Source organism: Nocardia lasii, from assembly GCF_042658545.1.
Taxonomy (GTDB): domain Bacteria; phylum Actinomycetota; class Actinomycetes; order Mycobacteriales; family Mycobacteriaceae; genus Nocardia; species Nocardia lasii.
Map to the genome: position 1 here is coordinate 56,950 of NZ_JBHSQN010000003.1, position 56,423 is coordinate 113,372.

A 56,423-nucleotide genomic window follows, 5' to 3' on the forward strand; every position below is an offset into this window, starting at 1 on the left:
TGGCCGAGGCGGCGGTGCGCAAGATCGGCGCGATCCCGGTGTCGGTGCGCGAAGGTCTCGCGAGCGTCGCCCGCGTCGGCATCACCACCAGGGCCGACCGCCCCGGGCTCACCGACACCGTCGACTGGCTGGTGCTCGACGATCGTTCGACGCTGCGGCGTTACCTGGTCAGCTCCGACGCGCCGCTGGCGGATACCGAACTGCGCGCAGTCTCCTGAACACGGTTCCGATGCGGCGCGCGGAGGTTCAGAATGAACGTAGAGCGCAGTACGCAGCGGCGAGTACTACCTCCCCGGTAGTTACCCGACGGTCGGGACACCCAGGTGAATTCCCCAGCTCCAGACATGAAAACGCAGGTCCGCTCATGATGCAGCCCGTTTCGCATGCGTCGGATTCCGTCGCAACCGAGGGCCCTTTCCCCCTGTCCGCCGCCCAGCGCGGGATCTGGTTCGCCCAGCACATCGCCGGCGATACCCCCATTTCCATCGCGCAGTACGTCGAGTTGTCCGGCGCGATCGAGCACGCGCTGCTCACCGACGCCGTCCGACGGACCGGGCGCGAGTTCGGCACCGGCTATCTGCGCCTGGTCGATCTCGACGGGCAGCCGCATCAGCTCGTCGACCTGTCCCTCGACGACGACATCGCCGAGCTGGACCTGCGCGACCGCCCCGACCCCGAGGCCGCCGCGCACGCCTGGATGCGCGCGGAGTACTCCGCGCCGCTGGACATGATGAACGACCGTCTGGTCCGGTTGGCGATGCTGCGGGTCGGCGAGGACCGCTGGTTCTGGTACTCGCGCATGCACCACATCGTGCTCGACGGCATGGGCGCGTTGGCCCTGGTGCAGCGCACCGGCGAGCTCTACAACGCCGCGCTCGAGGGCCGTGAGCCGCCGCGCTCGAAGGCCGAGCCGTTGCAGAAGATCGTCGAGGCGGATCTGGCGTACCGCACCTCCGATCGTTTCGCGACCGACCGCGAGTACTGGCGTGAGCACCTGGGCGGCCTGGCCGATCCGGTCACCCTCGCCGGCCGCGAGGCCGAGGTCGACGCGCACCCGCGTCGTATCTCCGGCGCTCTGCCCGCCTCGACCACCGCCCTGTTGGATTCGGTTGCCGCAGCGGTCAATTCGGGCGTCGCGCCGACCGTGGTAGCCGCGTTCGGCGCCTACCTGGCCGCGATGACCGGCGCGGCGGAAGTGGTGTTGAGCCTGCCGGTTTCCGCGCGGACCTCGGCGACGCTGCGTCGCTCCGGCGGCATGCTCGCCAATGTCGTGCCGCTGCGGGTGCGTCTCGACCCGACCACGACCGTCGGTGCGTCGATTCTGGCCGTGCAGGGCGAGTTGACCGGGGCGTTGCGCCGGCAGCGCTACCGCCAGGAGGACATCGTCCGCGATCTGGGCTGGTCGATGGACGAGGCGGCCTCGTTCGGTCCGGCGGTGAACCTGATGATGGTCGACACCAAGATCGCGCTCGGCCCCGTGGTCGGGCGGCTCCATGTGCTCACCTCGGGCCTGATCGACGACCTGTTCGTGAACCTGTACCCCGGTGTGGGCGGCGAGAGCACCCATATCGACCTCCAGGGCAACGCGAATCTCTACAGCGACGCCGACCTGGCCGCCCATCACGCGCGGTTCCTGCGGTTCCTGCACCGTTTCCTCGTCGCCGGTCCCGACGCGCCGCTGTCGACGGTGACCGTGCTGTCCGAGGCCGAGCAGGCGCTGTCGGTGCCCGCGCGCGGTCCGGTCGGGGTCGCCCCGCGCACCCTGCCGGAGATTCTCGCCGCCGGCGCCGCGCTCGACCCCGACGCGGTGGCGCTGCGCTGGGGCGTCGACGACACGCTGAGCTATCGCGAGGTCGACGAGTACACCAACCGGCTGGCCCGCGTGCTGATCGCCGCCGGCGCGGGTCCCGAACACGGTGTCGCGCTGTCGATTCCGCGTTCGGCGGAGTCGGTGCTGGCGACCATCGCGGTGGTCAAGACGGGCGCGCCGTTCGTGCCGATCGACCCGACCTATCCCGATGACCGGATCACCCACATGATCGACGACAGCGGCGTGGTCATCGGCGTGACGGTGGCCGAGGTGCGAGAGTCGTTGCCCGACACCGTGACTTGGCTTTCGCTCGACGACTCCGCGCTCGCGGCACAGTCCGGCGCGCCGATCACCGACGCCGACCGCACAACCCCGATCCACCTCGACCAGGTCGCCTACATCATCTACACCTCCGGTTCGACCGGCCTGCCCAAGGGCGTGCTGGTCTCGCACCGCGGCTTGGCCAACCTCGCCGCCAGTTCGGGCGCCGGATTCGGGGTCGACGCCGACTCCGTTGTCGCCCATGCTGTTTCGCCGAGTTTCGATATCTCCGTCGAGGAGATCGTGGTGACCCTGGCCGCCGGCGCGACGCTGGCCGTGGTCCCGCCGTCGGCGTACGCGGGCGAGGAGATGGCGCAGGTCTTGCGCACCCATCGCGTCACCCACCTCAATGTCACGCCGGCCGTGGTCGGTTCGCTCGATCCCGCGTCGCTGCCCGACCTGCGCACGATCGTGGTGGGCGGCGACGCCTGCCCGCCGGAGCTGGTGGCGAAGTGGGCCGGGCGTTCGCTGATCAACGGCTACGGACCGACCGAGACCACGGTCACCACGACGTTGAGCGAGCCGCTGGTTCCCGGTGCGCCGGTCACCATCGGCAGCCTGGTCGGCGGGGTGTCCGGGCTGGTCCTCGACCCCTGGTTGCGGCCGGTTCCGGCGGGCACCGTGGGTGAGCTGTACCTCGCGGGTCCGGGGGTGGCGCGCGGGTATCACCGGCGTAGCGGGCTGACCGCGAGTCGGTTCGTGGCGAATCCGCTCGCGCCGGGCGAGCGCATGTACCGCACCGGCGACCTGGTGCGGTGGAGCCCGGCGACGGGAACCGACACCGTGTCGACGAAGCGGGCGGACCGTGTCGTCCTGGATTACCAGGGCCGCAGCGACTTCCAGGTCAAGGTGCGTGGTTACCGGATCGAGTTGGGCGAGATCGACGCCGCCCTGGAACGGATCCCGGAGGTCGATTTCGCGATCACCCTGGGTGTGGAGTCCCCGACCGGCGCGACCGCGCTGGTGTCCTATGTGACCGGCACCGACATCCATCCCGAGGCCGTGAAAGCCGCTGTCGGCGAGAGCCTTCCGGCCTACATGGTGCCGTCGGTGGTCATGGTGCTCGACCGGGTGCCGTTGACGCCGCTGGGCAAGGTCGATCGAAAGGCCCTGCCCGCACCGGATTTCACCGCGCGGGTGGCAGCGAGCCGCGCCCCCTCGACCCCGCGCGAACAGGCCCTGGCCGCGCTGTTCGCCGAGGTGCTCGGACTCGACACCGTCGGCGTCGACGACAGCTTCTTCGCCCTCGGCGGGGACAGCATCGTCTCCATCCAGCTGGTCTCGCGCGCGAAGGCCGCCGGGATCTCGTTCAGCGCCCGCGATGTCTTCGAACGCAAGACCGTCGCCGCGCTGGCCGCCGTGGCCGAGGCGACCGAGGTGCACGTGGTCGACGAATTGCCCGGCGGCGGAGTCGGTTCGATCGAGCTGACCCCGATCGTGCACGCGATGCTCGAGCACGGCGACACCTGGGGCCGCTACGGCCAGGCCGTCCTCATCGGCCTGCCCGCCGACTTCGACCGCGCGGCCCTGACCGCGGCTGTTCAGCCCCTGCTCGACCACCACGACCTGCTGCGCTCCTCGCTGCGCCACACGGCCGACGGCTGGGAATTCGTTGTCGCCGAACCCCATTCGATCGACGCCGCCACCCTGATCGAAGTGGTCCGTGCCGACACCGACGAGGCCGTCGAACAAGCCCTCCAGGACGCCGCGGACTACCTCGACCCCACCGTCGGCGCGGTAGCCCGCTTCGTCCTCCTCGAACGCCCCGACGCCGCACCCCGGTGCTGGCTGGTCCTGCACCACCTCGTCACCGACGGCGTCTCCTGGCGAATCCTGCTGCCCGACTTGGCCACCGCCGCCTTCGGTGGTGCGTTGGACCCGGTCGGTACGTCCTTCCGCCGCTGGGCCCACAGCCAGGCCGAGAACGCCGCCACCCGCACCGCCGAACTACCCACCTGGCAGCGCATCCTCGCAACACCCGACCCGACCTTCGCCCGGTCGAACCCGCCCACCACGGACTCCGCTCCGACGGACACGCCCGTTGCGGCCTCTCCCGAGCCCGCTCGGGTCGACAACCCGACGGCCACCGCATCGCCGGGCACCCCGGCCGACGACGTCTCCACGGCATCTACGTCGACCTCGCAGCAAGCAGCGGACAGCGAATCGGCACCCGACCTGCGTCCCGCCGTCAGCGCGCCCCCGGTCGGCGACGCGGCACGACCCCGCTCGTTCGACCCGGCGCTCGACGTAGTCGCCACGATGGCCCAGTGGCAGACGACGGTTCCGTCCGCCCTCGCGCAGACCGTCCTCACCACCGTCCCCGAGCAATTCCATTGCGGCGCCGACGATGTGCTGCTGGCCGCGCTCGCCATGGCGGTGTGCCGGTGGCGCGAACGCACCGAGGTCCTGCTGACCCTCGAGGGCCACGGCCGCAGCGAATCCCTGCTGCCCGGCGCCGATGTCGCGCGCACCGTGGGCTGGTTCACCAGCGTCTACCCGGTCGCCCTCGACCTGACCGGTCTCGACCTCGCCGACGCGTTCGCCGGCGGTCGGGCAGCGGGTTCGGCGATCAAGGCGACCAAGGAGCAGTTGCGCGCGGTCCCCGATCGCGGCGTCGGTTTCGGCCTGCTGCGCTACCTCGACGCCGACACCGCCACGGCCCTGGCCGACGCCCCCACTCCGCAACTGAGCTTCAACTACCTCGGCCGAGCGAGCACCAGCGACCTCCCCTGGCTCCCCCAGCGTTTCGCCGCGACCAACGACGACCGCGCCCCCCTGGCCGCCGTGGTCGACATCAACGCCGTCCTGACCGACGCGGGCCTCGAGGTCACCTGGGCCTACGCGAGCCGACTACTCGACGCAGCCGACGTGCGCGAACTGGCCGAGCTGTGGTCGCAGGCCCTGACCGCCCTGGCCGAGCACGCGGCAACCGGTGACGCCGGCGGCCGCACCCCCTCGGACTTCGCCCTGGTCAGCACCGACCAGCCCCAGATCGAACGCTGGGAGCACGCGTACCCGAATCTCGTTGACGTCTGGCCGCTTTCGCCGCTGCAATACGGCCTGCTCTTCCACGCCCTCTACGACTCCGACACCGCCGACGGCTACACGGTCCAGTCCCTGCTCACCCTCGCGGGCACCGTCGACGCCCCCCGTCTGCGCGCGGCGGCCCAGGCTCTCGTCGACCGCCACGAGAACCTGCGCGTCGCCTTCGTCGAAACCGACGACGGCCCCCGCCAACTGGTCCTCGCCGACGCCGAACTCACCTGGCGCGAAATAGATCTCACCGACGCACCCGAAGGCGAACTCGCCCGCACGATCGAACTCGACGCCCTGACCCGCTTCGACCTCACCCGTCCCCCGCTGCTCCGCTTCACCCTGATCAAGACCGACCACGACACCTACCGCCTCGTCATGACCAACCACCACCTGGTCCTCGACGGCTGGTCCACACCACTGCTGGTCCGCGAACTGCTCGCCCTCTACGTCACCGCGGGCGACGCCTCGATGCTGCCGCCGGCCCGCTCCTACCGCGAGTTCCTGGCCTGGCTCGACGACCAGGACGCCGACGCCTCCCTCGCCGCCTGGAAGCAGGCCATGGCCGGCATCGACACCCCGACTCGCGCCGTGCCCACGCTGGCCGGGATCGAGTCGCCCGAGACCGCGATGCTCTCGCGCGACCTGTCCGCCGAGACGGTCGCGACGCTCGAATCCGCCGCCAGGGAGGCCGGGGCGACGGTGAACACCCTGGTCCAGGCCGGGTGGTCGATGCTGTTGGCGATGCTCACCGGCCGCACCGATGTCGTGTTCGGTTCCACCGTGTCGGGTCGCCCGCCGGAGCTGCCCGGGGTCGAGGAGATGGTCGGGCTGTTCATCAACACCGTCCCGGTGCGGGTGCGGCTGGATCCCGCCGAGAAGGTGTCGGACCTGCTGGCGCGCGTGCAGGCCGAACAGGCCCGGCTCATGGACCACCAGCACGTGGGCCTGGCCGCCATCCACCGCGCGGTCGGCCTTGCCGAATTGTTCGACACCCTCACCGTTTTCGAGTCCTACCCGATCGACCGCGAGGCCCTCTCCCAGGCCCTCGACATCGCCGGCATGCGCGTACTCGACGTCGAGGGCACCGACGCGACGCCATATCCGTTGAACCTCATGGTCATTCCGCTGCGCGGTGACACCGGCGACGCCCTGCGCATCACCGTGAAATTCATGGCCGACCAGCTCGCCCCCGACGCGGCCCAGTCCCTGCTGGACGGTTTCCTGCGGCTCCTCACGAGCCTGGCCGAGAACCCGCACGCCCTCGTCTCCCAGCTCCAATACTGCGGCGACACCGAATTGTCCACGCTCGCACCGGTTCACGGCGCACCGTCGCTGCCGATGCGCACCCTGCCCGAGGTCCTCACCGCGGGCGCGCGCCTCGATCCCACCGCCATCGCGGTCAGCTCCGGTGACCTGCGGATGAGCTACGGCGAACTCGACGCCTGGTCCAACCGTTTCGCGCGCGTGCTGCTCGGGCGCGGGATCGGCCCCGAGGTGTTCGTGGTGCTGGCGCTGACCCGGTCACTGGAATCGGTGGTCGCGGTGTGGGCGCTGGCCAAGACCGGCGCGGCGTTCGTGCCGCTGGATCCGAGCTACCCGGTCGAGCGCATCGAGCACATGCTCACCGACTCCAAGGCCCCGATCGGCGTCACCGTCACGGCCACCGGCGAGACGCTGCCCGGTTCGATCGACTGGCTGCTGCTCGACGACCTCAACACCATGCGCCGCGCCATGCTGGTCTCCGACGCCCCGATCACCGACGCCGAACGCGGCGGCCCGATCGACATCGACCACACCGCCTACCTCATCTACACCTCCGGTTCCACCGGCAAACCCAAGGCCGTGCTGCTCAGCCACCGCGGCCTGGCCAATCTCGTTGCCACCCAGCGTGACACCCTCGCCCTGGATCCGTCCGCGAGCGCGCTACAGGTGGCCTCGCCGAGTTTCGACGCCTCGGTGTTCGAGATGCTGACCGCGCACGCGGCGGGTGGTCGCCTGGTGGTCTCGCCGCCGGAGGTCTACGGCGGCGGCGAACTCGAAACCCTGTTGCGCACCGAGCGCGTCACCCACGCGGTGATCACGCCCTCGGCGCTGGCGACGATGGAGCCGACCGACCTCACCGATCTTCGGGTGCTCGCGGTCGCCGGTGAGGCGGCCACGCCCGAGCTGATCGAGAAGTGGTCGGCGGGCAGGCGGATGGTGAACCTGTACGGGCCCACCGAGTTCAGCATTTGGGCCACCGGTCCGGCCGAACTCGTCGCGGGCGAACCGGTCACGATCGGCGGCCCGGTTCGCGGTGCGGCACTGGTGGTGTTGGACGGCTGGTTGCGGCCGGTGCCGGTGGGCATCGCGGGAGAGCTGTATCTGGCGGGTCCGGCGTTGGCGCGCGGGTACTTCAACCGGTTCGAGATGACCGCGAGCCGGTTCGTCGCCAACCCTTACGGCGCGGCCGGGGAACGCATGTACCGCACCGGCGACATGGTGCGCTGGGTGACCGGGAACGACGGCACTCTCGCGCTGGAATACCTGGGCCGCAGCGACTTCCAGGTCAAGATCCGTGGTCTGCGGATCGAACTCGGCGAGATCGACGCGGTGCTCTCGCGGGTCGAGGAGGTCGACTACGCGGTGACCATCGGCCGCGAGGGGCCCGCCGGCGCGACCGTGCTGGTGTCCTACGTGCTGCCCGTGCCCGACGCCGACCTGGACTCCGAGCAGTTGCGCGCGCGGGTCGCCGCGGAGCTGCCCGGCTACATGGTGCCGTCCTATGTCGTTGTCCTGGAGGATATTCCGCTCACCCCGGTCGGCAAGCTGGATCGCAAAGCCCTGCCGATCCCGGACTTCTCCACCGCCCAGCACACCTACCTCGCCCCGCGCACGCCGATCGAGCAGGCCGTCGCCGACGTGTTCGCCGAGGTCCTCGGCAGTGAGCGCGTCAGCGTCGACCAGTCCTTCTTCGAACTCGGCGGCAACTCCCTGAGCGCGACAAAGGTTGTCGCCCGGGTCAATTCGACCCTCGGCGCCGGCATCGCCCTGCGCGACCTGTTCGACGCCCCCACCGTCGCCCAACTGTCCGCCCGCGTGGTCCCCACCGCCGACGGCACCCCCGGCCGCCCGGCCCTGGCGGCCCGCGTCCGCCCCGACCGCGTCCCGCTCTCCCCTGCACAACAACGCATGTGGGTGCTCAACCAACTCGACCCGGAGTCCTCGGCCTACAACATCGCCATCGCCCTGCGCCTCACCGGCGACCTGGATGTGCGGGCCCTGCGCGCCGCCCTCGCCGACGTGGTGGAGCGCCAGGAAACCCTGCGCACCCGCTACCCCGCCGATGCCGAGGGCCCCCGCCAGGTCATCGTGGGCCTCGACTCGGCCACCCCCGCTATGCCGGTGCTCGACATCGAAGACGGTGCGCCCCTGCGTGATCGAATCAACACCCTGACCGCCACCGGCTTCGATCTCACCCGCGAACCCCCACTGCGCGTCAGCCTGTTCCGCCTGACCGGCACGCCAGCGAACACGGCCCACGACAGCGCACGCGGTTCCGTCAGGTCGACGCAGGCCAACGGCTCGCGTGCCGACCATCCGGGCGCCGCCATCTCCGCTGTCACAGATCAGGCCGCGTCCGGCACCCCGATCGACGCGGACGTGCACGGTGCAAGCCCGGTCCGCAGTGCGCAGGTCGGCGATCCGGCGGGGCCGCGCGAACACCACACGTTCGCCGCGAACCCTGGTTCCGGCGACATGAGGTCCATACAAGGCTCGTCACCGGCCGACTCCCGTGACCCCGAAGCTGGTGTCCCGGTGCACGTTGTCGTGCTCGTGGTGCACCACATCAGCGCGGACGGCGCGTCGATGGCACCGTTGGCCGCCGACCTGGTGACTGCCTACTCGGCCCGGGTCGCGGGCGCGGCACCCACCCGAGACCCCCTGACCGTCCAGTACGCCGACTTCGCCCTGTGGCATCGCGAATTGCTCGGTGGCGGCCCGGACTCCGTTGCCGCACAGCAGATCCAGTACTGGAAGGACACCCTCGCCGACGCCCCGGACGCCCTGGAACTCCCCTCCGATCGCCCGCGCCCCGCCGTGCAGTCGATGCGCAGCGACGATGTCGACTTCGCCCTCGACGCGCCAACCCACCGCGCCCTGATCGACTTCGCCGCCGCCAACAATGTCAGTGTCTTCATGGTGGTCCACGCCGCCCTCGCGCTGCTGCTGTCGCGGCTCGGCGGCACCACCGACATCGTCATCGGCACCCCCATCGCCGGCCGTGGCGAAGCCGCCCTGGACGAACTCGTCGGCATGTTCGTCAACACCCTGGCCCTGCGCACCCCGGTCGACCCCGGCACCGACTTCCGCGAGCTGCTCGCCACCGTGCGCACCACCGACCTCGATGCCTTCGCCCACGCCGACGTGCCCTTCGAACAGCTCGTCACCGCCCTCGATCCCACCCGCTCCACCGCCCACCACCCCCTGTTCCAGGTCTCCCTGTCCCTACAGAACTTCGTGGAACCCGTCCTGGAACTCCCCGCCCTGCGCTTCGAGGTAGAAGACTTCGACCGCCACTCCTCGGCCTTCGACCTCACCCTCGACCTGCGCGAACGCTTCGGCGACACGGGCCCCGACGGCATCGACGCCGTCCTCACCTACGCCACCGACCTCTTCGACGCCACCACCGCCACCACCTTCACGACCCGCTGGCGCCAGATCCTCACCACCATCCTCACCAACCCCGACACCCGCCTCTCCGACATCGACATCCTCACCGAACCCGAACGCGCCCAACTGATCCCGACCGCCACCCCCGCCACCACAGAACCGATCACCCTGGCCCACCTCCTCACCACCACCGCAACCACCCACCCCGACCGCCCAGCCCTGATCTCCCAGTCCACCCCAACAACCACCGCCACCCAACCGGGAACCCAGACCAGCGCCGACAACTCAACCGACACAGCGGTCTCCGCCGACTCGACAGGCACTACCCGTTCCGCACACCCGGCCGACTCGACCGTCCGCAAACCCACGATCTCGACGGCTGACATCCTCACCTACCGCGAACTCAACGCCCGCGCGAACCAACTCGCCCGCCTCCTTCTCGAATCCGGCGCTCACGCCGAAACCGTTGTCGCCCTCGGTCTCCCCCGGTGCCCCGAACTCCACACCGGCATCTGGGCAACAGCGAAGGTCGGCGCCGCGTTCCTCCCGGTAGACCCGAAGCACCCGGCGGACCGCATCGAGCACATGCTCACCGATTCCGGCGCCCGCGTCGGCATCACCCTCGCCGCCTACCGCCCGCACCTGTCCGATTCCACCCACTGGCTGGTCCTGGACGACCCCGCCATCGAGACCCGCCTGGCCACCACCGACGCCACCGATCTCACCCCGGCGGAACTCCCGACCCCGATCCGGACCGAGAACCCCGCCTGGATGATCTACACCTCCGGTTCCACCGGCACCCCCAAGGGCGTCACCGTCACCCACCGCGGCCTCGCCGATCTGATCGCCGCCCAGCGCGCCGACCTCACCCTCGACGAGCACGCCCGCGTCCTCCAGGTCGCGTCCCCGAGCTTCGACGCGTCGATCTTCGAGGCGCTCATGGCTTTCGGCTGCGGCGCCGCGTCGGTAGTCGCGCCACCGGACGTCTTCGGCGGCGCCCCGCTGGCCGCGTTGATCGCCGCCGAGCAGGTGACCCACATGGTGATCACCCCGTCCGCGCTGGCGACCATCGACCCGGCCGACGTGTCGAGCCTGCGCGTCCTGGCGGTCGCCGGTGAGGCGGTCGGCCCCGATCTGGTCGGGCGCTGGTGCGGCGGAGCAACGGACCGAACGATGATCAACCTGTACGGTCCGACCGAATACACCATCTGGGCAACGGCTTCCGCACCCCTGTCGGCCACCGAACCGGTCACCATCGGCACCCCCATCCGGGGCGCGCGGGTCCTGGTCCTCGACGACCGCCTGCGCCCGGTCCCCGTCGGCGTCGCGGGTGAGCTGTACCTCGCGGGCACCGCCCTCGCCCGCGGCTACCACGCCCGCCCCGCCCTGACCGCCGCCCGCTTCATCGCGAACCCCTTCGGCCGGCCCGGCGAACTCCTCTACCGCACCGGCGATCTGGTCCGCTGGACACACGTATCCGACCACACACCGCCAGCCGAGAACTCCGCGCCGACCGCACCAGACCACCGCGTCCGGGAGGGCGATCCCCACCAACCCAGCACCCGCACCGGGCACCTCACCCTGGAATACCTGGGCCGCACCGACTTCCAGGTCAAGGTGCGCGGCCAACGCATCGAACTCGGCGAGATCGACGCCGTCCTCAGCGCCATGCCCGGCGTGGATGTCGCTGTCACCCTGGGTGTTCCGGGCCCGACCGGCGCCACCGCCCTGGCCGCCTACCTCGTGCGCCTGCCCGGCGCCGACCTCGACCTCGCCCGCATCCGCGCCGAGGCCGCCGACACCCTGCCCGCCTACATGGTCCCCACCTCCTTCACCGTCCTGGACGAGATCCCCATCAACGCTGTGGGGAAACTCGACAGAAAGGCTCTCCCCGCACCGGTTTTCGTCACCGAGGACACCCCCTACCGCGCCCCGGAGACCCCCACCGAATGGACCCTCGCCGAGATCTACGCCGACCTCCTCGGCCGCGACCGAGTCGGCATCGACGACTCCTTCTTCGCCCTGGGCGGCGACAGCATCCTGGCCATCCAACTGGTCACCCAGGCCAAGCAGCGCGGCGTGCACTGCACCCCGCTCCAGGTCTTCGAGCACCGCACCGTCGCCGCCCTGGCCGCGATCGTCGACGCCACCGACACCGTCGAAGCCCTCGCCGAACTCCCCGGCGGCGGCACCGGCGACCTGCCGCTCACCCCGATCGTGCGCTACATGATCGAGCGCGGCGGCGATTTCGACCGCTTCGCCCAAACCGCCGTCCTCGATCTGCCCGTCGGCCTCGACCGCACCCGGCTCGTCGCCACCCTCACCGCCGTGATCGACCGACACGACATGCTGCGCGCCCGCCTGTCGCAGACCGAGGACGACTGGGCCCTGCGCGTGGCCGAACCGGGTTCGATCGAGGTCGACGCCCTGGTGCACCGCACCGCCTACGACACCACCGACCCGATCGAACTGCGCGAATACGCCGCCACCGCACTGGATTCCGCGATGAACCGGCTGCGCCCCGCCGACGGCACCGTCCTGCAATTCGTCTGGCTCGACCCCGTGGGCGAGGCCGACCAGCACACCCACCCCGGCCGCCTGATCATCGTCGCCCACCACCTCGCGATCGACAGCGTGTCGTGGCGAATCCTGGTGCAGGACTTGATCACCGCGTGGGCGCAGGTGTCGGCGGGCACCGCCCCGACCCTGCCCGAGATCGGCACCTCGATGCGACGCTGGTCGCACGCCCTGACCGAACAGGCCGAACACCGCCGCGCCGAACTCCCGTACTGGCAGTCGGTGGTCGAGGGCCCCGACCCTCTCCTGGGCACCCGCCACCTCGACCCCACCATCGACCAGGGCCACACGGTCCGCCGGCTCGAGATCGAGGTCGACGAGAACACCACCACCGCCGTGCTCACCACCCTGCCCCGCCTGTTCCACGGCACGGTCACCGACGCGCTGTTCGCCACTCTCGCACTGGCTCTGGTGCGTTGGCGGGCCCGCCGAGGGGTGAACGAGTCCTCGGCCCTGCTGCGCCTGGAAGGCCACGGCCGCCAGGAAGAGGTCGTGCCCGGCGCCGACCTGTCACGCACCATCGGCTGGTTCACCAACCTGTACCCGGTCCGCCTCGACCTGTCCGACATCGATGTCGAAGAGGCGTTCGCGGGCGGCCCCGCGATGGGCGCGGCCATCCGCCGAGCCAAGCACGACCTGCTCGCGGTCCCCGACAAGGGCATCGGCTTCGGCCAGCTGCGCTATCTCGATCCTGCAGCGGCCGAACAGCTTCCGACCCGCCTGCCGGGCCAGATCTGCGTCAACTACCTCGGCCGCCACACCTCCGTCGAAACCCCCGCCGGCCTCGAGGGTCTCGGCTGGCTCCCCACCGACGCCCTCGGCGACCTCGACGCCGCCGAACACCCCGAGGTCCCCGTCATGTCCGCGATCGACATCAACGCCATGGTGGTCCACGACCGCCTGGCGGCCGACTTCGGTTACGCGTCAGAGCTTTTGAATCACGACGAGGTCGCCGAACTCGCCGAGCTGTGGGTCGAAGCCCTCGAGGCCGCCGCCCGATTCGCCGAAACCCCGGCAGCCCACCAGCTCTCGGCAGAGGAAGCGAAACCCACCACCGGCCCCACCGGCCTCGGCCTGGACGTGCTGCTCCCCATCCGCCCCGACGGCGACCGCCCGGCCCTGTTCTGCGTCCACTCCTCCTCCGGAATGTCGTGGAGCTACCTGGGTTTGGCCGAACAGCTGCGCCCCGGCCGTCCCATCTACGGCCTGCAAGCCCCCGACCTCAGCGGCAAGGAACCCTCCGTCCGCTCCATCGAGGAATTCGCCGCGCGCTACATCCGCGAGATTCGCGCCGTGCAACCGAGCGGCCCCTATCACCTGCTCGGCTGGTCCTACGGCGGCCTGATCGCCCAGGCCATGGCCGTGCAGCTGAAAGCCGAGGGTGAGCGGGTCGGGGTGGTCGCCCTGCTCGACACCGACACCGCCGATATCGACGGCGACAGCATCGAACGGCTCTCGGCGGGCGCCTTCATCAACACCTTCGGCGCCATCTTGGGCATCGACGACGTCCCCGCCGACGCCACCGCCGAGCAGGCCGCCGACCTCATCACCGCCCGACTCGGCGGCGTGCGACTCATCGACGCCGCCACCATCGAGCGCATGGCCGGCTCCTACAACGCCTCCGCGGGCACCCGCACCGGCTACCGACGCCCCGTCTACCACGGCGACGTCCTCTACATCAGCGCCACCGTCGACCCCGCCGAATGGATGGGACCGCACGGCTGGCGACCCTACGTCACCGGCACCATCACCAACCACGATGTCGACGTCACCCACGACGAACTGACCAATCCCTATGCACTGTCGGTGATTTCGCCGGTGCTCGATGACCACTTGGAAGCAGGAGACCGCACATGAGCGTCGAGAACACCCTCGTGCAACCCAGCGCGCGCACCGGCGGCGGCGTCGTGGTCGACGGAATCGAGAAGTCCTTCGGCGACGTACACGCCCTGCGCGGAGTCGATTTCGTCGCACCCCCCGGTGAGGTGCTCGGCATCCTCGGCCCCAACGGCGCGGGCAAGACGACCATGGTGAACATCCTGTCCACCCTGATCACTCCCGACGCGGGCACCGCCGTGGTGGCCGGCCACGATGTGGTCACCGACCCGGCCGCCGTGCGCAAATCCATCATGCTCACCGGCCAGTACGCCGCCCTCGACGACATGCTCAGCGGCTACGAGAACCTCGTCATGTTCGGTCGCCTGATGGGCCTGCGCAAACCCGCCGCCCGCGCCAGGGCCAGGGAACTGCTCAGCGAATTCGACCTGGAGAAGGCCGCCGACCGGCGCGTGGGCACCTACTCCGGCGGGATGCGCCGCCGCATCGACATCGCCTGCGGCCTGGTGGTGCGCCCCGATGTCGTGTTCCTCGACGAGCCCACCACCGGCCTTGACCCGCGCAGTCGCCAGGGCGTGTGGGATCTGGTGCGCGGCTTCAAATCCGCTGGCATCACCACCCTGCTCACCACCCAGTACCTGGAGGAGGCCGACGCGCTCAGCGACCAGATCATCGTGATCGACCACGGCGTGGTGATCGCCTCGGGCACCGCCGACGAACTCAAACACCGCACCGGCGGCAGCTACTGCGAGATCGTGCCGCTGGACCTCGAGGGCCTGCCCGCGATCATCGCCGCCCTCGGTTCCCTGCTCCCCGCCGAGAACGTGGCCGCGTTGACCCCCGAATCCGACCGCATCACCATCCCCGCCCCCGACGGCGCCAAAACCCTCGCCGAGGCCCTGCGCCGCCTCGACGACGCCGGGGTCGAACTCGTCGACATCGCCCTGCGCCGCCCCTCGCTCGACGACGTGTTCCTGCAGCTCACCGGCCACCTCGCCACCGCCGAACAGGTCCCGTCATGACCACGGCCACCTGGCAGACCCACGCCAGGGCGACCCCCGACACCATCCAGCAGTGGTGGGTCCTGACCACCCGCCTGATCATCCCCTCGCTCAAATCCGGCGAATTCCTGGCCTCGGTCCTGGCCCCCGCCGCCTTCACCGCCAGCTTCTACATCCCGCTGAAAACCGTGATGACGTTCTCCGGCAACGGTTTCAGCAGCTACGCCCAGTACATGATGCCCCTGGTCATCCTGCAGGCCGCGGCCTTCACCGCCATCTCGGCCGCCTTCCGCTCGGCCACCGACTCCGTCGCGGGCCTCAACCGCCGCTTCGGTTCGATGCCGTTGCGTCCGCTGGTCCCGGTCGCGGCGCGCATGTCGGCCAACCTGTTCCGACTGCTGATCTCGCTGGCAGCCGCCGTCGCCGCCGGATACGTGATCGGCTTCCGGTTCCGACTCGACGCCGCCCACACCCTCGGCTTCCTGCTGTTCTCCCTGCTCATCGGCCTCGCCCTGACCCTCGGCGCCGACGTCATCGGCACCCTGTCCAAGAGCCCCGAAGCCACCTCGCAGGCACTGGTGTTGCCGCCGTTGATCTTCGGCATGCTCTCCACCGGTCTCGCACCGGCCAGTCAGTTCCCGGAGTGGATCCAGTGGTTCGTCCGCAATCAACCGGTCTCCCAGTTCGCCGTCGGCCTGCGCGCGCTCGCCGGGGACACCAAGGGCAACGCCGGGACCGTGAGCTGGTCGCTGATGGGCCCGTCGCTGCTCTGGATCGCCGCCATCATCGCGCTCTGCCTGCCCGTCGCCATCCGGCTCAGTTCGAGGAGGGCCTGATGGCCGACTACACCGAGACCTCCGCGGTCTCGCTGCTGCGCAGCACCCTCATCCAGACCGAACGCCTGCTGGTGCGCTGGGCCCGCAACCCGATCACCCTGCTCGAGACCCTGCTCATCCCGTGCCTGCTGCTGGTGATGCTCGACATCGTGGTGGGCGGCCAGATCGAGAAGTTCACCGGCGAGGACGCCCTCTACGGCTCGGTCCCGATGGTCGCGCTCGTCGGTGCGCTGTCCGGGGCGGTCGCCGGCGGGGTCCTGCTCGGCCGCGAACGCGACTCCGGGCTGCTGGCCCGCTTCTGGGTGCTACCGGTGCATCGCGCGTCCGGGTTGGTGGCCCGCATCCTCGCCGAAGGCTGCCGCATCCTGCTCGGCACGCTGACGGTCGTGCTCGTCGGGTTCGGGCTCGGCTTCCGCTTCCACCAGGGACCGCTGGCCGCGCTGGTGTTCCTGCTGATCCCGATGCTGTTCGGGCTGGCCTTCGCCACCATCGTCACCGCCGTCGCGGTCTACTCCGCGAAAGCGTCGCTGGTCGAGGGCATCACCATCCTGACCTCGCTGATGATGTTCTTCAGCACCGGGTTCGTGCCGCTGGTCGCGTTCCCCACCTGGATCCAGCCGGTGGTGCGCAACCAACCGATGTCGGTCGCCGTCGACACCATGCGCGGACTGTCCGACGGCGGCCCGATCGCCCGGCCGCTGCTGCTCACCCTGGCCTGGTCGGGTGCCGCGATCATCCTGTTCGCCGTGCCCGCCGCCATCGGGTACCGGCGGGCGAGTCGCCGGTAGTCGGCCCTCGTCACCGGCGCCGGTGCGCACGCGTTACCCTCGTGCGCATGCCGGTGAGCGCCCGAAACCGCACCCGAAACCGCCGCACCGCCGCCGTTGCCTCGCGCGGTGTCGTCGCGGCCGCCGCGCTGCTGTGCGCGGCGCTGGTCACCGCGGGCTGCGCGGACAAACACGACGACGCGAGCACGATCATCCGCACCACCACCAATATCGCCGGTGCGGGCGTGGTCGGCGCCGACCGCGACACCGCGACCGCGTGCCCGCTGCCCAGTGCGCCCGATTCCGGTGCGCCCCGGTCGGTGACCCACACCGCCGGTGTCACCGAGGTGCCCGCCGACCCGCAGCGCATCGTCGTGCTCACCACCTCCGCGCTCGACGCGGCCTGCGCGCTGGGCCTGTGGGAGCGGGTCGCGGGCGCGGTCACCCTCGACGGCGACCGCCCGCAACCGATGTACCTGGGCTACGGCGTGCTGAAGGTGCCCTCGGTCGGCCCGCTCGGTCAGCCCGATCCCGCCCGCATCGCCGAGCTGAAACCCGACCTGATCCTCGGCGACATCGCCCCGGCCGCAGGCGGTTACGACGCCCTGAGCGCGATCGCCCCCACCGTCCTGATCGGCGACGGCACCAGCTGGCAGTCCGATTTCGCCGCCTACGCCGCGGGCATGAACCGCAGCGCCGCCGCCGACACCGCCCTGCGCGACTACCTCACCCAAGCCCGCGACCTCGGCCCCGCCCTCAACGCGAGCCAGTCCCAGGCCTCGATCCTGCGCTTCACCCCCGACACCATCGAGGTCCAGGGCACCGACACCTTCGCCGCCCAGATCCTGTCCGACGTCGGCGTCGCCCGCCCCACCGCCCAGCGCGGCCCCTCCTTCGACATCACCGAAGCCGACCTGGCCACCAAAGCCGAAGGCGACATCATCTACGTGATGTTCGACGGCCCCGACGGCGAAGCCAACGGCAAAAAAGTCCTACGCTCCGACCAGTTCACCGAACTCGGCGCCGCCACCGACAAACGCGTCTTCGCCGTCGACGACAAAATCTGGCACACCACCGGCCTCACCGCCGCCCACGCCATCCTCACCGACCTCCGCACCAGCCTCAACGGCTACGTCACCGACTAGATCTGGCCAACCGGTGGGTGATCGCCCAGGTCCCGCCGACCACCAGCAGGGCGAACAGCAGCAGTCCACCGCCGAACGCGGCGATGATCCAGAGTAAGTAGCACGGCACGCCCGTCGAAATCGACGCTGGAAGCCAGGCCGTTCAGCACGACATCGACTGCGGCGAACTCCGTTCCTTCCCTTGGGAATTCCCCACGAAACTGCTGCCCCGTGGCGCGCTCCTCGACCGGTGGATCACCACCGCCGACACCCCCTCCAGCCAAGGCGCGAGCGCTCTCCCGGTAACGCCCGACGGGGCCGGGAATTGATATGGACAGCGGCGTGAAATTTCCGGACAGCTCATCAGCGTAGCGGAGCCGCATTCCGCGGCGGCCGGTGCGCTGAATGTCGCCGATGACGCGGCCGTTCATGACTACGTGCAGAGTGTGCTCGTCGGTCATTGCTGCCTGCCATCGAGGAGGGCATCGAGATCGATGGGTTCGTGATCGATACCGGGCGCGGGGGTCGGTGCTCGCTGGGACAGTGTCACCGAGACTCCCAGCTCGGAAATCACCCGCATGACCATGTCCAACGGTGCGGAACTCTTCTGCCCCGCCTCGAACGCGTTGAGCCATTGGCGACCGACATCGGCCAGCGAGGCCAGCGCCTGCTGAGTGATGTCCTCGGCGATCCGCGCCTCGCGCAGCGCCGGGCCGAGGTCGTCCGGCCGAAACACCTCGATTGTCGCCATACAGCGACAATACGTGATTGCTATCATGGCGCACAGCGATCCATGACAACGCCCCCGTTCGGCGTCGTTGCTCCGCCGCCCAGCGCTCGAGGAGGAAAACATGGCTCAGCACTCCGAGAACCAGGTCCCACCCGCGTCCGACAACGCCGCCGATCTCGACCTGCCATGGGCACCCCGCGACCACAAGTGGAGCGGCCCCAAAGCCGAGCACGACGCCCTGAAATGGGCCGACGGCGACGCCCTCAAGATGGCGAGCATCTACCTGTACCGCAAGCCCGGCGGCAACCCGGCGACCGAGGCCGACTACAAGTTCCCCGTCGCCGACATCGTCGACGGCAAGCCCACCCTGGTCTTCCACGCCGTAGCCAACGCGGCTTCCCGCTTGGGCGAGGCCGACATCTCCGAGTCCGACCGCAAACAGGTCGAACACCGCATCGGCAACCTCTACCGACAGGCGAGCAAAGCCTTCGACGACCCGTCCTTGCGCGCGCCCTGGGATCGTTGAACCTCCACACCGACCCTGCCAGCCCCTGACCGGTGCGATGGCGAGGGTGACGCGGTGCGACTATCCCGCGCTGTCGTCTCCCACATAGCGCCGGTGCGCCGCGTCCAGCGCGGTCACGAAGTTCGGGTGGGCGGTGACGACAGCCAACCCGCGATCCTCGGTGATCCTGAGAGTGCCGACATCGACCGCCCGCCGACCGAACCCCATCGCGACCGTTCCCGCGATCGCGGCACCGACCAGGAAAATGGCGAGCGACAGTACCAATCCGGATCCTTGCGATTCCTCGGCAAAGAAGGCGATGAGGACACCGAACTGCGCGAAGGCCGCGAAGGCGACCCACAGGCACGTCCGGCGTGCGCTCACAAACCGCCGATATCGGCGGCGGCACTGCTCGCAGAGCGGCCACGCGCAGCGCAGCCGCGCGTCGGGCCACTCACGATGACGCGAACTGAAGGGCTGCGAGTCCTTGGGTGCCCGAGTCCGGAAGAAATAGTTCCCGATGGTGTGCTCGAGTAGGTCATCATGCAGCGACGAGTAGCTGAAGAAATGCTGACTTTCACTGTATTCCACCGCCGGTGCACCGTGTGGAACACAGACAGCGGGAAACCGCAACAGCGGCACCACCCCGGCGAACATCGGGAACGACAGGTCGTCGACAAGGGCGATCCACCCTTCAGAGGGTCCTGTTCTCTCGCTCATTCCGTGCTAAACCAACCATCCCCGGTCGTTCGCATCCCGAAAATAGCGGTCGTCCTCATCGAAGTCGTCGGACGGTCCCACGAGTCGGTCGCGATTCGGCTTCCGAGTCCCCGGCACCACCGGCCTCGAATCGGTTTCTCCGGTAAAATACCCCGTGCGGCCCAGTTCATCCCGTTCAAAATCAGCCACCGGGGTCGAATCCGGCTCTGGCACGATATTGCGATAGCGCTCGAGCACTGCTTCACCCCCAGCCGCGAGGGCCCGTAACTCGGTTTCTGACTTGGCCGCCAGTTCCTGGCCGACGCCCTGCACAGCCGGATCGACCAGCGCATTGAAGCCATCGCACAGCATCAGGCTGTGTAAACTGGCTCGGCCTGCGGATATCTCACCGATCTGCTGTTTGAGATCCACGTCCGTCGTATTAGCCGCCAGGAACTTCAGGGCATCCCCGAGCTGACGTGACAGTCCGACGTCACCGCGCGCCGCATCGATCATCACTTCCGGCTCGCGCATCACACACTCACCCCGGCGTGCTTGTATCCACTTTCCGGCAGTTCGATGAGCTTGGTGAAATCTATGTCTGCCTGAAGAGCTTCCACAAATCCGGCGGCAGCCTGGACTGTGGTGAATATCTTGCTGAGGAATCCGACTATTTTATAGATCGCCAGCCCTAGTCGAACTACTTGCGCCGCTATTACAGCGTCGACACCGAGGGAGGCCGGCGCGGCGACTACGCTGCTCTTCGAGGCAATGGATGCCGCGATGAGCGCCAGTATGACGACGCTAATGTCGATTGCCTCTTGCACGGCTCCAGCAGCGAGCGCCGCCAGATTATACGAGGCGGACGCGCACTTAGCGATCTCATCAGAAATACCGTTGAGCGTTTCTACCTGAGCGGACAAGGTGGTTGCCAGCGTCGAGAAATACTCTCCCGCGTTGTCTGCCGCATTACCTTCCCACCCATTGCGCATAACCGCTGTCGCAACTTCGATCGTTGATGCCAGATCCTTGTTGTATTGCGCCAGATTCGCAACAGCCTGTCCCGACTTCTGCAACTCCGACCAGTCGCCAGCCAGATCGTTTGTTATCAGCGCCAACAGATCGAACGACGTCAACGTCATTATAAGATAGTTGATCCGATAGGACAGCGAAACTCCATTACCATTTATCACGAGCTCTACGAGATCCGGGATAGGATCGGATTTCTCCGGCGTCACGAGATTTGCTACGGGCTGATCACTCATTGTGCGGCTCCAGGATAGGTTCGATCGAGCGCCGCCGCAGACTCATAGTCGGTGGTCTTGTACATGGTCGCGGCATTGCCCAGCTGTATCGATGATCCGGAAATGACCCGGCTGAGCCTGGCGTAATTGGCGATCAGGTCCCGCTCCAGACTTTCGAGTGCCACGGTCACATGCGACAGAATCTTTCCACCGGCATTTCCGGATGGACTGACCCATTCCTTGACATAGTTCTCCGCCCGGATGTTCTCCCCGGCCAGAGTTGCCAACTCGTCAGCCATCGAACTGAGAGCCGCAGGCTCGACCTTCAACGGTTTGGACATCTGACTATCCCCTCGGTGATTCAGTGTGGCAGGTAGGTGCCGTCGCGGGTGGCGGTGACGGATTCGGTGATCATGATGGACAGGGTCTTGGAAACACGGTGTGGGGCAGCGGGTTTGACGGTGAGGGTGCGGTTTCCGTAGACGACGTAGCGGCCGTTGTCGGTGACATCGTGGAGTTGGAAGTCGTCGCGGCCCTCGGTGTGGCGGTTGTCGACGCTGCCGTAGTGGTAGACGCCGATGTGGTAGATGGCGTCCATCGGGCGGGTGAAGAAGTGCTCGAACTGTTCGCGTGGGGTCGGTCGCCACGGGTCGCGGACCGGTGGACGCGGTTCGTCGAGGACGGCGGCGGTGACCGCGATCGGGTCGCCGGTGCCTGCCGCCCGGTCGGGAAGGGCGGCGAGCACGCGCTCGGCCAGTTCGTCAGCGGCCGACAGCGTCAGCGTCACCTCACCGCCGGTGCCGTCGGGCCCTGGCTGCTGCACCGCCGCCGCGGCGAGATCGTCGAGGACCGCGCCGTGCGCGCCCGCTGTCCGGGTGCGGCCCGCGAAACCGGCGAGTTCGACTCTGGCCTGCGGTGCGAGCAGGATGCGCACGGCATGTTCGAGTTCGGAATCCAGTTGCGGTGCAAGGGTTTCGGCTGCTCGCTGACGTGCTTGCATCACGTCGGAGTGCGCTTCCTGCCGCAGCGGGTACGGGAGCACGTCGCGGCCGGTGACCTCCCACAGCGTGCGGAATTCCAGGGCGCTGAAACGCCAGGATCGGATCATGGGAACTCCTAGCTACCGATCACCGGGGGCACGGTTTTGGGCAGGTCGTCCAGGCCGGTCAGTTCGTTGCCGTTGGCCTGGTTGATGAGGTAGTCGGGGACGCCCTTGGCTTCCTCGTCCTCGCCCTTGCCGCGTCCGGCACCGGGTGCGCCCATGCCGCCCATCCCGGCTCGGCCCGCGCTCGAACCGGCCGCTGTGCCCGCTCCCGCACGGGCCGCGGCCAGGCCGGAACCGGGAGTGCCCGGCACCGCGGCACCAGGCGATCCGCCACCACTTCCGCCCGCGCCGGCACCGCCACCGGCGCCCAGGCCGGAACCCGGGCCGCCGCCGGGTGAGCCGACGTTGGGGGTGGTCGGGGTGTTGGGAGTTCCCGCGGCGGCGGTCTCCGGGGACGATTGCGGCGTGGTGTCACCGCCGGGATCCTGCGAATCCTGGTCTTGGGTGGTGTCGTCGGGCTGTTGCGAATTCTGCGGCGCGTTCTGGCCTTCGTCGGGTATCACCGTGGCGGGCTGTGTGCCGTCAGGAGTTTCGCTCGCGGGCCGAGTCCCGGCGCCACCGGTAGAACCGCCGCCACCGCCGTTGCCGCCACCGCCGTCGGGAACGCCGCCGTCGGATCCGATCGGCTTCGGCAGCGGAATCACCGGCACGTCGGCATCGGATTCACGTACCACCGGCGCATACACCGTGCGCAGGACCCGACGCGCCTCGGTGGCCGCGTTCGCTTCGGCGACATCGTCGTTGCGCCACCCCCGCCCGACCACCCACGAGCGGGCGTTGTCGATCCCGCTGCGGTGCTCGGGGGCGTGCGGGACGAGTTCCTTGGTCGGTTCGAGCCCGGTCAGCAACTCGTCGATCTTGTTGCCGGTCAGCGCCGAGGCGGAGCTCACGCGCGCGCCCATCGCCTGATAGTCGGCGACGGTCTGCGCCGCCGCGTCGGCCGTCGCGCCGCGCCACACCTGCGGGTCGGTGCCGCGCGCGATCTGGCTCTGAAAGTCGGTGAGCGAGGTCGAGTTTCGTTCGGTGATCTTCTTCCACGCATCGCTGAGATTGCGCACCGCCGCGAGATCGATCTTGTCGACCTTGGCCCGCAGCGCCGCGACATCACCCTCGAAATCCTCGGGGCTGAGCACTTCCAGCGGCCGGTAGGCGCCGTCGTAGCCGAGCTCTCCGACCCGACCACGGACCGAGTCGCGCAGGTTGTTGTAGCGGTCCTGCACGGTCGCGGCATCGACGGTGTCCTCGGGCTCACCGCCGCCGATCAGGTTGGTCAGGCCGTTCATCATGCGTGCCCCGAGACCGTCCATCTCGGTGGTACCGCGCATGAACGGGTTCGGATTCGAGGCCGGGTACATCAGCCGAGCTGCTCGGTGGGGTAGGCGAGGGCATCGGCGTTGGCGACGTCCTGGCCGGTGATGCGGCGGAAGGAGATCTCGAAGACCTCACGCAGCTCTTTGACGACCTCGATATCTTTCCTGATCACCGCGTCGATGGAATTCGGTTCGCCAGTTGCCTGGAGGAGGAACTTCTTCTCGAGGTCGCGGCCAATGTTGAAGTCGCCGAAACCGGTGACACGCTCGGCATTGCGCGCGAGCGTGAGCAGTTCACGAAGGTCACTCAACCGCAGATCACACGCCTTGTAACAGTGGTAAGCGGCGGCTTCATCATCCAGGTAGACCTCCCCTGCCTTGGCCTGTGCCAGTAGCTGGCTGTATGCGGTTTGTTCGCTCACATTGTCCTCCCCAGATCAGTTCGGAAACATCGGTACAAGAACCTCGCCGACCTGCCGCATATACGAACACGGGTCATCAAGCTCTTCGGGTTCGAGGACGGGACTGTTCAAGATGCCGATCCCCACAACGCCCTGCTGTGCGGAAAACACCACATCGCACGCGAGGTCCATCGAAGCTCCCTCGACCCGGTACTGCCGACCGGTCCGACCAGCGAACGTCACATCACGAAAGTCGACGTAACCCGGCTTCTGCTCGAACTCCGCCACCGTACGACCAGTGGAAAACACCGTGAGGTGGTACTTGTCGCCCTTCCAAGTACACATCTCCCACCCCGACTGATGCACCCCACCGATCCCACTCTCCTCGGTCGCGGGATCAACCCCCGACACTCGCAACGCATCATCGGAAATCTGCGAACACGGATCCCACAACGCAACCGGAGCACTACTGGTCGCCACCGGCGTCCCCGACTCACCATCACACCCCACCAGCACCCCGGCCACAACAACACCGATCACCAACGACCCGAGAACGCGCCTCATCCCCACCCCTCGCGTGCGACAACAATCCACGGGGCAGTGTAGTGCACACAGCCTGACCACCCGCCAGCCAACCAGAACCGCCCGATCCACCGGAGTTCACGAGCGAATCCGCGCCGCAGAGGCTCGGAGCGCGGGGGTCTACCCAGCGATGCTCGGGACTCAGAACAGATCGAAAGGTTGAAGTTCCACTGGCACAACGGAGCCCGAGTGCGGAGCACGATCTGGTCGATCTTGCGTTCGGGACTACCGCGACTGAGCGGAGTGCCGCCGTCCACGGCCACCGAACTCTTCGGCGAATGAGCGTTTCCGAGTAGCGGGTCGGGCGTGCGCTGACCTGCGTGGAGCAGGCAGTGCTCGCGTTGCGCTGGTTCTGCGACGCCACCCGAGTCGAGCAACTCGCTTCTGGACAACGGAATCGGCCTGACTACCGCATACGACGCGCTCCACGAGGTGATCGACACCCTCGCCGCGCGAGCGCCATCGCTGCACAACGCTCTTCTAGCAGCGAAAGCTGCTGGACACGAGCATATTTCACTCGACGGAACACTGATCCGCAAACATCACGCCCACGGCGGCAACATCCAGGTTGTCACCGCCCCGGATGGATGGCCGATCTGGACCTCGCCGGTGTTACCCGGCCGCACGCACGACGTGACCGCATTGCGCGCTCACTCCGGTCTGCTCGACGCGGTCATCGACTGGACCGGCGACGGCACGTGGCGGACCAGCGCGATCGTCGCGACTGCCCTGGTGTTGCTGCACCACCGACACCGCCGAACGACCTGACCGCGACACGCCGCTACTCGGAAGGCTCAGTCACCGCCCCCCGATGGCAACGCTGCCCGAAATTTGGGATGCGCGCGGACAAACGCGAACTCGTCGCCGTCGATCGGACGGAATGTCACCGGCTCCGACTCACGCTTGTACAACCACACCGCCACGACCATCCCGATCGGCACAGAGCCAGGAAAGAAGCCCCAAATCAGCGGCTGCACATAGGCGAAGTCAGCCTTGAAGCCAGCCCACGCCGCCGCGATCAAGACCGTCAGTACGGCAAAGTTCGCAACCATGACCGCGATCAGGAGCCGAGCGACTTGGCGTTTTCTTCGCCCGGCCTGCGTGCACCGATCGCACACCGGCCACTGGCCGACAAGGATTGTCGAGATCGGTGCGATGCGCGGCGGCCGCCCCTCGGCACTCGCATGCGGCGATCGGGGGTGACGCTTCGTGTCATAGAAAATGACCCGAATGGGCTTGCGGGAGACCGCTGACTGTCCATGCGCGCTGCACACGTCCGGAAGTTGCTCAGCGATCTCGAGCTCCAGCGGTTCGACGGTGCGCCGATCATCTTTGAGATAGAGCATGCGAGTCAGCGGCAGCGGCTTCTGGCATCGGCGTATGCCAATCCTTGCGTCGCCTTCAGCCGTGTACTGCCGCTGATAGCTCACCGCAACCATCCGTTCCGATTGCGCTCCTGGTAGTAGCTTTCGTCGTCGTCTAGTTCATCGGGTGTGACGACGCGGTCGCGGTTAGGCTTGCGCGTTCCAGGGATAAGGTGGCTCGCGGGCTCAGCGGGGCTGGGCGACACGGCATGTACCTGGGTCGTCTGCGGTTGCGCGGGCGCTTCGCTGTGTTCGGTTTCCTGGGTGGCTTCGCCCCCTGGGCCGTTGCTGCGGTAGCGTTCGAGTACCGCTTCGCCCGCGTTCGCGAGCTCCTGCAGCTCCTGCGGAGTCTTTTTCGCGATGTCCGCGACAACTGACGGCATTACCGCGTCGCTGAGACGCGCCAAGCCCTCACTTCGTGCGAGATCACGCAAGCTCCCCTTCCCATCGCGGATTTCTTGCAACTGCTTTTTCAGATCACGGTCGCTCGTGCTCTCCGCGAGTATCTTCAATGCCTTGGAAAGATGCCGCGACATACCGACATCACCATCAACGAGGTCGAGCATCGGTTCATTATCGCGCTTCATGCCGAGACCCCCGGATGGTCAGCCGAAGCGGTAGCGGCCCAAGGCTTCCCGCGCACCAACTAGCCGGTGTCAGCAGCGTCAGCCCCGATCACCGACGACCCCCATCAACGTGAATTCGCGGGCGAGTCCAGCTCGCCCGCGAATTCACCGGTCCGTGCGGGGGCGTCTCAGAACTCCCAGTCCTCGTCCTCGGTGTTGATCGCCTTGCCGATGACATAGCTCGAACCCGAGCCGGAGAAGAAGTCGTGGTTCTCGTCGGCGTTGGGGGAAAGGGCCGAGAGGATGGCCGGGTTCACGTCGCACTCGTCCTTCGGGAACAGGCCCTCGTAGCCGAGGTTCATCAGCGCTTTGTTCGCGTTGTAGCGCAGGAACTTCTTGACGTCCTCGGTGAGGCCGACCTCGTCGTAGAGGTCCTGGGTGTAGTCGACCTCGTTGTCGTAGAGCTCGAAGAGCAGCTCGAAGGTGTAGTTCTTGAGCTCGTCGCGCTCGGCCTGGGTGACCTGCTCGAGGCCCTTCTGGTACTTGTAGCCGATGTAGTAGCCGTGCACGGCCTCGTCGCGGATGATCAGCCGGATCATGTCGGCGGTGTTGGTGAGCTTGGCCCGCGAGGACCAGTGCATCGGCAGGTAGAAGCCGGAGTAGAACAGGAAGCTCTCGAGCAGCGTGGAGGCCACCTTGCGCTTGAGCGGGTCGTCACCGTTGTAGTACGACAGGACGATCTCGGCCTTGCGCTGCAGGTTGCGGTTCTCCTCCGACCAGCGGAACGCCTCGTCGATCTCCTTGGTGGAGCACAGGGTGGAGAAGATGGAGCTGTAGCTCTTGGCGTGCACCGACTCCATGAACGCGATGTTGGTGTACACCGCCTGCTCGTGGGGGGTGATCGCGTCGGGGATCAGCGAGACCGCGCCGACGGTGCCCTGGATGGTGTCGAGCAGCGTCAGGCCGGTGAAAACCCGCATGGTGAGCTGCTTCTCGTCCGCGGTCAGCGTGTTCCACGACGGGATGTCGTTGGACACCGGGACCTTCTCGGGCAACCAGAAGTTACCGGTCAGCCGATCCCAGACCTCGGCGTCCTTCTCATCGGGCACCCGATTCCAGTTGATGGCCGACGCTCGATCGATGAGCTTCATTCCGCTTCCACACCCTTCCGCCAGACCTGTACACGCATCCCGAACACTACTACTTCTAGTAGGTGATAGCGCCCACCGACACAACAGCTTGTGTTGACACGCGTCGAATCGAACAGCATCACCAGTACCAGCGCATCACACACGCGGCCCCTATTGTGCGGCACGCGCGCCGCCGCGCCACCATCGCCCGCACAGTGACTCCCGACATGGGCGAGCACCCTCGACCCCACCGGTGAGCGGCGCCACCCGAAGTCATGAGCACAACGTTCTGAGAACGACCCGCGCCGATGTTTGCGTGAATGTTGCCGACGCGGGCAGACTCGGTGGGCGGGCGCGGGTCCGGGCCCGGATCTGCCGAGGACAGGGGTGCGGATGGTTCGCAGAATGGCGTTGGCCGCTGTCGCGTTGCTCGTCTGTGCCGGGTGCGGGGGTGGCGACGGCGACGAAGGCAAACCGCCCGACTACGCGACGCTGCCCCCACCGCCCGCGCCGGTGATCCCGGCCCAGCCGCCGGAGTTCTGGTCGCAGGCGCCGCAGAATCCGCAGCAGAGCGACGCGGTCGCCCAGGCGACCCGCCAGGTCGACGTGTGCGCGGTGCTGCCGCGCGAAACCCTCGCCACGGTCGGCCAGGTCAAGAGCGTGACCGTGGGGTTGGACTCCTGCCGGGCCGTGCTCGGCAACAAGGACGTCGAGGACACCACCCTGACCTGGCACGCCACCCTGCTGCCCCGGTTGGGCTCGGCCGGTCGTGGCGTCACCACCCAGGTCGGCGCGGCGAGTGTGCGCACGGTGCCCGACCGCGACAAGGGCGAACCGCGCGCATGCGGGGCGACCGCCTTCTTCCCCGCGGGCGCGGCCTTCTATATCGGCCTGTCCACCCCGGGCAAGAACCCGTGCACCGTCGCCGACCAACTCATGCCGGGCATGGTCGATCGCTGGTTGCAGTCACCAGCCCAGGGCACCTCCCCCGACACCGCACCGACCGTGCTGCTCGGCGCCGACCCGTGCACGGTCCGCTCGAAGCTGGCCGGCGCGGTCCCCGACCCCGAGCAGCGCCTCACCCAGTGCCTGTTCAACTATCGCGGCGAGAAGATCACCGTGAGCTACGAGTACCGCGTGCCGGAGTACCTGGCCGCCAACAGCACCGAGGACCACATCGACGGCCGCACCGTGCACCGCTCGGTCTCGGTCTACGACAGCTCGATCCCGATCTACACCGCGGCCGTCGGCCCGGAACTGCCCGCCGAATCCACCTCGTTCGGCAGGCGCATCCCGGTCGTCGAGGTGGTCTCCAGCACCGACGACGTCGGCAAGGACGTCATGGCGCAGGCGCTCACCCTGTTCCCCGAGCGTTAGATCCCCAGCACCAGTTTCGCGGTGGTGAAGTAGATGATCAGCCCGGTCGCGTCGACCAGGGTGGTCACCATCGGCGCCGACACCACCGCGGGGTCGATGCGGAATCGCTTGGCCACCAACGGCATCGTGCCGCCGATGGTCGCGGCCCACCCGCAGATGATCACCAGGGTGATGGACACGACGATCGCGATCTTCGGCCCGACGAACACCGTGCCGATGAGCAGCCCGGCCGCGGCCAGCATGGCGCCGAGCACCAGCCCGACCCGACACTCGCGCCAGATCACCTTGAACAGATCCGAGACCCGCACCTCACCGACCGCCAGCGCGCGCACGCACGCCGTCGCGGCCTGAGCGCCGGCGTTGCCGCCCGCGCCGATCAGCAGCGGGATGAACAGCGCCAGGCTCGCCGCCTGCTCGAGCGTGGTGGCGAACATGTCGGTGACGCTCACCGTCAGCGTCGCCGCGAACAGCAGCAGCATCAACCACAGCGCCCGGTAGCGCGCCAGCTGGAACACCTTGGCGGCCATGTAGTGGCCCTCCCACGGCGCCGAACCGGCCTGCTTGGCCACGTCCTCGCTGTCGGCGGCTTCCAGGACCTCCATCGCGTCGTCGATGGTGAGCAGGCCGACCACGCGGTCCTCGCTGTCGACGACCACCAGGTTGATGAGGTTGGTGGAACTCATCAGCCGGGCGGCCTTCTCCGCGGAGTCGGTGGCGCGCACGAACGGCGGTTCGGTGACCACGAGTTCGGCGACCATCGCGTCGGGTTCGTGCAGCACCAGCTCGCGCAGTTCGACGATGCCGGTGAGGCGGCGGCCGCGATCGACCACGGGCAGGGTGTAGACGGTCTCGGCGTTGGCGCCCTTGGCCCGCACCACGCCCAGTGCCTGCGCGACGGTCAAATTGTCCGGCAGCGCAACGACTTCCGGCGTCATGTAGAGGCCGACCGAGTCCTCGGGGTAGCCGAGCAGCGTGGCCGTCATCCGCCGCTCGCGCGGGCTCAGCCCGGCCAGGACCTTCTTGGCGACCTTGGCGGGCGCCTCGTGCAGCATCCGGGCGCGGTCGTCGGGGTCCATCGCCTCGACCAGATCGCGAAAGCTCTTCTCGCGCAGGCCCTGCAGGATCTGCTGCTGGTCGATCGGCTCGAGCTCCTCGAACACGCTCAGCGCGCGTTCCTTGTCGAGCAGGCGGAACACGACCCCGGCCTGCACGGCGTCCATGCGGGCCAGCGCGTCGGCGATGACGTGCGGCGGGCGGTTCTCGAGCCAGTCGGGCCCGCCACAGGCCACGCGATGGGTTTCGACGATGTCACGCACCGACTCGGACAGGATCGCCAGCGCCTCGGTGACCGCGTGATCTTCGACGGCCGAGCGCTGCGGCGAAACCTGTTCGGGCACAACGGTTTCAGTGGGGACGTGACGGGGTTCTACGAGATCGATGTTCGACATGAGAGAGTCCTCTGACGCAACAGCGGGCACACCTGTGGCACAGGATGCGAAGAAGTGGAACGGATGACGGTTCGTTCACACCGCGAGGCGTCCACCACCGAGGCCGACACGCATCAGGGACCGATCGGGTGGATCAGCGAGTGTGATGCGAGGACGAAGGGGCGACGCCGCGCGGCCTTCGACTGGGGGGTTCGTTGCGCATCGCAACCCCACCTCCTCACAGTCGCCGCAGCTCAACCCGCGGAATGGCCGGCATACCCGCTACGGGCACACCCTTCTGTCCGCAGCCTACAGGTGCTGGGCCCAGGTTTCACGTTCGGCGCGCGTACCACCGGTCACAATAGGGGCGGCGATGGTTCCGACCGGGAGGGCTTTCGGCACATAACCCCCGGTCGGGGATTCGGCGCGGGGCGCGCGCAATAGTTGTCTGAGCGCGCAGAAGTGGAACAGTGGAAAGCGACAGCCGCGGCGAGTGGCGCCGCTCGAGTTCTAGACACTCAGGAGAAATTGTGCGCTTCGGCATCTTCGTCCCCCAAGGTTGGCGGCTCGACCTCGTCGGCATCGAACCGGCCGACCAGTGGGCGGTGATGCGCGATCTGGCCCAGCGGTTCGACGCCGGCACCGACTGGGAGTCGATCTGGGTCTACGACCACTTCCACACCGTGCCCATCCCCACCGACGAGGCCACCCACGAGGCGTGGACGCTCATGTCGGCGTTCGCGGCCACCACCTCGCGGGTGCGGCTGGGGCAGATGTGTACTGCGGTGAGCTACCGCAACCCCGCCTACCTGGCCAAGGTCGCCGCCACCGTCGACATCATCTCCGGCGGTCGGGTGGAGATGGGCATCGGCGGCGGCTGGTACGAACACGAGTGGCGCGCTTACGGTTACGGGTTCCCCTCCGCCGGTGAACGACTGGGCCGCCTCGACGAGGGCGTGCAGATCTTCCGGCAGGCGTGGCAGACCGGTCGGGCCACCCTCGACGGCAAGTACTACCAGGTCGACGACGCGATCGTGCACCCACGTCCGTTGCAGGAGAACGGGATTCCGATCTGGGTCGCCGGTGGCGGCGAGAAGAAGACGCTGCGCATCGCGGCCAAGTACGCCGACTACACCAACTTCAGCGGCGAACCCGAGGAGTTCGCCCGCAAGTCCGAGATCCTGCGCACCCACTGCGCCGAGGTCGGCACCGATTTCGCCGCCATCACCCGCAGCTCGAACTTCAACGCGGTAGTCGGCACCACCGAAACCGAAGTGCAGGAACGCCTCTCGGCCATCATCGACCGCCTCACCCCCTACCTCGGCCCCGACGACGCCAAAGCCCGCGTCCACGAGCAGTACGCGAACAGCGCCGCCGTCGGCACCCCCGAACAGATCGTCGAACGCCTCACCGCCATCAAGGATCTCGGCCTCGACTACGCGATCCTGAACTTCCCCGAAGCCGCCTACGACACCTCCGGCATCGAACTCTTCGAACGCGAGGTGATCCCCGCCCTGAGGTAGTCGCATCCCCGCTGGTTCGCTGACTGCGTGCGGTCCGGGATTCGCCGCTAAGATACGGCGAGTTCCACAGAGGGGGATCGGATCAAGTGAGCAATCCGTACGGGCCGTACCAACCCGGTGTTCCGCCGCATCAGCAGCAACCCGCGTACCAGCCGTACCCGATGCCGGTGCCCGCGCCCAGCGGCGGCACCGGCATCACCGCGGGCGTCCTGGCCCTGCTCGGCGGACTCGCCAATCTCGGCTTCGGCCTGTTCATGGTCGTGATGTTCGCGGCCCTCGGGAACAATGTCGACTTCCAGCGTGGCTTCGAGGACGCGGGTGGCACCGACGAGATGGTGGTGGCGGTGATGATCACCGGTGTCGTGCTCATCGTCTGCGGCGCGGTTCTGCTGGTCGGCGCGATCATGCTGTTCCAGCGCAGTATCGTCGGTCGCGGCGTGGTTGTCGCCGGGTGCGCGCTGTCGATCCTCGGCTCCCTCGCGAGCTTGATCTTCGGCGCCGCGGTCGGCGAGATCGCCCCGGGCTCCAGCTGCGGCGTGATCTTCCCGATCATCACCATCGTGCTGGCCCTGCTGCCGTCGACGACCCAGTGGATTCGGGCCAAACACGCCCCGACCCAGCCCACCTACCCCGGGCCGTACTACGGCTGACCGAGCCGCCGAAGCCGATCATCGGCCCACCCGACAGCGTGCGGCCGACGTCGGTGAAAGCCGAAAGTCTTAGCGTGCGGCCATGAGTGATCAGAGTCGGGTCGACACCACAGCGCTGGAGCGCCGATACGGCCGCCGGGCGGATGGCAGCCTGCGGCTCGGGCGACGGGCGGACGATCCGCCTGACCGCTTCCGTTGCGATCTGCGGGCCGAGGGACCACGGGCGGGAATCGTCCCCGCGTTCCTGGTCGACGTGGTGTCGCACCTCGCCATCGGCGTCGCCGTGTGGTGGGCACTGGACTCGGTCGGCTCGAGCTGGGCGCTCCCCGTCGGCTTCCTGGCCTGGATCGGCGCCTCGTTCACGCATCGCGTCGTGGTCCAGCGCCACACCCACACGACCGCGGGCAAAGCGCTGTTCGGGCTGCGTCTGCGTCATCCCGATGGGAGCCATCCGAGGTTTGGGTGCCTGCTGCGGCTCTGGACGGTCGCCGCGCTCAGCACCTTCACCGCGTTGCTGACCCCCTAGGTGGGGAAGGTCGGCACGATCGAGTCGGCCATGGTTCGGAGGGTGGTGCAGGCGTCTTGGGATGGGTTGCCGGGGTCGTGGACGACGACCATGCGCAGGGCGCCCTGGGCGGCGGGGAACAGGACGTCGCAGGAGGCGGGGGCGGCATTCTGGAGGCGGCGGCCGGTGCGGCCCGCGACCGGGAAATCGGTGAAAGCCGCTTGGCCGGACTCGGTTTCGAACTCGTCGAGGGTTCGGGAGGTCGAGTAGATCCGCAGGTGCGCGCCCTTGCCCGCCCACTCGCACGTCTGCCAGCCCGCGTCCGCCGCACCGGCCTGCACCTTCGTCGCCGGGTCGACGCCCGCCGCCACCAGCGCCGCCGCGCCGACACCCGCGCACGGTTCGAACAACACCGTGGCCGCACGCTCGGTCTCCGAGCATGCGACGAGCGATGCCGCGACCGCTCCCCCGGCCACCATCGCCATGAACGCGCGCCTCATCCGTACCCTCTCACCGTGCCTCGCAAAACGCGGCCACGTTAACAAGGCCGAAGCATCTCGCGCCCGCACGTCACCCGAGACTGGGCGCCTCACCACCGCCAACCCACCACACTTGTGACACACCCACCCCCCACCATCCCGACACTGTGCCGAACTCTAAGCGCGCGCCCGTTCACTTGTGGTGTGATCCGGCAGCGGATCGGCGAGGTCCCACCCGGCAGCCAACAAGTCGTCGACGGCGGCGATCGCGGTGGCGAGGCGCTGTTCGCGCGGACCGGTCAGTGTGACGAACGGGCGGCCGGTGCGGACGAGTTCGGCGCGGAACCGCTCGGTCATCCAGGGCCGCAGATGCTCGCCGTCGCGCAGACCGTCGTCCTCGAACGGCACATCGGTGTGGTCGGTGAGCAACCACAGGTGTTGGCGGTGGGCCGCGACGATGTCGGGGTGGACGACACCGAGATAGCGCTCGTGCCAGATCGTCGTGGCGAAGGCATCGGTGTCGCAGACGAGCAGCGGACCGGTCGCGCGCGCGGCGCGATCCTCGGCGGCCTGCTGTCGCGCGGCGATCAGCGGGAATTCCGGTGCGGTGAACTCGATCTCGGACCAGTGCCCGCCCGGCCCGAGCGCGGCCAGCTTCTGCTCGCTGTATTCGCGACCGTATTCGGGCACATAGCCGGCGCCGTAGTGCTCGGCCAGCGCCACGGCCATGGTGGTCGTGCCGGTGGACTCCGCCCCGAGCACCACCACCCGCTTGGTCAGCGCGGCGCGGACCGGCGCGGACAGGAAGTCCCAGTGCGCGCGGGGATCTCGCCGAATCGCGGTGGCCGAGATCGGATAGCGCTGCCGTAGCGGGTCCACACAGATCGCCGCGGCGCCGAACCGTCGGCCCAACTCCTCGCCGTAGACCTCGGAGGTGAACACCGCGTCGACCGGGTCGGGTACGGCGGCGAAGAACACCGCCATGTGCGCGTCCCAGATGGCGGGGTCGTTGAGATCCATCGGCACATCATCGATGGCACCCACCACGGAAACCCCTGGCTCAGCATGTATTTCGCGCATCCACGCCACCCGGTCGGCGAGCGGGATCGACTCCACCGAGGAGGCGCAGACCAGCACCGTCAGCCGCTCGCACCGGGCCGCGGCGGTGCGGATCAGGTGGTGGTGACCGGCATGCGGCGGATAGAACTTGCCCAGCACCAGCCCGTGCCCGAACCGCGTCATGCCGCCACCACCGCAGGCTCGCGCTCGACCACATCACGGCGCCACGCGATCAACCCGCGCACGCACAGCACCAGGAACCCGCAGTACAGCAGGGCCGTCAGGAACAGCCCCTTGTGCGCGTAGAGCGGGATGTAGACGAGGTCGGCCGCGATCCACAACCACCACGATTCCAGTCGCTTACGGCACTGCCCGTAGGTCGCCATCAGCGACAACGCCGTGGTCAGCGCGTCCCAGAACGGCACGGTCGACTCGGTCGCGGTCGCGAGCAATACGGTGATCGCCGCGGTGCCGAGCGCCCCGCACCCGATCAGCACCACCCATTCGGTCGAGGTGGTGCGCCGCACCGGCAGCGGCGCGGTCGCCGAGGCGCCGTGCACCCACGTCCACCACCCGTACGCCGCCAGCCCGATGAACACGACCTGCAACCCCGCATCGGCGAAAAGCCCCGCCTGCGTGAACAACAGGATGAAGAACACATTGTTGGCGATCCCGATCGGCCAGTTCGCGATGTGCTGGCGCGCCACCAACCACACGCACAGCGCCCCACTGCCGAACCCGAGCACCTCGGTCCAACTCACCGCCGTCCCGAGCACCGTGAACAACGGCTGCTGCAGCGCCGAAACCAGATCCATCTCCCCGACCTCCAATATTAGTCAGGGTGACCATAACCGAAAGGGAGGCGGAACAGCAAGAGGGGCGACCTCCGAATGGAAGTCGCCCCCGATGTGATCTACGTCACAACATGCAGCTGACGCAGCCATCCACCTCAGTGCCTTCGAGGGCCATCTGCCGCAGGCGAATGTAATACAGCGTCTTGATTCCCTTGCGCCACGCGTAGATCTGCGCCTTGTTCAGATCGCGAGTGGTGGCCGTGTCCTTGAAGAACAGCGTCAGCGACAGGCCCTGGTCCACGTGCTGGGTGGCCGCGGCGTAGGTGTCGATGATCTTCTCGTAGCCGATTTCGTAGGCGTCGTCGTAGTACTCGAGATTGTCGTTGTCGAGGTAAGGGGCCGGGTAGTAGACGCGGCCGATCTTGCCTTCCTTGCGGATCTCGATCTTGGACGCCACCGGGTGGATCGAGCTGGTGGAGTGGTTGATGTAGGAGATCGAACCGGTCGGCGGGACGGCCTGCAGGTTCTGGTTGTAGATGCCGAACTCCTGCACCGACGCCTTGAGCTCGCGCCAATCCTCCTGTGTGGGAATGCGAATGCCCGCGTCGGCGAACAGCTGCGCCACCCGGTCGGTCTTGGGCTCCCACGCCTGATCGGTGTACTTGTCGAAGTACTCGCCGCTGGCGTACTGGGAGTCGGCGAACCCACCGAAGGCGGTGCCGCGCTCCTTGGCGATCAGGTTCGAGGCCCGAATCGCGTGGTAGACAACGGTATAGAAGTAGATGTTGGTGAAGTCCACGCCTTCTTCGGAACCGTAGTGGACCCGCTCACGCGCCAGGTACCCGTGCAGGTTCATCTGCCCGAGGCCGATCGCGTGAGATTCGTTGTTGCCCTGCTCGATCGAGGGCACCGAGTAGATGTGGGTCTGATCCGAGACGGCGGTCAGGGCGCGGATCGAGGTCTCGATGGTCTGCCCGAAGTCGGGCGAGTCCATCGCCTTGGCGATGTTGAGCGAACCCAGGTTGCACGAGATGTCCTTGCCCACCTTGGAATACGACAGATCGTCGTTGAATTCCGAGGGGGTGGAGACCTGCAGGATCTCCGAGCACAGGTTCGAGTGGGTGATCTTGCCCTTGATCGGGTTGGCCCGGTTCACCGTGTCCTCGAACATGATGTAGGGGTAGCCCGACTCGAATTGCAGCTCGGCGATGGTCTGGAAGAACTCGCGCGCCTTGATCTTGGACTTGCGAATCCGCTTGTCGTCGACCATCTCGTAGTACTTCTCGCTGACGTTCACATCGGCGAACGGAACCCCGTAGATGCGCTCGACGTCGTAGGGCGAGAACAGGTACATGTCCTCGTTCTTCTTCGCCAGCTCGAAGGTGATGTCCGGGATCACCACACCCAGCGACAGGGTCTTGATCCGGATCTTCTCGTCCGCGTTCTCGCGCTTGGTATCGAGGAAGCGGTAGATATCGGGGTGGTGCGCGTGCAGGTACACCGCGCCCGCCCCCTGCCGCGCACCCAGCTGGTTCGCGTAGGAGAACGAGTCCTCGAGCAACTTCATGATCGGAATAACACCCGACGACTGATTCTCGATCTTCTTGATCGGCGCACCGTGCTCACGAATGTTGCTGAGCAGCAAGGCAACACCGCCACCACGCTTGGACAGCTGCAGCGCGGAGTTGATGGAGCGCCCGATCGACTCCATGTTGTCCTCGATGCGAAGGAGGAAGCAGCTCACCGGCTCGCCGCGCTGCTTCTTGCCGGAGTTGAGGAAGGTCGGGGTGGCGGGCTGGAAGCGGCCGTCGATGATCTCGTCGACCAGCTTGCTCGCGAGCACCTCGTCGCCGGCGGCCAGCGTCAGCGCGACCATCACCACACGGTCCTCGAACCGCTCGAGGTAGCGCTTACCGTCGAAGGTCTTGAGGGTGTAGGAGGTGTAGTACTTGAACGCGCCGAGGAAGGTCGGGAACCGGAACTTCTTGGCGTAGGCCTGCTGGAACAGCTGCTTGACGAAGGGGCGAGCGTACTGGTCGAGTACCTCGGCCTCGTAGTAGTTCTCGTCGACCAGGTAGTCCAGCTTCTCGTCCAGGTTGTGGAAGAAGACGGTGTTCTGGTTGACGTGCTGCAGGAAGTACTGGTGCGCGGCCTCGCGATCCTTGTCGAACTGGATCTCGCCGTTGGGGCCGTACAGGTTCAGCATGGCGTTGAGGGCGTGGTAGTCCATCACCTCGCCCGCGTCGGGTCGCACCGCCGACTGCTCTAGGCGTGCTGACTTTCCTGCCGGTGCTGTGGTTGCTGTTGCCAAAACAATCCCAATCCCTCTCGGACGCGCGCGACGTCCTCAGCGGTTCCCATGAGTTCGAAGCGGTACAGATACGGCACCCCGCATTTTTGCGAGATGATGTCGCCTGCAACGCAATAGGTATCGCCGAAGTTCGTGTTTCCGGCCGCGATCACCCCGCGCAGCAGTGCGCGGTTGTGCGGGTCGTTGAGGAACTTGGCGACTTGCCGCGGAACGAGGTCCTTGTCGGGACGCTGTCCACCCATGACGTGCCGACCGCCCCCGTAGGTGGGGGTGATCAGCACGTAGGGTTCGTCGATCCGCAGCGAATCAGCGGTGTGTAGCGGAAGTCGAGTGGCCGGGAGTGCCAGCTTCTCGACGAAACGATGAGTGTTCTCCGAAGCGCTGGAGAAGTAGACCAGCCCGCCCGGAGTCATCTGCTCGGGCATGGCGCCTCCTTACCGGCGAACCGGCGCGAACTACGCGGCCGCGACGGCGAGCGACTTGATGCGATCGGGGCGGAAGCCCGACCAGTGATCGTCACCGGCGACGACGACCGGCGCCTGCAGGTAGCCCAGCGCCATGACGAAGTCGCGGGCCTCGGCGTTCTCCGAGATGTCGATGATCTCGTAGTCCACCCCGACCTTGTCGAGGGCCTTGTAGGTGGCGTTGCACTGCACGCAAGCGGGCTTGGTGTAGACAGTGATGGTCATGCGGAAGTCTCCCTCTCCGGTGTCTGATCCATGGCCTGCAAACTCCTGGATCCGACGAAGAAAGCCCTGCTCGTAACCCCTTCCCTTGGGCCCGATCAGTGGTGGCTCCACACCGTCTTCCAGTACGACAGACACTACACCTAGTGGCCGACAGATGAGAACAACACAAGGTGTTGCGAGTCGCACGGATGTAATTCCCACGGGGTAAGTCCCAGGACGGGCCTGGGTCGAGCAGGGAAAACAGTGGTTCAGATCACCATTTCACCCTTCGGCGAGTCTTCAGCAAACCCGCCCGACAGCGAAAGGCGCCGCATCCGCGATGGATGCGACGCCCGGTGCCGAAGACCCAGCTTACGCCGAGATCAGCGTGCCGTTCGCCGCGGCGACCAGTTCGTGCACGGTCGCGCCGAGCTGGGTCAGCGCCTCGGCGTCCTCGGCCGGGTGGGTCTGCCCGAAACGCTCGCCGATTCCGGCGAACCGCGCCGAGGCCGACTCGACCACGGCGCCGCCCGCCACGCCGATCGCCTTGACCACGTCGCCGTGCGCCCAGGCCGCGGCGTTGGGGCTGATCGACGCGCTCACCACGGCGACCGGCTTGTCCTTGAGCGCGCCGGTGCCGTACGGGCGCGAGGCCCAGTCGATGGCGTTCTTCAGCACGGCGGGCAGGGTGCCGTTGTATTCGGGGGTGACCACCAGCACGGCGTCGGCGGCGGCGACCGCGGCCCGCAGCGCCTCGGCCTGCGCGGGGACCGCACCGGGTACGTCGAGGTCCTCGTTGTAGAAGGGAATCTCGGCGAGGCCCTCGTAGAGGGCGATGTCGACGCCGGCGGGCGCGGTCCGCGCCGCGGCCTCGGCCAGCCGTCGATTGATGGAACCCGCGCGCAGGCTTCCGACGAGAGTAAGGATGCGGGTCTCGCTCATAACGACTCCTGGTGTACTCAGTGGAATGATCCAAGTTTCATCCAGCAATAACCGGACTGCGGTCCGATTACTTCCCGCGGAGGACGTGTGAGCGGCGTGAGCTACACCACACCCGACGACTCGCCCCTGCTCGGCATCGGCGGCCCCCTGCCCGGCGGCGCGGAACCGGTCGAACGCGCCGACGCCGCCCGCAACCGCGCGCTGCTGCTCGACGCGGCCCAGCAGCTGGTGCGCGAACACGGCGTCGACGGCCTCACCATGGACGCGCTCGCCAAGCGCGCCGGCGTCGGCAAGGGCACCGTGTTCCGCCGCTTCGGCAGCCGCACCGGGCTGATGCTGGCCCTGCTCGACCATTCCGAACAGAAATTCCAGGCCGCGTTCATGTTCGGGCCCGCACCGCTGGGCCCCGGCGCGGACCCGGTCGATCGACTGATCGCGTTCGGGCGGACCCGCCTGCTCGACATCGAGGTCGAGGGCGACCTGCACCGCGCCGCCGAAGCCGACGGACGCCTGTCCAGCGACCCGTACGCGCTGCACAAATCCCACGTCACGCTGCTGTTGCGCGCGGCCGGGGTCGACGGCGACCTGGGTCTGGTCGCCGACTCGCTGCTGGCCACTCTCTCGGCCGCGCTGATCATCCACCAGGTGGAGGTGCTCGGTTACCCGCGCGAGCGGATCGGCGACAACTGGGAATGGCTCGTTCGCCACGTCGTTTCCCCTGCCGCGCAAGTAGAGTGAGACGGCATGGGGACACTGCGTGAACAGATCATCGCCGAATTGGGTGTGCTGCCCGAGATCGAGCCGAAGCAGGAGGTCCGGCGCCGCGTCGACTTCCTGAAGGACTACCTGGCCACCACACCGGCCAGGGGGTTCGCGCTCGGGATCAGTGGCGGTCAGGACAGCGCGCTGGCCGGTCGCCTGTGCCAGCTGGCCGTCGAGGAGCTACGCGCCGACGGGATCGAGGCGAAGTTCCTCGCGGTGCGCCTGCCCTACGGCGTGCAGGCCGACGAGCACGACGCGCAGACCGCGCTGAACTTCATCGACCCGGATCGCACCGTCGTGGTCAACGTCCGCCCCAGCGCCGACGCCATCGGCCTCGAGGTCGCGGGCGCGCTCGATCACGAGCGCCTGCGCGACTTCGTGCGCGGCAACATCAAGGCGCGCGAGCGAATGGTCGCCCAGTACGCGCTGGCCGGGCAGGAGAGCCTGCTGGTGGTCGGCACCGATCACGCGGCCGAGGCGGTCACCGGCTTCTTCACCAAGTTCGGCGACGGCGGCGTCGACCTGACCCCCCTCACCGGCCTCACCAAGCGCCAGGGCGCCGCCCTGCTGCAAGAACTCGGCGCCCCCGCGAGCATCTGGTCCAAGGTCCCCACCGCCGACCTCGAGGACGACCGCCCCGCCCTCGCCGACGAGGACGCCCTGGGCCTGCGCTACTCCGAGATCGACGACTACCTCGAGGGCAAGGACGTCACCCCCGAAGTCGCCACCCGCCTGGAAACCATCTTCACCAACACCCGCCACAAGCGCACCGTCCCGGTCACCCCCCTCGACACCTGGTGGCGCTGACGGTTCAGGCCGACAAAACGGTCACGACCTCGAGCACGGCCGCCAGGATTCCCAGCGTCAGCAGGATCGCCGTCAGTCCCCAGCCGAACTGGTTGCCCCGACGGCGGCGCGCTTCCCGCGTCTGGGCGTCGAGCCCCTGCTCCTTGGCCGAGGGCAGGAAGAGCAGGATGAGGAAGCCGAGGCATCCACTCGCGAAGATCCAGGCGAACGGATTGAACCCGCGCTGGTAGGCCAGTAGGCCCATCACGAACATGACGAAGACGATCACCAACGACGACACCGCACACACCTTCTCGAAAACGCTCGCCGATTCCCGGCACGTCGGCGAGCGTAACGGGGCGGACGGCGGGGTGCCGAATCAGTGGCCGATCGCTGTGACTTATCCTGAAATGTTGTCGCGCAACAGCTTTCGTGGCGAGCTAACCGCCGGCGAAGGGTGGTAGGACATCCACGCGGTCGCGCAGCATGGCGGTGGGGTCGCGGGTGAGTTCGTCGCCGATGAGGAAGGCACAGACGCCGACGAGGCCGTCGATGTCGGAGCCGTAGGTGGCGGCGAGGGTGGCGCGCAGGTCGGCGACGGTGGCGCCGGCGGGTAGGTCGAGTGATTCGGTGTTCTTGCCGACCGCGTCGGCGATGGCGGCGAAATAGCGGACCTCAACCACCGATGGCTCCCATCGTGCGTTCCGGGGGGACGAAACCGGCGGCGTCGATGCCGTGACCGGCCCATTTCTGCCACATCGCGCCGCGCCACAGTTCGGCGACCTCATCGTCGTCGGCACCGGCGCGCAGGGCGGTGCGCACGTCGAATTCGGTGTCGCTGAACAGGCACGAGCGCAGCATGCCGTCGGCGGTCAGGCGGGTGCGGTCGCAGCTGTCGCAGAACTTGCGGGTGACCGTGGCGATGATGCCGACGGTCGCGGGGCCGCCGTCGACCAGCCATTTCTCGGCCGGAGCCGACGGGTCGACACGGGCGGTGGGCGTGAGGGTGAAACGTTCGCCGAGGACCTCGAGCAGGTCGGCGGCGGTCACCATGTGCTCGCGAGCCCACTCGTGGTCGGCGTCGAGGGGCATTTCCTCGATGAATCGCAGTTCACATTCCTCGGCCAGGCACCAGGCAAGCAGGTCGGCCGCGCCGGCGAGGTTCTGGCGCATCAGCACGGCGTTGACCTTCACCGGCGCCAGGCCGGCGTCGCGGGCGGCCCGGATGCCGTTGAGTACCGATTCGAGGCGGTCGCGGCGGGTCAGGCGGGTGAAGTCGACCCGGTCGATGGTGTCGAGGGAGACGTTCACCCTGGTCAGCCCGGCCTCGGCGAGCTTGCGCACCCGGTGTTCGAGGCCGACGCCGTTGGTGGTCATGGCCAGCGGGGTGTCGGGCACGGCGGCATGGCAGCCCGCGATGATCTGTTCCAGTTCCCGGCGCATCAGCGGTTCGCCGCCGGTGAACCGGACCTCCCGCACGCCCAGTTCGCGCACCGCGAGCGAGACCAGGCGCACGATCTCGTCGGCGGTGAGCAGTTCCTGGCGCGGAATCGGCGGCAGGCCCTCTTCGGGCATGCAGTAGGTGCAGCGCAGCGAACACTTCTCGGTGATGGACACGCGCAGGTCGCGCGCGACCCGGCCGAAGCGGTCGACGAGGAACGGCGTGTCGGGCCTGCCGTCGAGCGACGGCAGCTCCGAGCGCACAGCGGGTATCCCCATCTCGACCAGCGTCATCCTTACAGTATGACCCGTAGCTTCCGCGGTATTCCGTGCGCCGGGCCGATTGGTCACGAACTCGTCAGCTCACCGCGCACGACCGGCCACGGTGAGCCGCACGGGCGCGGACCTGCGCGAACGCACCGACCCGCGCCGCGTGATCGCTGAGACGCGCGCGGCAACCCGGCCCTATTAGGCTGGCAGCATGACTCCCCGGCCCGCTACCGCGTCGGCGCGCAGCGTCGACGAGTACCGCGACACCCTCGCCGCGTTGCTGGCGCACCTGGGCGACCGGCCCGCTGAGCAGGTACCGGTGCCCGACGCGCTCGGTCGCACCCTGTCGGCCGATGTGGTCTCCCCCATCGATCTGCCGGTGTTCCGCAACTCGGCGATGGACGGCTACGCGGTGCGCGCGGCCGACGTGGCCGTCACGCCGGTGACGCTGCCGGTCGCCGGTGTGGTCGCGGCGGGCAAGCCCGGCACCGCGCCGCTGCCCGCGGGTGCGGCGCTGAAGGTGATGACCGGCGCGCCCATGCCGCCCGGCGCGGACTGTGTGGTGCCGGTGGAGGACGTGCAGGCCGGGGACGGTCGCATCGTGGTCGAACGCGGCCGTGGGCGTGGGGAATTCGTGCGCGAGGCGGGCACCGATGTGCGCACCGGCGAGCTCGTGGCGCGGGCGGGCACGGTGCTCGCGCCCCGCCACATCGCCGCGCTGGCCGCGGTCGGGTTGGCGACGGTGCCGGTGCTGAGTCGATTGCGCGCGGCCTGCATCACCACCGGTGACGAACTGCGCCCCGCGGGCAGCGCCCTGGCTCCCGGCCAGATCTACAACTCCAACGGCATCGCCCTGGCCGCGGCGTTGCGCGCCGACGGTGTCGAGGTGGTCGAGATCGCGCACAGCACCGACGACCCCGCGCGGTTCACGGCCGTCTTGCGCGAGGCCACCGCCGTCGCCGACCTGATCTTCACCTCCGGCGGGGTGTCCAAGGGCGATTTCGAGGTCGTCAAGGATGTGCTCACGCCGCTGGGCGGCACGTTCGGTTCGGTCGCGGTGCAACCCGGCGGCCCGCAGGGGTACACGGTGGTCGACGGCGTGCCCGTGCTCAGTTTTCCCGGCAATCCGGTGAGCACGATGGTCTCCTACGCCGTGTTCGCCCGACCCACCGTGCGCGCGCTGGCGGGCCTGCCCGAACCGGAGAGCCGCGAGACCACCCTGCTCACCGCCCTGCGCTCCCCCGCCGGTCGCCGCCAGTACTTGCGCGGTCTGCTGACCGACGACGGCGTCGAGGTGATCTCGGGCCCCGGCTCCCATCTCATCGCGGGCATGGCCTGGGCCGATGTGCTCGTGGATGTCCCCGCCGAGGTCACCTCGCTGACCGCCGGAGCCCCTGTGCGAATCTTGACCCTATGAGCGAGTTGTCCCACGTCGACCGCGAGGGTCGCGCGCGCATGGTCGATGTCAGTGCCAAGCCCGACACCACCCGGATCGCCGTCGCCGCAGGCGAATTGCAGACCACCGCGGAGGTGATCGCGCTGGTGCGGGCCGAGGGCATGCCGAAGGCCGATGTGCTCTCGACCGCGCGCTTGGCCGGAATCGCCGGTGCCAAAAAGACTTCCGAGCTGATCCCGCTGTGCCACCAGTTGGCGTTGTCGTCGGTGAAGGTGGAGTTCGGGTTCACCGAGACCTCGATCACGGTGGAGGCGACGGCGAAGACGACCGGGCCGACCGGGGTGGAGATGGAAGCGCTGACGGCCGTCGCGGTGGCGGGGTTGACCCTGCACGACATGGTGAAGGCGGTGGATCCGGCCGCGGTGCTGAACGGGGTGCGGCTGGTCACCAAAGAGGGTGGCAAGCACGGACATTGGGTGCGACCCGAGGCGCGCGCGGCAGAGGTGGTGCCGCCCGAGGCGTCGAGCCGGTTGGCGCAGCTCGACGGTGCGGCGAATCCTGTTTTCGCCGGCGACCCCGGTCTGGCGGATGGCGCCGAATCGGCTGACGCCCATGCTGTTTCGCGTACCGCAGTGGTCGTCGTCGCCTCGACCGGCACCGCGAACGGCACCCGTATCGACACCACCGGCCCGGTTCTCGCCGAATGGCTTACCTCCCAGGGCTTCTCGGTGCGCGGCCCGCTCGTCTACGCCGACGCCGAGATCGCCGCAGGCCTCGACGACGCCCTCGGTGGCGCGCCCGCGTTCGTGGTCACCACCGGCGGCACCGGCGCCTCCCCCACCGACGCGACCCCGGAGGCCACCCGTGCGGTCCTCGACCGCGAACTGCCCGGGGTGGCCGATGCCATCCGGCAGCGCGGCACCGCGAAGTTCCCCCTGGCCGCCCTGAGCCGTGGGGTCGCGGGGCTGGTCGGGCGTACTGTGGTCGTGAATCTGCCCGGTTCGCCCGGTGGGGTGAAGGACGGAATCGCGGTGCTGGAACCGCTGTTGGATCATCTGCTCGCGCAAGTAGCCGGAGGCGGCAATCATGAGTGACCTCGGTGCGGTCCGGCTGGCCACGATCAGCGATCAGGATCTGGACCCGCAGTCGGTCGAGAACGCGGTCGACGGACCGGAATTCGGCGCGATCGTGGTGTTCACCGGCAAGGTGCGCAACCACGACGGCGGCCAGGCGGTGGCGTCGCTGGAGTACTCCGCGCACCCGCAGGCCGAGCGGTTCCTGCACGCCATCTGCGCCGAAGTCGCTCAGGCCAGCGGACTTCCGGTCGCCGCGACCCACCGCGTCGGCTCGCTCACCATCGGCGGCTTGGCGATCGTGGTGGCGGTGGCCGCCCCGCATCGCGCCGAGGCTTTCACCGTGTGCGCCGAGCTCGTCGACCGGATCAAGCACGAGGTCCCGATCTGGAAGCGCCAACTCTTCGCCGACGGCCTGTCGGAGTGGGTCAACGCCTGCGGCTGATCAGCGCGGGGTGTAGCGCCACACGCCGAGCATGGCCTGCTCGTCGAGGAGGTTTTCGCCGTCGAAGACGGTGTCGCGCAGGCGTTTCCGGGCCGCGTCCGCGTCCAGGCCCGCGCCGATCAGGACCAGGTTCGAGACGCGTTGTTCGCCACGCGCCCACGTCGTCGGGGTGAAGACCACGTGCCTGCCGACCACGTGCAGTTCGAACTTGCGTCGCTCACCCGCTACCGCGAAGGCCACACATCCCTTGGCGCGGAACAGACCCGGCGGCGGGTCTTCCAGAAAGCTCACCAGCGCACGGGGTTCCAGCGGCGCCTCGCTGGTGAACGACACCGAGGTGTAGTCGTCGTGGAGGTGTCGGTGGTCGGGGTCGTCGTGATCGTGTTCGTCGAGCAGGGCGTCGAAGCTCAACTGCTGGGCCACTTTCGGTTCCTCGGGCACCCGGTCGTCGAACAGCAGGCCGGGATCGATGTGGCCGTGGGTGGTCGCGTAGACCGGCACCTGCCCGACCCAGTCCGACAGCTCGCGGCGCAAGCCGTCCAGCGCATCGGGCGGCACTCGGTCGGCCTTGTTCACCAGCACCAGATCCGCCAGGCGCAGGTGGGTGAGCAGTTCGGGGTGTCGCGCGCTCGTCTGCTCGAACTGTTCGGCGTCGACCACCTCGACCAGGCCGCCGTAGGCGATGCGCGGGTTCGGGTTGGCGATCACCATGCGGATCAGGTTGCGCGGTTCGGCCAGCCCGCTCGCCTCGACCACGATCACGTCGACCGCGCTGCGGGGTTGGGCCAGGCGACCGAACAGGTCGTCGAGTTCGGAGACGTCCACCGCGCAGCACACGCACCCGTTGCCGAGCGAGACCATCGCGTCGACCTGCCCGGCCACCAGCATCGCGTCGATGTTCACCGCGCCGAAGTCGTTGACCACCACTCCGATCCGGGTCCCCCGATTGTTGCGCAGCAGGTAGTTGAGCAGGGTCGTCTTGCCCGAGCCGAGAAACCCAGCAACGATCACGACAGGAATCACCGAACCCATGCTGCCACCTGCCCCGCGACCCCGGCAGACCAGCCCGCACAGCACACCCGCCCACCCCCGGTCGGGAGTGGGCGGGCGGTGACGCGAGGTGTCAGACCGGCCCGAAGACCAACCCCACCAGCGTGTACACGAGATTGATCAGCTGACCGGGGATGGTCGACTCGTCCATGCCCAGTGCCTCGGCCAGCGGCATCAGCAGCGTCATGACGGCGGTGATCGGACCGCCGAGCACGCTCAGGTCGAACTCGGATTCCTGCGGCGTCGTCTCGGTCTGCGGGGTGGTGCCGCGCTTCTTCGGGGTGCTCGGCGCGGGTTCGGCCGGGGTTTCGGGTGCGGTGTTGCGCGAACCCGCACCGGGGGCCGTGCGCGCGGGCACCTCGGCCGGTTCGGCGATCGGGGCGCGCGCGGGCACCCGGGCGGGCGCGGACGCGGGGATCGGTTTGTTCAGCAGGAACCCGACCACTCCGGTGGCGATGGCGACCGCGTGCTCGAGCTGCCCCTCGCGGGTTTCCAGCCGGGCGGCGTCGTCGGCGTTGGCCCCGTTGCCCATCTCCACGAACACCAGCGGGACCTGGGTGAGCGCGGGCCCGGCCACGTCGGCGCGGGTCTGCAGGCCGCCCGTCACGCCCGCGTAGTTGGCGGGTGAGAAACCGGCGGCCAGGTAGGCGTCGCGCACCGCGGCTGCCGCGACCCGTCCGCCCCCGGACTGGGCCTGGTCGGCAACGGGGTCGGGGATCGGGAGTTCGGGCACGATGAGGTGGAATCCGTGCTGGTCGGGGCCCGCGCTGTCGGCGTGGATGCTCACCGCCACATCGGCGCCGGACTCGTTGGCCGCGCGGGCGCGATCGTCGACGCAGCCGCCCCAGCCCACATCGTCGGCGCGGCTGAGCACCACCTGTGCGCCGAGCGCCTGTAGCGAGGCCTTCACCAGCTGGGCGACGTCCCAGTTGATGGTGTGTTCGGGGATGCCGTTGAGCGAGGTCATGCCGGTGGTCTGGCAGGCCTTGGTGCCGCCGCGCCCGTTGTCGACCGGGCGGTTCAGATCCTCGGTATGACCGGACCCCTGATGACCGGGGTCGAGGAAGATCGTCTTGCCGGCGAGCTGGTCGCTGGTCGCCGGTTCCGGGGCGGCGTGGGCGGTAACCGGGACCAGTCCCGACAGCGACACCACCACCGCGGCGGAGAGGGTGGCGCAGATTCCGGTCCTGATGATGTTTGGTTGCATGTTCGGTCGGCGCCCGGGGAACCGGAGCGCCCCTCCCTTCCCATTGGTAACACCTGGTAACACCAAACCCAGTAGTTAACTGTCGCAACTTGTGTTACCGCGAAGCAAGGTTGGTTACCGAAATGTGACAGGCGGAATAAAGAGGAAACCCCAGGTCTAAACCCTAATGGCCGGTTCGATGGTCACCGTCAGGCAACATCGGGCAACTGTCGCAGCGAGCGCAGCGCGTAGTGCACGCGCGTCTTCACGGTGCCGACGGGCACCCCGAGATCGGCGGCGACTTCCCGATAGCCGCGATCGTGCAGGATCACCTCGGTGACCGCCGCGCGCTGCGGTTCGGGCAGCCGCGACAGCAGTTGGTCGACGAGCAGCCCGTCGACCAGACCATCGGCGAAATCCGGTCCGCCACACACGGATACGTCGTTGATGTCGTCCCAGCCGACATCGCCGGGGCGCACCGCGCGGGCCCGCACGATGTCGATGATGACATTGCGTTCGATCGCCAACAGCCAGGTGCGCACGCTGCCCTTGCGACTGTCGAACTCCCGGCACGCCCGCCACCCGCGCAGCAGGGTCTCCTGCACCGCGTGCTCGGCCAGCCCGGTGTCGTTGAGGCTGCGCATCGCCCGCCAGTGCAGCAGACCGCGATCGGTGGCCAGCACCTGTGCCAACCCGTCCCTGGTGCACAGGCCCGCGCAGTGCGCGCCGCAGGAATTGTCCGTCATATGGGGTTATCGCACCGGCGGCCGCCGATGACAACGCCGCGCCTTAAGTAAGTGTTCAGCAGACTCCTTGGCCCACGCGCGATGCTTTCTTCGCGAGCCCGGCGGGGCCTGCTCCAGGAGGGGGGAGCAGGGCAGCCGGGCTCGCTTCTTTTCCCGTGACCGCCCATTTTCCGGACCAACCGGGCACGATCGCAGGGTGGACATCCATGCGTACCCGACCGACGCGCAGACGCCGGTCGACCTGGCCGAGGCCAGCCGGATCGCGGCCGAACACCTCCCCGCCGAACTGCCAGGTCACACCCGCGAGATCATCGAATTCACCAGCGGCTTCACCGTTTTCGCCGTAGCCCCCCTGCACGCGCCCCCGGACCGCCCGGTGCCGATCGGCGGCTCGGTCTACGTCATCGACAAGGCCACCGGCGCGGTCTCGTTCTGGCCGACCTATCCCAGCGACACCGTCGCCGCGACGTACGCGACCGGCCGAGTGATCATCGCCGAAACCTGGCCCGATCAGGACTGATCGAGCAGGGACCGCACTCGACGCAGGTCGTCATCGGTCGCGGGCCGCTGCACGACCAGCAGCAGGTCGGGGTCCTCGACGGGCCGCGACTGGAACAGCTCGAGTTCGAGCTCACCGGCACTCGGATGCGTGAGACCCACCGTGGTGGGCCGGAATTCGGCGACATCGTAGTCGGCCCACCAGGTACGGAACTCGGCGCTGTGCACGGTGAGCGCGGCGACCAAGCCCGCCAGCCGCGCGTCGTCGGGCCGACTACCGACGATTGCGCGCAATTGGCTGACGATCGCACGCGCCGCACGCTCCCAGTCGCGCATGGCGGCCCGGTTCTCCGCGTCGGTCAGCATCCACCACAGCAGGTTTCGCTGTCCCGGCGCCAACCGCGCGGGATCGGTCCGCACCACCGCGAAGGCCCGATTCCAGACCACGAAGTCCAACCGCCCGTCATGAATCACCGCCGGACTCGGCGACAGGGCGTCCACCAACCGCTGCCACCGCTGCCCATCGCACGCGGTCGCGACCACCGCCTTCGGCTCCGCGAGATCGGCGAGCCTGCGCAGATGCCGATGCTGGGGGTCGTCGAGCCGCAGGGCCCGCGCGAGCGAGTCGATCACCTGCGAACTCGTACTGATCCTGCGCCCCTGCTCGAGCCAGGTGTACCAGGTCAGACTCACCCCGGCGAGTTCGGCGACCTCCTCGCGGCGCAGGCCGGGGGTGCGGCGGCGGCCTGGTTCGAGGTCGTGGGGGAGGCCGACGTCGGTGGGGTGGAGGCGGGCGCGGTGGGCGCGGAGGAAGGCGGCCAGTTCCGCGCGGCGATTCTCGCTCATGATGCTCCGTTCGTCTCTGCGAACAGCGTTGTTCTGGGTAGCAGTATCGGTGCCAGGACCAGCGGCGCGCACCGCTTTACCGTCGTATTCACGAGGTGATCACGAAAGGTCATCCGAGACAAGGGAGTACGACGATGAGTAACGACAACGGACCCGTGCTGGTGATCGGGGCGACGGGGCAGCAGGGACGGGCTACGAGCCGGGCGCTGCTCGAAAAGGGCAGGCAGGTCAGGGCTTTCGTGCGGAACCCGGAGTCGGCGGCGGCGAAGGCGTTGGCGGCCGAGGGCGCGGAGCTGGTAGTGGGTGATCTCGATGACGAGGCCAGTGTGAAGGCCGCGCTCGACGGGAGCCGCAGCGTGTTCCTGATGCTGACCATGATGGAGGGCGTCAATATCACCGCGGCGGGCATCGCCGCCGAACAGCGGCGCGGCGAAACCGTGATCGACCTGGCACGCGACAGCGGGATCGAGCACCTGGTGTACAGCTCCCTGCGGGGCGCGGGGCAGAACTCGGGCGTGGAGTACTACGCGGCCAAGGAACATCTCGAGGACTACCTCACCGCGCAGCGGATTCCGGCGACGATCCTGCGGCCGGTCTTCTTCATGGACAATTTCGCCTCCTTCAACCGCCCGGTGCTCGACGATTCGGGCACGCTGGTACTGAATCTGGCTGTGCGCGCGGATATTCCGCTGTCGCTGATCTCGGTCCGCGATATCGGCGCCTTCGCCGCGCTGGCGCTGACCCGCCCGCGGGAGTACCTGGGCCGCACCCTGTCCATCGCCGGCGACCGTCTCACCCCGCCGCAGATCGCCGCGGCGTTCGGCGGCGCGGCCGGTCTGCCCGCGCGCAGCTTCCAGGTGCCGATCGAGGCGGTGCGCGCCTTCGACGAGCAGGTGGCCAAGATGTTCGCCTTCTTCAACGAACGCCCCGACGAGGAACTCGACCTCGCCGCCCTGCGCGCCGAGCACCCGGACCTCCAGGACCTGCCGACGTGGCTGGCCACCTCCGGCTGGCGCCCCTGACCGCACTTCGCCCCTCCCCCGCCTACGCTGGAGCACCGGTGACCAGCGACGATCGCGATCGATCACGAAGGAATTGCATACATAGCGATGTGTGCATACGATTGCCTCGATCGAACAGCAGGGAGAGGATGGATTCGATGGGCGCAGGGCACGGGCACGACCACAAGGTGTCGGCCACCAGCGATCGGCGCTGGTTGGCCGGGGCGTTGGCGGTGATCGTCATCTTCCTGCTCGGCGAGGTGGCCGTCGGTATCTACGCGCAATCGCTGGCCCTGCTCTCCGATGCCGCGCACATGACCACCGACGCCGCCTCGATCGTGTTGGCGCTGTGGGCGATCCGACTCTCGGCCCGCCCGGCGACCGGCCGGATGACCTTCGGGTGGAAACGCGTCGAGATCCTGTCCGCCCAGGCCAACGGTCTGACGCTGCTGCTGTTGGCGATCTGGCTGGCCTACGAGGCGATCCGCAGGCTGTTCGAGCCGCCGGAGGTGCACGGCCTGCTGGTGTTGATCACCGCCGTCGTCGGCATCGGCGTGAACGTGCTGGCCACCTGGATGATCAGCCGCGCCGATCGCACCAGCCTCAATGTCGAGGGCGCCTACCAGCACATCCTCAACGACCTGTACGCGTTCATCGCCACCGCTGTGGCCGGTCTGGTCATCATCCTCACCGGCTGGGTGCAGGCCGACGTGGTGGCCACGCTGATCGTGGTGGTGCTGATGGTCAAGGCGGGCATCGGGCTGATCCGGGCGTCGAGCCGGATCTTCCTCGAGGCCGCCCCCGAACACCTCGACCCCGACGAGATCGGCCGCGACATGGCCGACCGCGACGGCGTCACCGAGGTCCACGACCTGCATATCTGGGAGATCACCTCCGGCTCCCCCGCCCTCTCGGCGCACGTGCTGGTCCAGCCCGGCCACGACTGCCACGCGGTCCGCGAGGACATCGCCCACATGCTCGACCACGACCACCACATCGAACACGTGACGCTCCAGGTCGACCACGCGAGCCCGAAGATCCTCGACATCGGCAACCGCGACTCCCACCCCTGCGCCGACTCGCACGGGCCCACGCACGTCACGAAGAACGCGCCGCACACCCACTGACGGGGTCACTCCCGATGAGTTGCGCGAATTCATTTGTCCCCGTGTGATTCTGGGGCGGGTGGCTATGCTGGCGAGGCGGATTGCCACTACTCCTCCCAGCTGAAGGAACACCGGATGATCTCAGTCACGATCATCGATGATCACCCGCTCGTTCGAGACGGGATACGCGGCTGGTGCGCGCGGGCGGACCCGCCGATCGAGGTGGTCGCGGAGTTCGCCGATCCCGAGGAATTCTTCGACGCGGAGTCGGCGCCGACGACGACCGCCATCGTTCTCGACCTTCAGTTCCCCGGTCGCCCACTGGATTTGAGTGTCGTGGCGCGGCTCAGCGCCGAGGACCGTCGCGTCGTGGTGTACTCGCATCGCACCGACCCCGATACCGTTCTGGATTGTCTCGAGCGCGGCGCGGCGGCCTACCTGTCGAAGGAGGAGGGTGGCGATCGACTGGTCGAGGCATTACACGCGGCGGTAACCGATCAGCCGTATCACAGCCCGACCATGGCGAAGGCCATGCATTCCGGCCGAGCCGCGATCCGCCCGAAACTGTCCGAACGCGAGCGTGAGGTGCTGTTGATCTGGTTCCAGACCGAGTCGAAAGTGATGGTCGCCCAACAGATGTACCTGTCGGTAAAGACGGTGGACACCCACCTGGCCCGAATCCGCACGAAATACGCCGCGGTCGGCAGGCCGGCGCCGACCAAGGCCGCCCTGGTGGCCCGCGCGATCAAAGACGGACTGGTCACGGCGGACGAGCTGTGAGCAGCGTTGCCCGGTGGTCCCTGGTCGCGGTCCTCTCGACGCTGGCCCTGCTCGGCACCGGCGCGGCGAACGCCGTGCCCGGATCCGGCGGCAACGCCGTCCCGGTTCCGGCCGACTACGACTACGACCCGTCCAAGGGTGCCCTGCACGACTACTGCACCGTCTTCGGCAACGATCTTCCCGGCGTCGACTTCCGCGGGGCCTGCGCGCGCCACGACCACTGCATGGACAGGATGGGCAACGCCGGATACGACGCCTGCCACACCGCCTTCGGCGCGGACCTCGTCGCCGAGTGCGCCTGGTCGTTTCCCGCCGAGGCCGCGCGGCACGGATGCTTCGCGCTGGCCGCCGCGATGGAAATAGTGGTGCGCGAAGTGAACTGAGCCGTTCCGGGTCAGACCGGAACGAGCTCCCCCAGAGGCTGGTGGCAGCGCAGCCGCAACCACGCCGTACCGGCGTCCTCGTCCACGATCAACTGGGTGCTGACGCGTCGCTGGTCGACTCTCGGCTCGAGGTCAACGCCCACCGCGTCACAGACCACACTCACCGCGACATCGTCGTCTTCGCGCACCACCGTCAGTCGCGCGCGAGATCGGCTGCCCGCGAGCATGATTCGAATCGCTTCGGCCACGACCTCGCGGTCCGCGCCGGACAGCTCAGGAAGTTCGGACGACGTGTCGATGACGACGTTCACCCCGCGCGCCTCCGCGTCGTCGATCGCGTCACGGATATCGGCGAACAACGGGTGGTCCATGCTGTCCACCCGGTCCAACAGTCGCCGCAGCCGCGAGTACTCGGTGTGCGCGTTCCACCGCACCTCGGACGAATCCAGGCGCAGTGTGCCCTCGGCGATCCCGCGCAGCATCGGCAACAACGATTTCAGCTGCCGCCGGTAGCGCCGTTCGCATTCGTGATTCAGCTCCGTGTCCACTGCCGCCGCCGCGACGACCGCGCGCCGTTGTGCCTCCTGCTCGGCGACAAGACGCACCACGCGGTGCAGAGACGACCCGAAACTGACCAGCGCGATTTGCAGATACATCACGCCCGCCGTCAGGTACAGCATGTAGGACAGTTTCCCCAAACTGGGTGTGCCGTACACGACAATACCGCTGACAAGCGTCCACCAGATCAGCACGGTGCCAGTCGTCACCCGGCTCGATCTACGAAGCCCGAGCGCGACAATCGTCCAACCGGTCACCCCGACCGACCAGTTCAGGCCGGTCTGGCTAGGTGGAACCCAGACGCACAGCAGCACCGAGATCGCGACGATGGTGGCCATGAGTGCCATATTGGTCCTCGGGCTGCGGCGCGGGATCGCCACCGCGACGACCGCGCACACAACGTTGACCGCGGCCAGTAGGAGATGCACCCACGCGGGCGGAATCGGCCCCGGATGCCCGATCAGTCGGCTCAGTTGCAGCGCTATATCGCCGATACAGATTGCGGCGACCCCGACGATCAGCCCGGCTTCGAGACGACCGACATCGATGGCGTCGCGGTCGTGGCCGGGTTCGGTCGGCCCGCGCTCGGTGGTATCAGCCAGCCACGACAGTTCGACGGTAGTTCCTTTCCCCACCGCGCCGGTCACAGTGGCGGTGGCGCCCACGGCAGACATCCTCTCCATGATCGATCGGCGGATCCCGTGCCTGAGCGTCGATCGCACAGAACCATCGGCAATACCGATCCCGTTGTCGAACAACGTCAATTGCTGTTCGGCCACGACGATCGTGACCTTGCTGGCTTCGGCGTGCCGCTCGACATTCGTCAGTGCCTCCCGGACCGCCGCGACGACCGCCCACGCCAATGCGGTGGGCAGCCACAGCTGTGGTTGTCCACCGATCTCGACGGGCACACGACATTGGCGGACCGGCTCTGCCAGCATTGCCACCACTTCCACCGGCGATCCACCGGAGTCCACGAAGACCGGGACACCGGCTTCGAGCACGGCCAGATCGCTACCGGCCTGGGCGGCAATCCGATCGACCGCGACCGGGGCCCCGGTGCTGATGAGCATGAGCGTCGAAGCCGCCGTGTCGTGCAGAATCGCCCACTGTTCCCGTTCGTGACGCCGCCGCGCCGCCGCGACCACGGCATCGATTCGAGCGCGGGTCAACGCCGCCTGCGAGGAGTCCACGGCGGCGGCGGCACGCAGCACGATCTGCCGTACGCCTGTCGCGAGAACTGCTGCCACGACCAAGAACTGGATCGGATACGACGACAGTGCCTCTCCCACACCAAGATTCGACACATCCCGACACCCGACCAGCAGCGCGGACACGATGGCCGCGCAGCATAGGGCCGACACCGACCAGGACACAGCAACCCCGAAGGAGATGACAGCCGCTCCGGCCACCTGAAAGGCGACGTCGTCCACGGTGCTCATCGAAGACGACGTCACCGCAGGACCCGCGAGGAACGCGAGGATCACCAGCAAGTCGGCCGACTCCCACCCTGGGCCGTCACGCCGATCCCACAATCGGAATGACGACCACACCAGCAGCACCGTGACCGCTATCGCGCGTGACACCGGCGTCAACGCCGTGAGAAACCATGCCGCGCATGCCGTCAGGCACACCACGTGACGAAAACCGAGTGCGAGCCCGACTCCTTCCCGAACGACACCGTCATACGTCAGCTTCAGGCCAGGCTCCACGATGCCAAACCTAGCCAATCCGAGCGTGATCGGCCGAGAAATGCCACGCCCCCGAGCAAGCATCAGGCCGCGTCGCCCAGTTCTTCCCTGGCGATCGCCCGCAGCAGCGGCATTCCCTCCGAGCTGATCCGACGCACGGTGCCATCGGGAATCGCGAGGATGCGCGCGACCTCCATGATCGTGCGCCGGTCGTAGCCGTCGCCGGAGATGACGAAGATGTTCGCGAATACCCGCTGATACTTCCCTGGCATTCGGGCGAGCATCCTGGCACACAGATCACCGGCCTCCACCAATCCGATGCCGTCGCAGTGTTCTTCGCAGCGCAGGCGCGCCACCGCCTCTGGATCATCGACCTGCCAGCCCGCGTCTCGTTTCCGGGCGCCCTCGCGTCGCAGCAGTTCCTTGACCTTCCACCGCCCGACATTGCCCTCCACATAGGCCCGCCAGCTCTGAACGGGCTGCGCGGGAAGCGGTTTCATCACGAGGTCGTAGGCCACTCGGGAGGCGATATCGTCGCAGTGCGCGCGGAACCGTGGACTGAGCGACCGATAGGCGCATCGCTCGGCGAACTGCGTGATCTCGGGCAGCGTCGCCCCGAATACCCACTCGAAGATCCTGGTCTGTTCGTTGCGCGGTGCCTCGTCCAGACGCCGCCCGAGCCATCGCGTATAAGGATGGTCCGCGGCACTCGAGCCCCACTCCGTCGACATCTTGCCCTCCGATCCCACGGCGTAGTCGCCGTCCTGCCTCGATCACCGAATACGGATGCGGTCGTCCTCTTCTCGGTGCGAGTACGTCCGACCAGGTGAAATGCACCCGAAATGAGGATCTCAACGGCGCGCGGCGCGCGGTATCAGGTAATTACCCGACACCTCGCCGAGCGCTGAACCGAGGCCGTCGCCGTCGGCATCTGAGTTGTCAGCAGGGCAGTCGCGCCCGCACCGATACTGATCGATCGAGCCGATGTGCGCTGATCGCAAATGCCGAATGGGAGAAACAGAATAATGACGAATCCCGATAACCCCAGGCCCATCACACCGCGGCCGACGATGG

General features: G+C 68.1%; 52 protein-coding genes and 1 pseudogene (2 of these 53 only partly in view). 23 read left to right on the plus strand and 30 right to left on the minus strand.

Annotated features, from left to right (window positions below; genetic code table 11):
• The 6 genes from ACFP3H_RS08075 to ACFP3H_RS08100 form a co-directional block, all read left to right on the plus strand.
• Positions 1-218 carry the 3' portion of an AMP-binding protein gene (locus ACFP3H_RS08075; RefSeq protein ID WP_378601833.1) on the plus strand. It extends 187 nt beyond the left edge of the window, so 218 of the gene's 405 nt are visible here — the last part of the coding sequence; its start codon lies beyond the left edge, outside the window; its stop codon occupies positions 216-218.
• Between the two features lie 149 nt (positions 219-367).
• Positions 368-14,254: an amino acid adenylation domain-containing protein gene (locus tag ACFP3H_RS08080; protein WP_378602617.1), complete on the plus strand. Its 13,887-nt coding sequence runs from the start codon at positions 368-370 to the stop codon at positions 14,252-14,254.
• Complete coding sequence (locus ACFP3H_RS08085) at positions 14,251-15,255, plus strand: ATP-binding cassette domain-containing protein (protein ID WP_378601836.1); 1,005 nt, start codon at positions 14,251-14,253, stop codon at positions 15,253-15,255. The genes ACFP3H_RS08080 and ACFP3H_RS08085 overlap by 4 nt, the downstream gene beginning before the upstream one ends.
• Positions 15,252-16,070 (plus strand): ABC transporter permease, encoded by an 819-nt coding sequence (locus tag ACFP3H_RS08090; RefSeq protein ID WP_378601839.1) that lies wholly within the window; start codon positions 15,252-15,254, stop codon positions 16,068-16,070. The genes ACFP3H_RS08085 and ACFP3H_RS08090 overlap by 4 nt, the downstream gene beginning before the upstream one ends.
• Positions 16,070-16,858 (plus strand): ABC transporter permease, encoded by a 789-nt coding sequence (locus tag ACFP3H_RS08095; RefSeq protein ID WP_378601842.1) that lies wholly within the window; start codon positions 16,070-16,072, stop codon positions 16,856-16,858. Before ACFP3H_RS08090 ends, ACFP3H_RS08095 begins: the two co-directional genes overlap by 1 nt.
• A 47-nt stretch (positions 16,859-16,905) precedes the next feature.
• A complete protein-coding gene (locus tag ACFP3H_RS08100; RefSeq protein ID WP_378601844.1) occupies positions 16,906-17,982 on the plus strand; it encodes an ABC transporter substrate-binding protein in 1,077 nt (358 codons plus the stop codon).
• Here ACFP3H_RS08100 and ACFP3H_RS08105 read toward each other — a convergent pair.
• Positions 17,979-18,422 carry a hypothetical protein gene (locus ACFP3H_RS08105; protein WP_378601847.1) on the minus strand — a complete coding sequence of 148 codons (444 nt, stop codon included), beginning with the start codon at positions 18,420-18,422 and terminating at the stop codon, positions 17,979-17,981. The genes ACFP3H_RS08100 and ACFP3H_RS08105 overlap by 4 nt on opposite strands.
• A complete protein-coding gene (locus tag ACFP3H_RS08110; RefSeq protein WP_378601850.1) occupies positions 18,419-18,712 on the minus strand; it encodes a helix-turn-helix transcriptional regulator in 294 nt (97 codons plus the stop codon). Before ACFP3H_RS08110 ends, ACFP3H_RS08105 begins: the two co-directional genes overlap by 4 nt.
• 100 nt (positions 18,713-18,812) lie before the next feature.
• Here ACFP3H_RS08110 and ACFP3H_RS08115 point away from each other — a divergent pair, with 100 nt between their 5' ends.
• Complete coding sequence (locus ACFP3H_RS08115; protein ID WP_378601853.1) at positions 18,813-19,217, plus strand: hypothetical protein; 405 nt, start codon at positions 18,813-18,815, stop codon at positions 19,215-19,217.
• Positions 19,218-19,277: 60 nt separating this feature from the next.
• Here ACFP3H_RS08115 and ACFP3H_RS08120 read toward each other — a convergent pair whose 3' ends face one another.
• From ACFP3H_RS08120 to ACFP3H_RS08155, 8 genes are read right to left on the minus strand one after another with little or no spacing between them, the layout of a single operon-like run.
• The gene (locus tag ACFP3H_RS08120; protein ID WP_378601856.1) at positions 19,278-19,916 is read right to left on the minus strand and encodes a hypothetical protein; all 639 of its coding nucleotides are present in this window, start codon (positions 19,914-19,916) and stop codon (positions 19,278-19,280) included.
• Between the two features lie 6 nt (positions 19,917-19,922).
• Positions 19,923-20,429 (minus strand): hypothetical protein, encoded by a 507-nt coding sequence (locus tag ACFP3H_RS08125; RefSeq protein WP_378601859.1) that lies wholly within the window; start codon positions 20,427-20,429, stop codon positions 19,923-19,925.
• On the minus strand, positions 20,429-21,160 hold the full coding sequence (locus tag ACFP3H_RS08130; RefSeq protein WP_378601862.1) for a hypothetical protein: 732 nt from the start codon (positions 21,158-21,160) through the stop codon (positions 20,429-20,431). The genes ACFP3H_RS08125 and ACFP3H_RS08130 overlap by 1 nt, the downstream gene beginning before the upstream one ends.
• The gene (locus ACFP3H_RS08135; RefSeq protein ID WP_378601865.1) at positions 21,157-21,480 is read right to left on the minus strand and encodes a type VII secretion target; all 324 of its coding nucleotides are present in this window, start codon (positions 21,478-21,480) and stop codon (positions 21,157-21,159) included. The genes ACFP3H_RS08130 and ACFP3H_RS08135 overlap by 4 nt, the downstream gene beginning before the upstream one ends.
• 20 nt (positions 21,481-21,500) lie before the next feature.
• Entirely contained in the window at positions 21,501-22,247 is a 747-nt protein-coding gene (locus tag ACFP3H_RS08140; RefSeq protein WP_378601868.1) for an ESX secretion-associated protein EspG, read from the minus strand.
• A gap of 8 nt (positions 22,248-22,255) precedes the next feature.
• Positions 22,256-23,599, minus strand: coding sequence for a hypothetical protein (locus ACFP3H_RS08145; RefSeq protein WP_378601871.1), 1,344 nt, complete (start codon positions 23,597-23,599; stop codon positions 22,256-22,258).
• Positions 23,599-23,976, minus strand: a complete 378-nt coding sequence (locus ACFP3H_RS08150; RefSeq protein ID WP_378601874.1) for a hypothetical protein — start codon at positions 23,974-23,976, stop codon at positions 23,599-23,601. Before ACFP3H_RS08150 ends, ACFP3H_RS08145 begins: the two co-directional genes overlap by 1 nt.
• 15 nt (positions 23,977-23,991) lie before the next feature.
• The gene (locus tag ACFP3H_RS08155; protein WP_378601877.1) at positions 23,992-24,519 is read right to left on the minus strand and encodes a DUF3558 domain-containing protein; all 528 of its coding nucleotides are present in this window, start codon (positions 24,517-24,519) and stop codon (positions 23,992-23,994) included.
• A gap of 323 nt (positions 24,520-24,842) precedes the next feature.
• On the opposite strand from ACFP3H_RS08155, the pseudogene ACFP3H_RS08160 reads away from it, so the two are divergent.
• A pseudogene (locus ACFP3H_RS08160) lies at positions 24,843-25,224 on the plus strand (transposase family protein); the annotation flags it as partial.
• Positions 25,225-25,331: 107 nt separating this feature from the next.
• On the opposite strand, the gene ACFP3H_RS08165 reads toward ACFP3H_RS08160, so the two are convergent.
• The 3 genes from ACFP3H_RS08165 to nrdF form a co-directional block, all read right to left on the minus strand.
• Positions 25,332-25,967 (minus strand): hypothetical protein, encoded by a 636-nt coding sequence (locus ACFP3H_RS08165; protein WP_378601880.1) that lies wholly within the window; start codon positions 25,965-25,967, stop codon positions 25,332-25,334.
• Complete coding sequence (locus ACFP3H_RS08170) at positions 25,964-26,488, minus strand: hypothetical protein (RefSeq protein WP_378601883.1); 525 nt, start codon at positions 26,486-26,488, stop codon at positions 25,964-25,966. The genes ACFP3H_RS08165 and ACFP3H_RS08170 overlap by 4 nt, the downstream gene beginning before the upstream one ends.
• 167 nt (positions 26,489-26,655) lie before the next feature.
• On the minus strand, positions 26,656-27,618 hold the full coding sequence (gene nrdF, locus ACFP3H_RS08175) for a class 1b ribonucleoside-diphosphate reductase subunit beta (RefSeq protein ID WP_378601886.1): 963 nt from the start codon (positions 27,616-27,618) through the stop codon (positions 26,656-26,658).
• Positions 27,619-27,990: 372 nt separating this feature from the next.
• Here nrdF and ACFP3H_RS08180 point away from each other — a divergent pair, with 372 nt between their 5' ends.
• A complete protein-coding gene (locus tag ACFP3H_RS08180; protein WP_378601889.1) occupies positions 27,991-28,974 on the plus strand; it encodes a peptidase in 984 nt (327 codons plus the stop codon).
• Here ACFP3H_RS08180 and mgtE read toward each other — a convergent pair.
• Positions 28,971-30,422: a magnesium transporter gene (gene mgtE, locus ACFP3H_RS08185; protein ID WP_378601892.1), complete on the minus strand. Its 1,452-nt coding sequence runs from the start codon at positions 30,420-30,422 to the stop codon at positions 28,971-28,973. The two genes, ACFP3H_RS08180 and mgtE, sit on opposite strands and share 4 nt — an antisense overlap.
• A 509-nt stretch (positions 30,423-30,931) precedes the next feature.
• On the opposite strand from mgtE, the gene ACFP3H_RS08190 reads away from it, so the two are divergent.
• The 3 genes from ACFP3H_RS08190 (at position 30,932) to ACFP3H_RS08200 (ending at position 33,100) form a co-directional block, all read left to right on the plus strand.
• On the plus strand, positions 30,932-31,924 hold the full coding sequence (locus ACFP3H_RS08190; protein ID WP_378601895.1) for an LLM class F420-dependent oxidoreductase: 993 nt from the start codon (positions 30,932-30,934) through the stop codon (positions 31,922-31,924).
• A gap of 86 nt (positions 31,925-32,010) precedes the next feature.
• Positions 32,011-32,574: a hypothetical protein gene (locus ACFP3H_RS08195; protein ID WP_378601898.1), complete on the plus strand. Its 564-nt coding sequence runs from the start codon at positions 32,011-32,013 to the stop codon at positions 32,572-32,574.
• A gap of 82 nt (positions 32,575-32,656) precedes the next feature.
• Positions 32,657-33,100 carry an RDD family protein gene (locus ACFP3H_RS08200; RefSeq protein WP_378601901.1) on the plus strand — a complete coding sequence of 148 codons (444 nt, stop codon included), beginning with the start codon at positions 32,657-32,659 and terminating at the stop codon, positions 33,098-33,100.
• Here the strand turns inward: ACFP3H_RS08200 and ACFP3H_RS08205 are convergent.
• The 7 genes from ACFP3H_RS08205 to ACFP3H_RS08235 form a co-directional block, all read right to left on the minus strand.
• The gene (locus ACFP3H_RS08205) at positions 33,097-33,579 is read right to left on the minus strand and encodes a DUF3558 family protein (RefSeq protein WP_378601904.1); all 483 of its coding nucleotides are present in this window, start codon (positions 33,577-33,579) and stop codon (positions 33,097-33,099) included. The two genes, ACFP3H_RS08200 and ACFP3H_RS08205, sit on opposite strands and share 4 nt — an antisense overlap.
• A 156-nt stretch (positions 33,580-33,735) precedes the next feature.
• Entirely contained in the window at positions 33,736-34,800 is a 1,065-nt protein-coding gene (locus tag ACFP3H_RS08210) for an AAA family ATPase (RefSeq protein WP_378601907.1), read from the minus strand.
• Positions 34,797-35,432, minus strand: coding sequence for a nicotinamide riboside transporter PnuC (gene pnuC, locus ACFP3H_RS08215; protein ID WP_378601910.1), 636 nt, complete (start codon positions 35,430-35,432; stop codon positions 34,797-34,799). Before pnuC ends, ACFP3H_RS08210 begins: the two co-directional genes overlap by 4 nt.
• Positions 35,433-35,535: 103 nt before the next feature.
• Positions 35,536-37,641: a class 1b ribonucleoside-diphosphate reductase subunit alpha gene (gene nrdE / locus ACFP3H_RS08220; protein ID WP_378602620.1), complete on the minus strand. Its 2,106-nt coding sequence runs from the start codon at positions 37,639-37,641 to the stop codon at positions 35,536-35,538.
• A gap of 35 nt (positions 37,642-37,676) precedes the next feature.
• Positions 37,677-38,147: a class Ib ribonucleoside-diphosphate reductase assembly flavoprotein NrdI gene (nrdI, locus tag ACFP3H_RS08225; protein ID WP_378601913.1), complete on the minus strand. Its 471-nt coding sequence runs from the start codon at positions 38,145-38,147 to the stop codon at positions 37,677-37,679.
• Between the two features lie 30 nt (positions 38,148-38,177).
• A complete protein-coding gene (gene nrdH / locus ACFP3H_RS08230; RefSeq protein WP_378601916.1) occupies positions 38,178-38,411 on the minus strand; it encodes a glutaredoxin-like protein NrdH in 234 nt (77 codons plus the stop codon).
• Positions 38,412-38,762: 351 nt separating this feature from the next.
• Positions 38,763-39,332, minus strand: coding sequence for an NAD(P)H-dependent oxidoreductase (locus ACFP3H_RS08235; RefSeq protein WP_378601919.1), 570 nt, complete (start codon positions 39,330-39,332; stop codon positions 38,763-38,765).
• A 96-nt stretch (positions 39,333-39,428) separates the two neighbouring features.
• Here ACFP3H_RS08235 and ACFP3H_RS08240 point away from each other — a divergent pair, with 96 nt between their 5' ends.
• Positions 39,429-40,070, plus strand: a complete 642-nt coding sequence (locus tag ACFP3H_RS08240; RefSeq protein ID WP_378601922.1) for a TetR/AcrR family transcriptional regulator — start codon at positions 39,429-39,431, stop codon at positions 40,068-40,070.
• Positions 40,071-40,076: 6 nt separating this feature from the next.
• Positions 40,077-40,901 (plus strand): ammonia-dependent NAD(+) synthetase, encoded by an 825-nt coding sequence (gene nadE, locus ACFP3H_RS08245; RefSeq protein ID WP_378601925.1) that lies wholly within the window; start codon positions 40,077-40,079, stop codon positions 40,899-40,901.
• A 4-nt stretch (positions 40,902-40,905) separates the two neighbouring features.
• Here nadE and ACFP3H_RS08250 read toward each other — a convergent pair whose 3' ends face one another.
• The 3 genes from ACFP3H_RS08250 to moaA form a co-directional block, all read right to left on the minus strand.
• Positions 40,906-41,181, minus strand: coding sequence for a hypothetical protein (locus tag ACFP3H_RS08250; RefSeq protein ID WP_378601928.1), 276 nt, complete (start codon positions 41,179-41,181; stop codon positions 40,906-40,908).
• A gap of 139 nt (positions 41,182-41,320) precedes the next feature.
• Positions 41,321-41,563, minus strand: coding sequence for a MoaD/ThiS family protein (locus tag ACFP3H_RS08255; RefSeq protein ID WP_378601931.1), 243 nt, complete (start codon positions 41,561-41,563; stop codon positions 41,321-41,323).
• Positions 41,556-42,614, minus strand: a complete 1,059-nt coding sequence (gene moaA, locus ACFP3H_RS08260; RefSeq protein WP_378601934.1) for a GTP 3',8-cyclase MoaA — start codon at positions 42,612-42,614, stop codon at positions 41,556-41,558. Before moaA ends, ACFP3H_RS08255 begins: the two co-directional genes overlap by 8 nt.
• A 187-nt stretch (positions 42,615-42,801) precedes the next feature.
• Here moaA and ACFP3H_RS08265 point away from each other — a divergent pair, with 187 nt between their 5' ends.
• The 3 genes from ACFP3H_RS08265 to ACFP3H_RS08275 are packed head-to-tail and all read left to right on the plus strand — an operon-like array spanning position 42,802 to position 45,504.
• Complete coding sequence (locus ACFP3H_RS08265; RefSeq protein ID WP_378601937.1) at positions 42,802-44,007, plus strand: molybdopterin molybdotransferase MoeA; 1,206 nt, start codon at positions 42,802-42,804, stop codon at positions 44,005-44,007.
• Positions 44,004-45,080, plus strand: a complete 1,077-nt coding sequence (gene moaCB, locus ACFP3H_RS08270) for a bifunctional molybdenum cofactor biosynthesis protein MoaC/MoaB (protein WP_378601940.1) — start codon at positions 44,004-44,006, stop codon at positions 45,078-45,080. The genes ACFP3H_RS08265 and moaCB overlap by 4 nt, the downstream gene beginning before the upstream one ends.
• Positions 45,073-45,504 carry a molybdenum cofactor biosynthesis protein MoaE gene (locus ACFP3H_RS08275; RefSeq protein ID WP_378601943.1) on the plus strand — a complete coding sequence of 144 codons (432 nt, stop codon included), beginning with the start codon at positions 45,073-45,075 and terminating at the stop codon, positions 45,502-45,504. The genes moaCB and ACFP3H_RS08275 overlap by 8 nt, the downstream gene beginning before the upstream one ends.
• On the opposite strand, the gene ACFP3H_RS08280 is transcribed toward ACFP3H_RS08275, so the two are convergent.
• The 3 genes from ACFP3H_RS08280 to ACFP3H_RS08290 all read right to left on the minus strand — a co-directional run bounded on the left by ACFP3H_RS08280 (position 45,505) and on the right by ACFP3H_RS08290 (position 48,486).
• Positions 45,505-46,536, minus strand: coding sequence for a CobW family GTP-binding protein (locus tag ACFP3H_RS08280; protein ID WP_378601947.1), 1,032 nt, complete (start codon positions 46,534-46,536; stop codon positions 45,505-45,507). It abuts the gene before it with no gap.
• Positions 46,537-46,627: 91 nt separating this feature from the next.
• On the minus strand, positions 46,628-47,761 hold the full coding sequence (locus ACFP3H_RS08285; RefSeq protein WP_378601950.1) for an N-acetylmuramoyl-L-alanine amidase: 1,134 nt from the start codon (positions 47,759-47,761) through the stop codon (positions 46,628-46,630).
• Between the two features lie 188 nt (positions 47,762-47,949).
• On the minus strand, positions 47,950-48,486 hold the full coding sequence (locus ACFP3H_RS08290) for an RNA polymerase sigma factor (protein WP_378601953.1): 537 nt from the start codon (positions 48,484-48,486) through the stop codon (positions 47,950-47,952).
• Between the two features lie 196 nt (positions 48,487-48,682).
• On the opposite strand from ACFP3H_RS08290, the gene ACFP3H_RS08295 reads away from it, so the two are divergent.
• Positions 48,683-49,006, plus strand: coding sequence for a hypothetical protein (locus ACFP3H_RS08295; protein ID WP_378601956.1), 324 nt, complete (start codon positions 48,683-48,685; stop codon positions 49,004-49,006).
• Here ACFP3H_RS08295 and ACFP3H_RS08300 read toward each other — a convergent pair.
• Complete coding sequence (locus ACFP3H_RS08300; RefSeq protein WP_378601959.1) at positions 48,997-49,830, minus strand: helix-turn-helix transcriptional regulator; 834 nt, start codon at positions 49,828-49,830, stop codon at positions 48,997-48,999. The genes ACFP3H_RS08295 and ACFP3H_RS08300 overlap by 10 nt on opposite strands.
• 134 nt (positions 49,831-49,964) lie before the next feature.
• Here ACFP3H_RS08300 and ACFP3H_RS08305 point away from each other — a divergent pair, with 134 nt between their 5' ends.
• From ACFP3H_RS08305 to ACFP3H_RS08320, 4 genes are all read left to right on the plus strand, one after another.
• A complete protein-coding gene (locus ACFP3H_RS08305) occupies positions 49,965-50,852 on the plus strand; it encodes an NmrA/HSCARG family protein (RefSeq protein WP_378601962.1) in 888 nt (295 codons plus the stop codon).
• A gap of 137 nt (positions 50,853-50,989) precedes the next feature.
• The gene (locus ACFP3H_RS08310; protein WP_378601965.1) at positions 50,990-51,958 is read left to right on the plus strand and encodes a cation diffusion facilitator family transporter; all 969 of its coding nucleotides are present in this window, start codon (positions 50,990-50,992) and stop codon (positions 51,956-51,958) included.
• A gap of 114 nt (positions 51,959-52,072) precedes the next feature.
• Positions 52,073-52,717 (plus strand): response regulator transcription factor, encoded by a 645-nt coding sequence (locus ACFP3H_RS08315; protein WP_378601968.1) that lies wholly within the window; start codon positions 52,073-52,075, stop codon positions 52,715-52,717.
• On the plus strand, positions 52,714-53,100 hold the full coding sequence (locus ACFP3H_RS08320; protein ID WP_378601971.1) for a hypothetical protein: 387 nt from the start codon (positions 52,714-52,716) through the stop codon (positions 53,098-53,100). The genes ACFP3H_RS08315 and ACFP3H_RS08320 overlap by 4 nt, the downstream gene beginning before the upstream one ends.
• An 11-nt stretch (positions 53,101-53,111) precedes the next feature.
• Here the strand turns inward: ACFP3H_RS08320 and ACFP3H_RS08325 are convergent, their stop codons facing one another.
• Entirely contained in the window at positions 53,112-55,370 is a 2,259-nt protein-coding gene (locus ACFP3H_RS08325) for an ATP-binding protein (protein ID WP_378601974.1), read from the minus strand.
• Between the two features lie 62 nt (positions 55,371-55,432).
• Positions 55,433-56,080: a hypothetical protein gene (locus ACFP3H_RS08330; RefSeq protein ID WP_378601977.1), complete on the minus strand. Its 648-nt coding sequence runs from the start codon at positions 56,078-56,080 to the stop codon at positions 55,433-55,435.
• A gap of 339 nt (positions 56,081-56,419) precedes the next feature.
• Here ACFP3H_RS08330 and ACFP3H_RS08335 point away from each other — a divergent pair, with 339 nt between their 5' ends.
• Positions 56,420-56,423, plus strand: partial view of a hypothetical protein gene (locus tag ACFP3H_RS08335; protein WP_378601980.1) — the 5' end (the start) only. Its footprint extends 449 nt past the window's final position; the window shows 4 of its 453 coding nt (coding positions 1-4); it begins with the start codon at positions 56,420-56,422; its stop codon lies beyond the right edge, outside the window.

What these genes read in the sequence shown, in the direction of transcription:
- ACFP3H_RS08145 (WP_378601871.1), bottom strand. Translation starts at nt 23,599, where the DNA reads ATGTACCCGGCCTCGAATCCGAACCCGTTCATGCGCGGTACCACCGAG.
- ACFP3H_RS08200 (WP_378601901.1), top strand. Translation starts at nt 32,657, where the DNA reads ATGAGTGATCAGAGTCGGGTCGACACCACAGCGCTGGAGCGCCGATAC.
- moaCB (WP_378601940.1), top strand. Translation starts at nt 44,004, where the DNA reads ATGAGCGAGTTGTCCCACGTCGACCGCGAGGGTCGCGCGCGCATGGTC.
- ACFP3H_RS08235 (WP_378601919.1), bottom strand. Translation starts at nt 39,332, where the DNA reads ATGAGCGAGACCCGCATCCTTACTCTCGTCGGAAGCCTGCGCGCGGGT.
- pnuC (WP_378601910.1), bottom strand. Translation starts at nt 35,432, where the DNA reads ATGGATCTGGTTTCGGCGCTGCAGCAGCCGTTGTTCACGGTGCTCGGG.
- ACFP3H_RS08100 (WP_378601844.1), top strand. Translation starts at nt 16,906, where the DNA reads ATGCCGGTGAGCGCCCGAAACCGCACCCGAAACCGCCGCACCGCCGCC.
- ACFP3H_RS08205 (WP_378601904.1), bottom strand. Translation starts at nt 33,579, where the DNA reads ATGAGGCGCGCGTTCATGGCGATGGTGGCCGGGGGAGCGGTCGCGGCA.
- ACFP3H_RS08280 (WP_378601947.1), bottom strand. Translation starts at nt 46,536, where the DNA reads ATGGGTTCGGTGATTCCTGTCGTGATCGTTGCTGGGTTTCTCGGCTCG.
- moaA (WP_378601934.1), bottom strand. Translation starts at nt 42,614, where the DNA reads ATGACGCTGGTCGAGATGGGGATACCCGCTGTGCGCTCGGAGCTGCCG.
- ACFP3H_RS08105 (WP_378601847.1), bottom strand. Translation starts at nt 18,422, where the DNA reads ATGACCGACGAGCACACTCTGCACGTAGTCATGAACGGCCGCGTCATC.
- ACFP3H_RS08285 (WP_378601950.1), bottom strand. Translation starts at nt 47,761, where the DNA reads ATGCAACCAAACATCATCAGGACCGGAATCTGCGCCACCCTCTCCGCC.
- ACFP3H_RS08180 (WP_378601889.1), top strand. Translation starts at nt 27,991, where the DNA reads ATGGTTCGCAGAATGGCGTTGGCCGCTGTCGCGTTGCTCGTCTGTGCC.
- ACFP3H_RS08130 (WP_378601862.1), bottom strand. Translation starts at nt 21,160, where the DNA reads ATGAGTGATCAGCCCGTAGCAAATCTCGTGACGCCGGAGAAATCCGAT.
- nrdF (WP_378601886.1), bottom strand. Translation starts at nt 27,618, where the DNA reads ATGAAGCTCATCGATCGAGCGTCGGCCATCAACTGGAATCGGGTGCCC.
- ACFP3H_RS08210 (WP_378601907.1), bottom strand. Translation starts at nt 34,800, where the DNA reads ATGACGCGGTTCGGGCACGGGCTGGTGCTGGGCAAGTTCTATCCGCCG.
- ACFP3H_RS08305 (WP_378601962.1), top strand. Translation starts at nt 49,965, where the DNA reads ATGAGTAACGACAACGGACCCGTGCTGGTGATCGGGGCGACGGGGCAG.
- ACFP3H_RS08095 (WP_378601842.1), top strand. Translation starts at nt 16,070, where the DNA reads ATGGCCGACTACACCGAGACCTCCGCGGTCTCGCTGCTGCGCAGCACC.
- nrdH (WP_378601916.1), bottom strand. Translation starts at nt 38,411, where the DNA reads ATGACCATCACTGTCTACACCAAGCCCGCTTGCGTGCAGTGCAACGCC.
- ACFP3H_RS08330 (WP_378601977.1), bottom strand. Translation starts at nt 56,080, where the DNA reads ATGTCGACGGAGTGGGGCTCGAGTGCCGCGGACCATCCTTATACGCGA.
- ACFP3H_RS08290 (WP_378601953.1), bottom strand. Translation starts at nt 48,486, where the DNA reads ATGACGGACAATTCCTGCGGCGCGCACTGCGCGGGCCTGTGCACCAGG.
- ACFP3H_RS08120 (WP_378601856.1), bottom strand. Translation starts at nt 19,916, where the DNA reads ATGAGCGAGAGAACAGGACCCTCTGAAGGGTGGATCGCCCTTGTCGAC.
- ACFP3H_RS08110 (WP_378601850.1), bottom strand. Translation starts at nt 18,712, where the DNA reads ATGGCGACAATCGAGGTGTTTCGGCCGGACGACCTCGGCCCGGCGCTG.
- nrdI (WP_378601913.1), bottom strand. Translation starts at nt 38,147, where the DNA reads ATGCCCGAGCAGATGACTCCGGGCGGGCTGGTCTACTTCTCCAGCGCT.
- ACFP3H_RS08115 (WP_378601853.1), top strand. Translation starts at nt 18,813, where the DNA reads ATGGCTCAGCACTCCGAGAACCAGGTCCCACCCGCGTCCGACAACGCC.
- ACFP3H_RS08140 (WP_378601868.1), bottom strand. Translation starts at nt 22,247, where the DNA reads ATGATCCGATCCTGGCGTTTCAGCGCCCTGGAATTCCGCACGCTGTGG.
- mgtE (WP_378601892.1), bottom strand. Translation starts at nt 30,422, where the DNA reads ATGTCGAACATCGATCTCGTAGAACCCCGTCACGTCCCCACTGAAACC.
- ACFP3H_RS08135 (WP_378601865.1), bottom strand. Translation starts at nt 21,480, where the DNA reads ATGTCCAAACCGTTGAAGGTCGAGCCTGCGGCTCTCAGTTCGATGGCT.
- ACFP3H_RS08085 (WP_378601836.1), top strand. Translation starts at nt 14,251, where the DNA reads ATGAGCGTCGAGAACACCCTCGTGCAACCCAGCGCGCGCACCGGCGGC.
- ACFP3H_RS08170 (WP_378601883.1), bottom strand. Translation starts at nt 26,488, where the DNA reads ATGAAGCGCGATAATGAACCGATGCTCGACCTCGTTGATGGTGATGTC.
- ACFP3H_RS08275 (WP_378601943.1), top strand. Translation starts at nt 45,073, where the DNA reads ATGAGTGACCTCGGTGCGGTCCGGCTGGCCACGATCAGCGATCAGGAT.
- ACFP3H_RS08125 (WP_378601859.1), bottom strand. Translation starts at nt 20,429, where the DNA reads ATGCGCGAGCCGGAAGTGATGATCGATGCGGCGCGCGGTGACGTCGGA.
- ACFP3H_RS08315 (WP_378601968.1), top strand. Translation starts at nt 52,073, where the DNA reads ATGATCTCAGTCACGATCATCGATGATCACCCGCTCGTTCGAGACGGG.
- nadE (WP_378601925.1), top strand. Translation starts at nt 40,077, where the DNA reads ATGGGGACACTGCGTGAACAGATCATCGCCGAATTGGGTGTGCTGCCC.
- ACFP3H_RS08310 (WP_378601965.1), top strand. Translation starts at nt 50,990, where the DNA reads ATGGGCGCAGGGCACGGGCACGACCACAAGGTGTCGGCCACCAGCGAT.
- ACFP3H_RS08080 (WP_378602617.1), top strand. Translation starts at nt 368, where the DNA reads ATGCAGCCCGTTTCGCATGCGTCGGATTCCGTCGCAACCGAGGGCCCT.
- ACFP3H_RS08090 (WP_378601839.1), top strand. Translation starts at nt 15,252, where the DNA reads ATGACCACGGCCACCTGGCAGACCCACGCCAGGGCGACCCCCGACACC.
- ACFP3H_RS08300 (WP_378601959.1), bottom strand. Translation starts at nt 49,830, where the DNA reads ATGAGCGAGAATCGCCGCGCGGAACTGGCCGCCTTCCTCCGCGCCCAC.
- nrdE (WP_378602620.1), bottom strand. Translation starts at nt 37,641, where the DNA reads ATGGACTACCACGCCCTCAACGCCATGCTGAACCTGTACGGCCCCAAC.
- ACFP3H_RS08155 (WP_378601877.1), bottom strand. Translation starts at nt 24,519, where the DNA reads ATGAGGCGCGTTCTCGGGTCGTTGGTGATCGGTGTTGTTGTGGCCGGG.
- ACFP3H_RS08265 (WP_378601937.1), top strand. Translation starts at nt 42,802, where the DNA reads ATGACTCCCCGGCCCGCTACCGCGTCGGCGCGCAGCGTCGACGAGTAC.